This is a genomic window from Ruegeria sp. ANG10 (assembly GCF_040705255.1).
Taxonomy (GTDB): domain Bacteria; phylum Pseudomonadota; class Alphaproteobacteria; order Rhodobacterales; family Rhodobacteraceae; genus Ruegeria.
Genome location: NZ_JBFCVU010000001.1, coordinates 1 through 53532, shown reverse-complemented (window position 1 = coordinate 53532; position 53532 = coordinate 1). Strand labels below are relative to the sequence as shown.

Sequence of the window (53532 nt, the reverse complement as noted above, 5' to 3'; positions counted from 1 at the left end):
GCCGAGGTCACCGCCGCGCGCCCGTATGAGGCTCTGCTGGATGATCTGCGCTATGCCCTGCGCAAAATTCACAGCGCGCGGAAATGACTCTGCTGTCTCATATCCTTGCCCTGCCCGTTCGGGCCTATCGGCTGGTGTTCAGCCCTTGGGTTGGCTTCAACTGCCGCTATCAGCCCACTTGCTCGGCCTATGCGCTGGAAGCGCTGGAAAAACACGGCGCAGTCAAGGGCGCGTGGCTGACCGCCCGGCGGATCGGGCGCTGCCATCCCTGGGGGGGAGATGGGTATGACCCGGTTCCAGAGCAAAAGCCAAAAGATTAGAGCAGGCGTTTAAGAAAGAAAAACTGCCTCAACTCGGCTTTAAAGCAAGATTGCCCTGTGTCGTGTGCGTACGGGTAGGGATTTCCTCGCGGTCCAACTTACCAGAAATGGTGTGGAACACGTCTTCAAGAAACACCGGGTCATCGAAGTAAAACGTGTGTCCGGAATTGATACCGCCATCAAAACCACCTTGTTTGAAGCGCGCCGCGCAATACACATCGGCGGCTTTGCTATGCAGCGGTCTATTCATACCATTCCGCCCAACCCTTGGCGCAACTCCGATCCGTTTGACCGCAGATATCGATAGCACGTCATCCATCGTATTGTAGTAATTCGTTAGTCGTACACAGTGACGATAGAGTGATGAAGACTTGGAGCTGTCTGGATCAAGTGATGCGACGGACAGATCCCCAGCCACCAGCATGACCTGACTGACTGACCAGCTTTTGCTGGCAATCCGGGCTCGGTCATCGGCATCATCAAATGCCTCGCGTACTACATAGCTGCCCATCGAATGTGCCAGGACGTGCAAGTCGATCCGACACTCTGGCCGTTGCATCTCCGAAAACATCGCGACGCCATCCTTCACCAGACGGAAAGCCGACTGCTTGGCGTCCATCCGATCCTCTAGATAGTTCAAGGCCGAATCCGCGCTGGGCCAGTCAAAGCTGACAACAGCGCCTTGGAACCCGTGTTCTTTTAGGCCTGCTTTGATCTTTCGGTGCCGCACAAGAACCTCCGCCTGGGAGTTATTGAACCCATGCACGTAAAAAACGATGTCGCCTTCGGTATAGGGGTTCGACGTCCCGCCCTGAGCGGCCAATATGACCTTGTCGCGCCATTTTCGCTTTGTGATCTTGTGCGACAGCTTCATATCATCGGCGCTTTCCGGAATTTCCAGAAAGTGGCTAGCTGCCGGCTCGTTGGAAAAACCGTTTCCGCTTTTGCCACGGGCAACAAAGGCATAGTCCATAACAATCTCCTTGATAAATGACGCCCTTTTTATCACAGGTCAGCTACGCCCCAAAATCTCCAAACCGGCTTATCGCGCTTGCCCGCTCGCCGTATCGGCTGTAACCACGGCGCATGTTTGACGAAGCTGACGATATCCACCCGCTTTTTGCCGGCGCGCCCTCGACCACCGAGTTCAAAAAGCTGCGCAAACGCATCGTGCGTCAAACCCGTGAGGCCATCGATCAGTATGGGATGGTGGACCCGTCCGCCCACGACAAAGACGGCAAACCGCCCCGCTGGCTGGTCTGCCTGTCGGGCGGCAAGGACAGCTATACCCTGCTTGCGGTTCTGTATGAGCTGAAATGGCGCGGGTTGCTGCCCGTCGATCTGCTGGCCTGCAATCTGGATCAAGGCCAACCGGGTTTTCCCGCGACCGTCCTGCCCGAGTTTCTGGAACGCATGGGCGTGCCTCACCGCATTGAATATCAAGACACCTATTCCATCGTTGTGGATAAGGTTCCGCAGGGCCGTACGTTTTGCGCCCTGTGTTCACGCCTGCGCCGGGGCAACCTGTACCGGATCGCCCGCGAAGAAGGTTGCTCTGCCGTGGTTTTGGGCCATCACCGGGACGACATTCTGGAAACGTTCTTCATGAACCTCTTCCATGGTGGGCGCCTGGCCACGATGCCCCCGAAACTAGTGAACGAAGAAGGCGATCTGTTCGTGTTCCGCCCGCTGGCCCACGTGGCCGAGGCCGATTGCGAGAAGTTCGCGACCTCGATGAACTATCCAATCATTCCCTGCGATTTGTGCGGCAGCCAGGACGGCTTGCAGCGCCAGCAGGTGAAACAGATTCTGGATCAATGGGAAAGAAACAGCCCCGGTCGTCGGCAGGTGATGTTCCGGGCGCTGACCAACGCGCGACCTTCGCATCTGTTGGACCCAAAACTGTTCGATTTCGCCAACCTAACGCTAAACTTCGGTAAAAAAGACGAAAATTCGGTCGAAATTCCACAGCTGCGTTAACGTCTGACTCAGATTGGTTTTCTACGGTTGCCCAATACGTGCTTTGCCAAACGTAGAGGCCCAGAAAACCGATGTGGAAACATATCAAATTCGAACGCGTTCTTGATGTACTCGCTTCTGTTCTGAGCGGCCCTGCCGCGCTGGCTTTTGTGCCCGCCATCAGTCTGGCGGCATTCTGGATCGGCGGGGAACGGACATTGGTGGTTGCGGCCCTTGCTTTGCCCTTGATATTCGCAGGCGCGGCCACCTTTGACGCCCGCGCCAACAGGCAGCTTCAGCGGCGCAACCCGCCTGGTGGCATGATGGCCATCGACAGCTTTTATAATGAGCTGGAAGGCATGTTCAAAAAGGTGGTGACCGATGGTGCAGATTCGGCTTGCCTACTTATAGCCTTGGATGACTATTCCGACTTTCTTGATCTTCACGGCAATTCAGCGGCAAATCACCTGACCGACCAATTCGTCAGCCGGATTCTTTCTGTTATCCGAACACAGGATATCGCGACCCGGCTGGAACCTAACAAGATCGCAATCGGCCTACATTCATCCCATCAATTGGATCTGGAGGCTTGCATTCAGATGGCGGGGCGCATTCAGGCTGTCGTTGAAGAACCTTTTACGCTCAACGGTGCTGGTGTCTATGTTTCCTGTTCCATCGGGTTCAGTCTTTTAAGCAGCGTCCCAAAGGTTCAATACGAGGATTGGGTCGACGCCGCCAAGGCCGCTTTGGGTGAGGCGCAGCGGAACGGGCCGTCGACCATTCGTGCCTTTTCCAGCGAAACACAGCGTCGCTCGCGCATTCGCGCCAATCTTCGCAAAGAGTTTGAGGACGCGCTCGACAATGGTGAGATCCGTCCTTGGTTCCAGCCTCAAATCTCAACCGATACAGGTCGGGTTACGGGTTTCGAGGCGCTGGCCCGCTGGGAACACCCGCAAAAAGGTGTGCTAAGCCCGCAGGTATTCTTGCCGTTTGCCGAGCAGGCGGAGTTGATGGAGAAATTCGGCCAGACGATGCGGCACCATGCTTTCGCCGCGATGCGCGACTGGGATCGCGCCGCGGTCGTGGTACCCCGGATCGGCGTGAATTTCTCATCTGATGAACTGCGCGATCCAGCATTGATCGACCGCCTGAAATGGGAATTGGACCAGAATGATCTGACACCGGACAGGTTGGCGGTGGAAGTTCTGGAAACCGTGTTCTCGCGCCGCCCCGACGATGTGATTACCCGCAACGTGACCAGCATGGCCAAGCTGGGGTGCTGCATCGATCTGGACGATTTCGGCACCGGCCACGCATCCATTGCTTCGATCAAGCGCTTTGATGTTTCGCGGATAAAAATTGACCGCTCTTTCGTCGCCAAGGCAGATCGCGACGCCAGCCAGCAACAACTGGTCAGCGCCATACTGACGATGGCCGAGCGGCTGAATGTCGAAACACTGGCCGAAGGGGTTGAGACCCAGGGCGAGCATGCCTTGATGGCGCAATTGGGGTGCGACCATGTTCAAGGGTTCGGAATTGGCAAGCCAATGCCCTTTGAAAAGACGCTGGATTGGATCGCGGCGCATCAGAACAAGGTCAACGGAATGCCGAAGATCGGGCGCAAGACAGGACCGTAATCGCTGATTTACGCCACAGAAACGCGATCCAAAAGGAAATGACGGGCGAATCCGCTTGACCTTTGGGCTTGCACTCTGTTGAACCCACCGGGTGTGTTTCACTGCTTAAGGTGGCTGTCCCCGATGGACGATCAGAACAAGAATCTCATCCTTGCAACCGTGCTCAGCTTTATCGTGATCCTTATTTGGTTCGTGCTGTTTCCCCCACCGGAACAGACACTCACACCAGACGAGCTTGAGATTGCCACCGCCGAGGGTAATGAGGTTCAGACGCCCAGCGCCGCAGGTACTGTGGGTGAGGCGACAACGGCCGCAGAAGAAACCCTGCCGGAAGAGCAAGCCCCACGGGTTGAAATCGACACTCCCCGGCTGAAAGGCAGCCTGTCGTTGTCGGGCGGACGGATCGATGAGCTGTTCCTGAAGGACTACAAGGTCTCGATCGAGGAAGGGGCGCCGATTGTCGAACTGCTGTCTCCGGTTGGCTCAGACTCGGCCTATTACGCCCTGTATGGCTGGGCGCCAGGAACCGGCGTGGCTGGCGCGGATGTGCCCGGCCCGAACACGCTGTGGACGGTCGAAAGCGGCGAAACACTGAACGTCGACGCACCGGTCACTCTGAAATGGGAAAACGACAAAGGGCTGACCTTCCGCCGCACGATCTCGGTGGACGAAAACTATATGTTCACCGTCACCCAATCGGTCGAAAACAACACCCAGGCTGAAGTTGGCATGGCGCCCTATGGCATCCTGGCCCGCCACGGCATTGGCGAGGATGGCGACCTGCCCGGTCTGAAGAACTTTTTCATCCTGCATGAAGGCGTGATCGGCATGGCCGACGGTACGCTGGCCGAGATTGACTATGGCGATGTCCGCGATTTTGACATCGACCCGAATGAGCGCGCGCAAGCCGAGGTCTATCAGGTCAAAGAAGATGGCTGGATCGGATTCACCGATCACTATTGGATGACCACGCTGATCCCGGAACCGGGAACCCCGTTCAAGGCTGCAGCAAAATACGACGAACGCCGCAAGATTTATCAAACCGAAACAGTGCTGCCAACCCTGACGGTCGCCCCTGGCGCCACCGAAGAGGTCACCACACAGCTGTTCGCGGGTGCCAAGGAATGGGAAGCCATCCGCGAGTATCAGTCGGAAGGCGTGCAGAAATTCATCGACAGCATCGATTGGGGCTGGTTCTTTTTCCTGACCAAGCCGATCTTCTGGCTGCTGCACAATATCAACGTACTGATTGGCAATATGGGGTGGTCGATTATCGGCCTGACCCTGATCATCAAAGCGATCCTGTTCCCGTTGGCGTATAAATCCTACGTCTCGATGGCTAAAATGAAAGAGCTTCAACCGCAGATGGAAGCCTTGAAAGAAGCCGCGGGCGATGACCGTCAAAAGATGCAGCAAGGCATGATGGAGCTGTACAAGAAGGAAAAGGTGAACCCCGCTGCGGGCTGTCTGCCGATCCTGATGCAGATCCCCATCTTCTTCTCGCTGTATAAAGTGATCTTTGTCACCATCGAACTGCGTCAGGCCCCATGGTTTGGCCCATTCCAGGACCTCAGCGCGCCGGACCCGACCTCGATCATGAATCTGTTTGGACTTCTGCCCTTTGCCGGTCCACAGCCCGACTCGATCATGGCGCTGATCTTTATCGGTATCCTGCCGCTGTTGCTGGGGATCTCGATGTGGTTACAGCAAAAGCTGAACCCGGCGCCAACCGATCCGACGCAGGCGATGATCTTTGCCTGGATGCCATGGGTCTTCATGTTCATGCTGGGCAGTTTTGCGAGTGGTCTGGTTGTCTACTGGATCGCGAACAACACGATCACATTTACTCAGCAGTACCTGATCATGCGCAGCCAGGGCTTTAAGCCGGACGTGTTCGGCAACATCAAGTCCAGCTTCAAGCGCACGCCGAAAACGGACGACAAATGACAGCTGAAGTGACCCAGCTTTGGCGGCATCCGATCAAAAGCCATGGTCGCGAAGCCGTCGAAACCGTAAATGTGACCCCCGGGCAGACCATGCCCGGGGATCGCGTTTGGGCGGTCGCGCATGAGGCATCCAAAGCGGATGGTTCGAAATGGGTCCCTTGCGCCAATTTCAGTCGCGGTGCGAAAGCGCCGCAGTTGATGGCGATATCAACGCAATCAAACGGTGACACATTGACGTTGTCCCACCCGGATCGCCCAGACCTGACCTTTGCTCCAGACAGTGAGCAACAGGCGTTTCTGGATTGGGTCCGGCCCCTGATGCCCGTAAACCGGGCGGCCTCGGCACGGATCATTCGGGTTCCAGGGCGCGGGATGACCGACAGTGATTTCCCTTCGATCAGCCTGTGCAACCTGGCATCGCATCGTGCGGTCGGACAAAAGCTGGGCCAAGATTTGTCGGTGCACCGCTGGCGAGGCAACATTTGGCTGGACGGCATGCCCTTGTGGGAAGAATTCGACTGGCTGGGTCGCGAGGTTCAGATCGGAGAGGCCGTGCTGCGCGTACGTGAGCGCATCACCCGCTGTTTGGCAACCACAGCCAACCCTGACACAGGTGTACGCGATTCCGATACATTGGGCGCGCTTGAAACCTGGGGTCACCAGGATTTCGGCGTCTATGCTGAAGTTCTCGAAGGCGGCGCAATCTCGGTTGGCGATAAGGTAGAATTGTTATGAGCCCCCTCCCCTTTCCTTTGGCCGAAAACCCCGATGAATTCGCGTCGGAGCGCGGACGCAAATTGTTTGCGGGCGAGTCTGAATTCGTCAAAGGCGTGGTCGCCATGGATGGCCTGCCCGCGCCGGACCGGCTTGAGGTTTGCTTTGCCGGTCGATCCAACGTGGGCAAATCCAGCCTGATCAACGCGCTGACGGGCACCAAGGGACTGGCGCGCGCGTCGAACACTCCGGGCCGCACGCAAGAAATCAACTTTTTCACTCAAGGTCCTGAACTGTATCTGGTCGACCTGCCCGGTTATGGCTACGCCAATGCGCCGGTGAAAGTGGTGGAAAAGTGGCAGCGGCTGTTGAAAAAGTACCTGAGCGGACGCCAGACCCTGCGCCGAGCCTTTGTCCTGATCGACGCGCGCCATGGGGTAAAGCCGGTGGATGCCGAGATCATGAAGCTGCTGGACACCAGTGCCGTGACCTTTCAATGCGTTCTGACCAAGGCAGACAAGGTCAAGGCCAAAGACCGCGAAAAGGTGCTGGAACAAGTGCGCGGCGCATTGTCGAAGCATCCTGCGGCCTTTCCTGAAATCGTGCTGACCTCGTCTGAAAAAGGCGATGGCATTCCGACCCTGCGGTCAATCATCGCGCATCTGGAATGAGACTGCCGATCCGTCTCTTTGCCGTACTGACCTCACTGGCGCTGTTGCTGACCGGTGTGATCCCGCAGGGCTGGATGCCCACAATGGGCAATGACGGCAAGGTGTTTCTGGTTCTTTGCACCGGCGAAGGCACGGTCGAGCAATGGGTCGATCTGGACCCGGACGATCCCATACACGACGACACCGACGAGCGCGCCATGTGCCCCTTCGCAGGGCTGACCGCTGATGTCGCTCTGACCACCGTCGGGGACACCGTGCCTTTCGCGGCAACGATCCAGCCGCGCTGGATTCATCGCGACTTTACCCATCGCAGCGCCGGTTTCTATGCCCGCTATGATGCGCGGGCACCACCCGTCTTCTCCTGATTCACCTCAACATCTGAGAACCTGCGCAGTCGCTGCGCGGGGCAATTTTCGAATCCGGAGAACACTATGGCATTTGATAGCCAAACCCTGGGGGACACCCCGGCGCAAAACACTGCTGCGCAAAAACTCTACTTCGCCGCCTGGCGGTGGCATTTCTACGCGGGGATTTTCGTCATCCCCTTCCTGATCATTCTGGCCGTCACCGGGTTGATGATGATGTTCATCACCCAATATGACGGTCGCGATGGTGAAAAAATCGCGGTTGAAGTTCAGGGAACCGCCCTGCCAATATCGCAACAGGCCGAGGTCGCGCTGTCCGAACTCCCAGGCACAGTCGTCGAATGGATCGGTCCGAAAGCCGCCGATCTGGCCACCGTGTTCCGTATCAAAACCGAGGCAGGCCAACGCCTTGTGGCCGTCGACCCCTATGCCGGAGAAGTCCTGCAAATCTGGGACCGTCGCGCGGGCTGGTATGATCTAGCGGACAATATTCACTCGACCCTGCTGATCGGGACAACCGGGGATCGCATCATTGAAGTCGCCGCCGGTCTGAGCCTGCTGCTGGTCTTCACCGGTCTTTACATGTGGTGGCCACGCGGCAACGCCATGGCTGCATTTGTCCCCAACCTGCGCGCGCGCGGCCGTGCTTTGTGGAAGTCCCTACATGCCGTGATCGGGTTCTGGATGTCCGGGCTGCTGGTTGTCTTTCTGATCTCAGGCCTCTCTTGGGCCGGTGTCTGGGGTGGAATGATCGTACAACCCTGGAGCAGTTTCCCCGCCGAGAAGTGGGACAACGTGCCCCTCTCGGACGATATCCACGCAAGCATGAACCACGGGCACCAAAACGACGTCCCCTGGGCGCTGGAGCAAACGCCGATGCCCGCCTCGGGGTCTGAGGCCGGGATTGATGGCGTACCGCAAGGCGCGTCGGTGGATATCGACGCACTGGTGGCGTTGGGAATGGCGCTGGACATGTCAGGGCGTTTCCGCGTCGCGTATCCCAACGGCGAGGATGGCGTCTGGACCCTGAACCGCGACAGCATGAGCAGCGACTCAACCGATCCGGCAAACGACCGCACCGTTCATGTGGATCAGTATACCGGCAAGATTCTGGCCGATGTGCGGTATCAGGATTATTCGCTGATGGGGAAATCTATGGCTCTTGGCATTCCGTTTCACATGGGGCTGATGGGGACGTGGAATTTTATCCTGAACGTCGTGTTCTGCCTGTCGGTCATCTTTGTTTGCGTCTCGGGCGTGGTGATGTGGCTGAGAAGGCGACCACAGGGTACGGGGCGTCTGGCCGCGCCGCCAATACCTGCTGAGTTGCCGCTGTGGAAAGGAGCAGTGGCGATCGGTCTGTTCACCGCGATGGCATTCCCGCTGGTTGGTCTGACATTGCTGGCGGTGCTGATCTTCGACCTTCTGCTGGTCAGCAACATCCCAGCGATAAAAAAAGCCCTGAGCTGACAAATCCGGGCCGCATCGCATCGGTGCGGCCCGATCAATCCGGATGTTTCCGCTGTCTGAGTTTAGCAGCATCCGCCAATGTACTAAACGTGCTGTGCCCCATTCACCTCAATTTCCGCCCCCGAGATGTATGAGCTTTCCTGAGAACACAGGAAATAGATCGCTGCTGCGACTTCTTCGGGCTGCCCCAACCGTCCAAGTGGCAGCTTTTCCACTATTTTATTGGTGCCGGGGCTGAGGATTCCGGTTTCAACCTCACCAGGTGCGATTGCGTTCACCCGGACGCCCACAGGACCGAAATCATGTGCCATTTCCCGCGTCAGTGCTGCCAGCGCCGCCTTGGATGTAGCGTAGGCCGCGCCTGCAAACGGATGTACGCGCGCCCCTGCAATGGATGTCACGTTAACGACTGATCCACGGGCTGCGGCCAATTCCTCTTTCAATCCGCGCGCCAAAACAACGGAGGCAAAGAAATTGACGTGGAACACCTGCCCCCAAGTCATGAGGTCGGTGTCCAGCGTATTCAATCGCTCTCCATTAGGGCCCTTCGGCGACACACCCGCGTTGTTGACGAGGGCGTGTAGCTTTCCTCCGACCATTTCTTGCAAGACGCCAACTGAATTGATCGTTTCGGCAGGATCGCTCAGATCCAGCTGCAAATGATTTTCTTTTCCTTCCCACGGACAATCATCCGGCACTGGAGAGCGCGAGCAAGTGATAACCCGCCAGCCTTCGGCATGGAACCGACGAACCGTTGCGAAGCCAATACCCCGACTAGCACCCGTCAGAATAAGAGTTTTTTGCTCCATTGGCTGTATCTCCTTTTTCAGGGCATGCAGGCACACTAACAGTGGCGACTGCACTCACAACAGCGATCTTGGCTTATGCCGCTAAAACGCCTAACACGTGAGGAAGAGGACCAAGATATGAAGACACGAGATATGAACCGGGACTGGATCGCCACCGCCGCCACTTTGAACAGCGCCTTGCCATACCTGCAACGCTATGACGGTGCAATCGTCGTCATCAAACTGGGCGGTCACGCCATGGGCAGTGACGAAGCAATGGAAAGCTTTGCCCGCGACGTCGTTCTGATGCGTCAGGTTGGGGTTAATCCGGTGGTCGTGCATGGCGGCGGGCCGATGATCAACGCGATGCTGGATCAACTGAACATCCAGTCCGAGTTTGTGAACGGCAAACGTGTGACCGACAAGGCTACCGTCGAAGTTGTCGAGATGGTGCTGTCTGGCCTGGTGAATAAACGCATCGTACAAGCGATCAATGGTCAGGGAGGCAAAGCGGTAGGCCTGTCCGGTAAAGATGCCAACCTGATTGTCTGCGATCAGGCCGATCCGTCACTTGGGTTTGTCGGCTCTCCGTCGCAGATGGATCCGGCGATTTTGCATAACCTGTTCGCCCATGACGTGATACCCGTGATCGCGCCCCTGGGCGCAGGTAAGAACGGTGAAACCTTCAACATCAATGGCGACACTGCTGCCGGGGCCATTGCTTCGGCACTCAAGGCAGATCGGCTGTTGCTGCTGACGGACGTCTCAGGCGTCAAGAACGCGGGCGGCGAGGTTGTGACCGAGTTGAAAGCCGGTCAGATCCGCGAAATGACCATGGACGGCACTATTGCGGGTGGGATGATCCCCAAAACCGAAACGGCTCTGGATGCCCTGCACAGCGGCGTACGAGCGGTGGTCATTCTGGACGGGCGTGCGCCCAATGCAGTGCTGTTGGAGCTGTTCACCGAACACGGCGCAGGTTCGCTGATCCGGCCCGACTAATCACCCAACGGAGGAGACATGACCGGACATCCCCCGACCTCCTCGACTAAAACCTATGACCGCGTGGAACAGGCGGCGCAGCAGGCGGGTCTGATCGTGATGGGCGCACTGCACCCGCACCGAGTAGACGCCAAACAGCTGGATAGGGGCACGCTGATCCTGTTGGGCGCGGGACAATCATTCTGGCCCACGCTGAAATCCGCGCCCGAATGGCAAGGTGACCACCCGGTTGATCGGTGGTCAACGCGCGTGGTTGGGCAGTTGGCCCGCGATCTGGGGGCCGAGGCGCATTTTCCCTTCGGCGGCCCTCCCTACGCACCCTTCATCGACTGGGCCCTGAAATCCGGGCGTACCTTCAGCAGTCCGGTGGGCGCGCTGGTGCATGATACGGTCGGCATGATGATCTCATACCGTGGGGCGCTGCATTTTAACGAAGAATTCACGATCCCAGAGGTTCCCGGCACCTCTCCCTGCATCAACTGCCCGGCCCCCTGTACCCAAACCTGTCCCGTTGGCGCGCTCAACAGAGACAGTTTCTATGACGTCGAAGCCTGTCACACTCATCTGTCCACCGTCGCAGGGCAGACCTGCATGACAGGTGGGTGTCTGGCGCGGATGTCCTGCCCCCTCAGCGTGGGTGCCGGGCGCGAAGCTGAGCAATCCGCCCATCACATGAAGGCCTTTCACCCGTCATGAGCCGCACCCTGATCCTGACCCGCCACGCGAAATCCAGTTGGAATGACCTGAATCTTTCAGACCACGACCGCCCATTGAACAAACGCGGGCGCAAATCAGCCCCGGCGATAGCTGAATGGTTACGCGCAAACGCCTGGCTGCCGGACGAGGTGCTAAGCTCGACATCGACCCGAACACGTGAAACCTGGGACCGGATGGGGTTGCAGGCGGACAAGGTCACGTTTCACCGCACCCTTTATCACGCGGATTCCGAGGACATTCTGACCGAGCTGTCGGGGGCGACAGAACCCACCGTGCTTATGCTGGGCCACAACCCCGGCATTGCCACCTGCGCCAGTCGCCTTGTAATGCAGGCACCAAACCACATCCGGTTCCACGATTACCCAACCTGCGCCACGACCGTGATCCGGTTTGATATCGACGACTGGGCGCACGTCCGATGGCACAGCGGCACTTTGCAGGGGTTTGTCATTCCACGCGAGCTGCTGGAATGAAAAAAGGCGGGGCAAAACCCCGCCTTTTCGTCCGATTCGCTGGGATCAGTGGCCCAGAATCTGGCTGAGGAACAGTTTGGTCCGCTCGCTTTGCGGGTTGTTGAAGAACTCTTCCGGTTCGTTCTGTTCCACAATCTGACCGGCATCCATAAAGATCACGCGGTTGGCAACCTGACGGGCAAAGCCCATCTCGTGCGTCACGCACAGCATGGTCATACCTTCCTCGGCCAGCTCGATCATGGTGTCGAGCACCTCTTTGATCATCTCAGGATCCAGCGCCGATGTCGGCTCATCGAACAACATGATCCGCGGCATCATGCAGAGCGAGCGGGCAATCGCCACACGCTGCTGTTGACCGCCCGAAAGCTGACCGGGGTATTTGTCGGCCTGCTCAGGGATTTTCACCTTTTCCAGGAAATGCATCGCACGCTCTTCGGCTTCTTTCTTGGGCGTCTTGCGCACCCAGATCGGGGCCAGCGTGCAGTTTTCCAGAATGGTCAGGTGCGGGAACAGGTTGAAGTGCTGGAACACCATGCCAACCTCAGACCGGATCTTGTCGATGTTTTTCAGGTCATTCGATAGTTCGGTCCCGTCCACAACGATCCTGCCCTGCTGGTGTTCCTCCAGCGCATTCAGGCAGCGGATCAACGTGGACTTACCCGACCCCGACGGCCCCGCGATAACGATCCGCTCGCCTTGATTGACGGTCAGATTGATGTCGCGCAGCACGTGGAAGGACCCGTACCACTTGTTCATGTTGGTGATTTCGATGGCGACCTCGTCGCTCACCTGCATCTTCGAGCGGTCGATTTCGCGTTCTATTGCAAGTTCAGACATGGGTTGAACTCCTTAACGGTGGCCAGTCTGAAGCTTGCGCTCCAGATACATGGAATAGCGGGACATGGAGAAGCAGACGACGAAGAACAGTACGCCGATAAAGGCAAACAGCTCCCAGTAGACGCCATTCCAAGCGGTATCGGCGCGGATGCCATTGGTCAGGCCGATCACGTCGAAAAGACCGATGATCGAGACCAGCGTGGTGTCCTTGAAAATGCCGATAAAGGTACTCACGATGCCCGGGATTGAGATTTTTAGCGCCTGCGGCATGATGATCAACCGTTGGGCCTGCCAGTAGTTAAGGCCCAGACTGTCGGCCCCTTCGTACTGACCACGCGGCAAGGCTGCCAGACCACCCCGGATCACCTCGGCCATATAGGCGGCCGAGAACAGGGTCATCATGATCATCACTCGTAGGATGATGTCAAAATTTGTACCCGGCGGCAGGAACAGGTTCAAAAGCAGCGAGGCCACGAACAGCAGAGTGATCAGCGGCACGCCGCGGATGAACTCGATAAAGCCCACGCACAGGTATTTGACGATCATCAGATCAGACTGCCGACCCAGCGCCAGAACGATACCAATGGGCAGCGAGACACCAATGGCCACAACACCCAACAAGATCGCCAGCATAAAGCCACCGAAGTCGCGGCTTTCGACTGTCGCGATGCCAATCGGAATGACAGAGTTGATTGCGTCAGCAACTGAGCCCGCTGCAAACAACCACCACAGAATGGGCAGCGCAATTGCAAGGATCAATGCCGTCAGGGACCCTGCCATAGGAAGCACGACTTTGTAGGCGATATATCCGATGGCAAACCCGGCAGCGACCATCAGCGGTCCCCAGATGCTGCCGCCCCACATTAGCCAAGGCAGCAGGAACGGATAGGCCGCCGTTACGAACAACAGCTTACGCGGCACTTTGGTGAACAACACCGGCGCAATAGCAACCAGCAACAGGATGAAAGTCAGGTTCGGCCGGAAATAGGCCGGCCAGCCGCCTGATTCAGGTGGGTTGGACCACGTCGCGTCCGGATGCGCCGGATAAGGCGGATAGAACCCGTACAGCAATTGCAGCCACCGGTCCTTGATAACACCCCAGCAGGCATGGCCATGAGTATCACCCCATGTCGCCATCATGATCTCGCGACATTCCGACAGGGAATTGGCGTTCCAAACGGATTCGAACGTCCAGGACAGAATGTTGGAGAGCACATAGTAGATGAAATACAGCGAGATTAAGGTCAGGATGGCGTTGAGCCAGCTTGAGAACAGGTTATGCCTGATCCATCCCAGCACACCGACCTCGGATGCGGGTGGTGCCTGTTCCGGCAACATTTCCGTGCGGACAAATGAAACATCACTCATATTACCGCTCCACCAGTTTGACACGGTTGTTGTACCAGTTCATCACCGCCGAAATGCTCAGCGAGATGGACAGATAGACCAGCATCAGCAGCAGAACGCATTCCAGCTCGCGGCCGGTCTGGTTCATGGTGATGCCACCCAAAGTACCCGTGATGTCCATATATCCGACCGCGATCGCCAACGACGAGTTCTTGGTCAGGTTCAGATAGTTCGAGATCATCGGCGGGATGATCACCCGCAACGCCTGCGGCAGGATCACAAGACGCATGGTTCGACCCGGGCGTAGGCCCAGTGCGGATGCGGCCTCGGTCTGACCCTTCGAGATTGCCAGAATACCGGCGCGAACGATCTCGGCGATGAAAGCCGCAGTGTACAGCGACAGGGCAAGCCACAATGCGATCAACGAGTTCCGCATATGGGTGCCACCGGTGAAGTTAAAACCTTTCAACTCGGGGTAGCCTAGATGAAAGCCTAGCACTGTCAGCAGAATGATCGACGGAACGAACAGCAAACCCAGCTGGATGTGCCAGATGGTCGGACGGTCACCCGTCTTTTCCTGCGTCGCATTGGCCCAGGCCGACACTTTGCGCATTGTGAAGATGCTGCCGCCAAGCACGATCAGGAAAGCGATGAGGTCCAGCGAAACATCGAACCGCAGGCTCGACGTGCCGAACAGGTGGATGTCACCCAAACCACGCGAAAATAGGAATTCGGGGATATAGACCCCGCGATTGGTCACCGCGACCGTGCCGAAAAGATCCATCGTGGCTTCTGGGTTTTCGCCCCGGAAGGCGCGCGGTGCCGGCAGGCTTTCGATCAGGATCGCCATGGCGAACACGATCCAAAGCAGCACTGGCACGTTGCGGAACATTTCGACATAAACCGTCATGATCCGCGCGATCAGCCAGTTATTCGACAGACGCAAAACACCGACCATAACGCCGATGATCGTTGCCGTGATACAGCCCAGAACTGCAACGACCAGCGTGTTTAGCAGGCCTATAAACGCCGCACGTAGATGGGTATCGCGCGAGTCGTATTCCAGCAGGCGTTGGTTGATGTCATAGCTGGCCGGTTCGGCAAAAAAGTCGAACCCGACCGTTCTGCCAAGCGTTTCGAGGTTCTGAATAGTGTTGTTAATAATCCAGGCTGCCAGAAGCATGAAACCGATCATCGCTATGACCTGAATGGTCGCAGATCGGTACCGCGTATCATAAAGGAGCATGGACAGCCGGAAGTGCTCCTTCGGCGGGTCAGTGAGTGTCGTCATGACCTATGTATTTCCCCGTCAATCCCGGTTTAGCCGGCAGAGTTTTTCTCTGCTCCTAACTTTCCGGGCGTGTTTCTTATGGAAGGAAAAAGGGCGCAGGTTGCCCTGCGCCCTTTTCCGTGGCTTTTAGCGGAACGGCGGTGCGTACAGCAGGCCGCCATCGGTCCACTGTGCGTTCAGGCCGCGTGCCAGACCGATCGGGGTTTCCTCACCGATGTTCTTGGCAAACACTTCACCATAGTTGCCGCCAACTTTGATCGCGCGCTGTGCCCAGTTCGCGTCCAGACCCAGCATCTCACCCAGCGTACCTTCGGTACCCAACAGGCGGTTTACCTCTGGGTTGTCGGTGGCACCACTGGACATCTCGTCGATGTTGGCCGAGGTTACACCCAGCTCTTCCGCCGCGATCAGTGCGTTGAGGGTCCAGCGGACCACATCGCCCCATTCGTGATCGCCATGACGAACCAGCGGGCCCAGCGGCTCTTTCGAGATGATTTCGGGCAGGATCACGTGATCACCAGCATTTTCAAAGGTGGCACGAGTTGCCGCCAGGCCGGATGCGTCGGTGGTGTAGACGTCACAGGCACCAGCCAGATACTGCTGCTGCGCTTCGGCGTTGGTTTCGATCGGAACCGGCTCATAGCTCATGTTGTTGATGCGGAAGAAATCCGCCAGGTTGAGCTCTGTCGTGGTGCCGGTCTGGATGCAGACCGTCGCGCCGTCCAGTTCCTTGGCCGAGCTGACGCCCAGAGCCTTGGGAACCATGAAACCCTGACCATCGTAGTAGTTGATACCGACGAATTCGAACTTCAGGTCGACGTCGCGGCTGAAGGTCCAAGTGGTGTTACGGGCCAGCATGTCGATCTCGCCCGAAGCCAGCGCGGTAAAGCGTGTCTTACCGGTGGTCGGAATGAATTCTACAGCGGTCGGATCGTCCAGAACGGCGGCTGCAACGGCGCGGCACACGGCCACGTCAAAGCCCTGCCATTCGCCATTGGCGTCCGGGCTGGCAAAGCCGGGAACACCGGTCGCCACGCCACAGTTCAGTTTGCCGCGCGCCTTGACATCATCAGCAGTCCCCGCCGCAGCCGCACCAGCAGCCAGGCCGGCGATGGTTGCCACGCCCAAGATTACGGATTTTTTCATTTTTACCTCTTCCTGATTTCCCGTCCCTATCCAGAGACGGCTCTGTCCGGCACCTTTGGCACCAGAAAGGTTTCCCCAAAGGTGTCTCCCCTTTAGTGGGAACGAGTTTGGGCGTATTCATAAACAAACGTCAAGGCCCGGATCAGGGAAAACGATGAGTCAATTCAAGGATGACTCGTCCGACGTTGGAAAATCTGGGCGTTAAGGATCAAATCGAGAGGTCAAAAAACCTTTTAGCGTGCAAAAAAGCCGCCCTTTTGGTTTCCGCTACGTCAAAAGCCTCATCGTCATGGCCCCATTGCTCAATCTGCCAAATTTCATCCAGTCTGGAAATTTGCCAGATTTCTTCTACATCGCGCCAATTCAGAGCAGTCGCAAAACCCAGAACAAGCGAGCCCGACAGGCTGACAAGGTCATGAAATGAGGCCAGTTGAAAATCGTTAAGCTGATGAACACGCAGCTTTAGGGTGTTTAAAGCCTTTTCCGATTGCGGCTGATGCAGCACACCAGCCACGGGCAGCAACCGTGCAGATAGTTCCTCGGCCGCCCAGTCCAAGGCCGGGTTCCATTGCTCGGCCTGACGCTCTTGCAACTCTTGCGGGTGGGTCGCGCGATAACACAGCAAGTCCGAATCCCCATAGTCGGCCAGCATGTCCGCAACCTCGGCGTGTTGGTGGCGGACCTTGTCGATGGCCGCATTGGCCGATCGTGTGAACGGCATCTTGGCCGGGTCGACCTCTTTTTCCTGCGCATCCCATTCCGCAGCCACTTGTTCGGCCATGGCCCGTGTGGGCAGGACCAAGGCCGCTTTGGCCGGAGTTTTTACGCGGCGACCGTCCAGTTCGACGGTGAATCCCCCCTCGGCATCGACCACCGCACTTTCGGTCCAAAATCGCTTGGGTTTCCAATCGCTCATGTTGTCAGGTCCAGATATCGTCCAGCGCCCGCGGCAGCTGGTCAAAGGTTTCAATTACGCAATTTGCACCGTCCAGAGCGGATCGGTCGTGATAGCCCCAGCTGACACCGATGCCCGCCACCCCGGCGGCGCGGGCCATGTCCATGTCGAATCTGGTGTCGCCGATCATGACCGTGTTGGCCGCATCCACCCCGGTTTCACTGCGCGCGGTGTCGATCATCGAAGGGTGCGGCTTCGACGGGTGATGATCCGCAACCTGCCGGGTCAAGAAATAACGCTCCAGCCCATGCGCCTCGATCAACGCGTCCAGCCCACGCTGGGACTTACCGGTGGCCACACCCAGCAAAACTTCGGGCACCGCGTGCAGCGCCTCAATGGCGTCCCGCGCGCCAGGATAAAGCGGAGAGCTTGCAGCGCCCTGTTCAAGACGGTGCGCGTGATAGGCTTGTTTATACCCCTCGACCAGACGCTGCTGATCGCTATCCGAATGTTCTGGCGCCAGTTGTGCCATCGCGTTGGGCAGGGACAGACCAACAATGGACAGAATTGCGTTGCGGTCAGGCACCGGCAGGGACAGCGCCTGAAAACTGGCGGTCATCGCCGCAACGATGCTGCCCTGACTGTCGACAAGGGTGCCGTCCACATCGAACAGCACCAGACGCAGCGGTGCGCTCATTGCAGTTCCTCGAACGGATCATCAGCGGCCAGATCTTCGGTCCAGCCGAAGGTCTCCCAGCTGTGCTTCATGTGATCCGGCAATGGCGCCCTAATGGTGATGGTCTTGCGCGTGGTGGGATGCTGGAACGAGGCCTGCCGTGCGTGTAGATGCAATTTCTTGCTGATGATACCGCCCAGTTGCGCGCCCCACCCGTCACCAAGATTTTCCTGACCCGAGCCGCCGTATTTGCCATCGCCGATGATGGGATGCCCAATTGCGGCCATATGCGCGCGCAGCTGATGCGTGCGGCCCGTGATCGGCTCCATCGCCACCCATGCAGCGCGTCCAGCCACCCGGTAAAGCGTGGCATAGAGAGTGTGCGCCCGTTTCGCACCCGCCGTGTCGTTGATTTCGTTCAGATGCACGGGGATCATCTTTTCACCCTCACCGTGCTTGCCGTGGCCTGCGGCTTTGACCAGCCCGGTCTTGATCTCACCCAGATACGGCGTCGGCACCCCAGCGACCAGCGCCCAGTAAATCTTGCGAGTGTCGCGGTGACGGAAGGCGGCGGTCAGCCCTTTGGCCGCCTCGCGAGTGCGCGCCATCAGCAACACGCCCGAGGTGTCCTTATCCAACCGATGCACAAGGCGGGGGTTTTCATCATATCCAAACCGCAGCGCTTCGGACAGGCTGTCCACATGGCGCGTCTGGCCGCTGCCGCCCTGCACCGGCAGACCTTGGGGCTTGTTCAGTGCCAGAACGTGATCATCGCGATAGATGACACAGGACTGGATCATCTTGGCGTCGGCATCTGAGATACGATGTTTGACCTCGGCGGGTTTGTGATCGGCATCAGGCAAGGGTGGCACGCGCACGACCTGACCGGCCTCAAGCCGGGTCGAGGCTTTCACCCGCCCACCTTCAACCCGCAGCTCGCCCTTGCGGCACATCTTTTCGATGCGCCCCTGACTGACATGGGGAAACAGGCGGCGAAGCCACCGGTCCAACCGCTGGTCGCCGTCACCTTCTGCCACGGTGATCATCTGTACGCCGCTCATGCCGATATCCCCTGCGTCGCGCGACGTGTCCGCGCGCTAAGCCTGTCTGTACGTGTCCTAGAAAACATGCGCGTCTGTGGCCTGCCGCACCGCAAGAGTCAAGCCGACCTTACCCGTTGCGCTGGGCCCGCAGCTTGGCGAAATAATCCAGCCGCTTTTTCAACTCGCGTTCGAACCCACGTTCGACCGGCTGATACAGTTCAGGCCGGTCCATACCGTCGGGAAAGTAGTTCTGACCTGAAAAGCTATCCTCGGCGTCGTGGTCATAGGCATAGCCCGCGCCATAGCCCTGATCCTTCATCAGCGAGGTCGGCGCATTCAGGATATGTTTGGGCGGCGGTTCACTGCCCGATTGCTTGGCCAACCGCATGGCGGCTTTGTATCCGACATACGCACCGTTCGATTTGGGGGCCAAGGCCAAATAAACCAGCGCTTGCGCCAAGGCCAACTCGCCCTCAGGGCTGCCCAGCCGTTCATAGGTTTGCCAGGATTGCAGACAGATCGCCTGTGCCTGCGGGTCGGCCAGGCCGATATCTTCAACCGCCATCCGGGTGATCCGCCGCGCCAAATAGCGTGGATCCTCGCCCCCCGTCAGCATCCGCGCGAACCAATACAGCGCCGCGTCCGGGTCCGACCCACGCACCGATTTATGCAGGGCCGAGATCAGGTTGTAATGCTCATCCCCTGATTTGTCGTATTTCGCCGCACGGCGCATCAATCGGGTCGACAAAGCATCCGGATCCAACGGTGCATCGACCTTCCACGCGGCGATCTGTTCGATCAGGTTCAACAGCGCGCGCCCGTCGCCATCGGCCATTTCCTGCAGCGCCTCACGAGCAGGGCCTGTCAGTGGCAACGCGCGGTCCAGCTCTTTTTCCGCCCGTTGGGTCAGCCGCTCCAAATCAGCTAGGCTGAGCCGTTCCAGGACCAGCACCTGTGCCCGGCTAAGTACAGCGGCGTTCAGTTCAAAGGACGGGTTTTCGGTCGTGGCCCCGACCAGCAGGATCGTTCCGTCCTCCATATGCGGCAGGAACCCGTCCTGCTGGGCTTTGTTGAAACGGTGGATCTCGTCCACGAACAGCAGCGTGCCCTGCCCGTTCTGACGGCGTATCTTGGCGGCCTCGAACACTTTCTTAAGGTCCGGCACGCCAGTGAATATCGCGCTGATCTGAACGAAATGCAGATCGGTTTCCTGCGCCAGCAACCGCGCGATGGTTGTTTTACCCACGCCCGGAGGCCCCCAGAACACCAAACTGGACAAGCTGCCCGAGGCCAACATGACCCCCAGTGGCGCGACGGGGCCCAGAACCTGTTCCTGCCCGATCACCTCAGCCAGTGTCTGCGGTCGCAACCGATCCGCTAGCGGGCGATGCGCAGGCGGTGCGGGCGCGGCGGCCCCGGTGTCGAACAGATCGCTCACGCGCTACAACCGGAACCGCAGGGAAACCGAACGACCACCGCGCAGGATGTCAAAATTCAACCTGCGCCCCGGATCGGTCAGCGCATCGACTATGTCCTGCGGGTGGTCGATTTGCGCACCGTTGATGCCATTAACCACATCACCCACACGCAGCCCAGACCGCCCTCCGTATCGGCCTGCGTCCACCACAACAACGCCGGTTTGCGACAGCACCAGCCCCAGCCGCGTGATGACCGCCGGATTAACGCGTGAGACCGTCAGCCCAGGCATGACCGTCTGATCATCCAGCGTGGTCTCATCGGCTGACGGGGTCTCGGGTGCCCGGACAAGGGCTACTTCCAGATCCAAGCTTTCCTCGCCGCGCAACCGGGTCACGATCGATGTGCCGCCGACGCCCGCCACCGACATGCGGAACTTCATCTCGGCCGGAGAGTTTACTTCATCCCCGTCTACGTGGGTCACCACGTCACCGACGCGCAGCCCTGCATCGGCAAGCGGGCTAAGGGGGTGCAGGTCAGAGATTACCACGCCCAACGGGATCACCAGACCCAGCGACTCGGCGATATCAGCGCTCATATGCTGACCTGCCATTCCCGCCCAAGGGCTGATGAAATGGTCATTGCCCTCCTGCGCTTGCCGCAGGAACTCGGCCACTAAATTGGCCGGGATCGCAAATCCAATGCCGTTTGATCCGCCCGAGCGGGTCAGAATGGCCGTGTTGATCCCGATCAGGTCCCCGTTCACGTCAATCAGCGCACCGCCCGAATTTCCCGGATTGATCGCCGCATCCGTCTGGATGAAATAACCGCGCGCGTTGCCGGTCGCAGCCCCGGTCCGGGCCAGCCCCGAGATGATGCCCGACGACACGGTCTGACCCACGCCGAACGGGTTACCGATGGCCAGCGCCAGCTCTCCCACCGCGACTTGATCGGAATCGCGCAGTTCCAGGAACGGCAGCTCGTCGGCCTCTTGCAGGCGCAAAATGGCGATATCGCTTTCCTTGTCGCCCAGCACCACCTGCGCCGAATATTCCCGCCGATCCGTTGTTACCACGCGAATTTCTGTGGCCGTACCAACCACGTGATAGTTCGAAACGACGTAACCATCCTGCGAAAGGATCACCCCCGACCCCAATGAGTTCTGAACGCGCGGGCGCGGTTCGGCCGAGCCGCCGCCAAAGAAATCCCTAAAAAACGGGTCCGAGAAAAACGGGTTAGCCCGCCCCTGCCGCACGATCTTAGCATAGATGTTGACGACCGCCGGTGAGGCCTCTTTGACCACCGGGGCAAAACCCAACGATATCTCGGATTGTGATTGCGGCACACGGGTGTCCGCAGTGGCAACCGAGGCGCATGCGAAGGAAAGAGCGATAAGTGTCGCGCGGAACATAAAGACCTCAACTTGCAAAGTTGCGTTGGATATGCGCCCGCGCGAAACGTAATGCAAGCATCTGGTAGCGGTCAGTCCAGAGGAGCGTGCAGCCGCGTACCCTTGGTAATGATCCCGCCACGATTGCCGACATCTATATTTCCGTAACGCTGCATGAAAACCTCGGGCAATTCGCGGTCTCCCTCGGGGGATAACCAAAGCCGGAACAGATGACGCCGCTCGTCCGGAATCGGCCAGTCGGTGAACCCTGTCCGGTCGTGCAGTTGAGAGTGATTATAAACGAACTGCATGTCTCCGGGCTGCAGCCGCATGGTCAGATAGAATTCCGGATCATTTGCTAACGCATCGAACTTGTCCAGAGCCGCGACGTGGTCAGGTGTCAGGCGCATGGCATCAGGAAACCTTTGCGCGCTATCGATATACTGGCGCTGGTAGAACACGGTGAGCTTGCCGTCGTGCCAGCAAAATGGGGGGATCGTCATGAATGGCTGCATACCTTCCGGCACTTCGCCACGGCGGTCGGTCGCGATGGGGTCGAACAAACGCCGTAGCAGGTCAGGGCACTCGGCACGCATCCGGTTATAGATGGTTTCGGCACTGACCAACAGTGAATCCCCGCCCTCTTTGGCGTCACGCAAACATAGCAGCCCGACAATATCGGCGCTGTCCGTGTGAAAGGTCTGCCGTTCGTGGGTCTGGTAAATCCGCGTGTTGGGATCATTCGCATCCGCGCCAATGTCACGGACATGCCCCAAAATGTGACCTTGAGCGTTCTGTGAACGCGCAGACCCCAGATGTGCCCCCGCCCCGCAAAAAATTGCCGCAGCCATCTCTTGCGTGTACGATTGCACCGGGAGACCACGGATCAACTCGAACCCTATCCCATTGATCAATTTGTCGCGCAGATGTTGCAGATGGCGGTCAAACCGCTGCAATGGGAAATCCGCTTTTGAAATTTCCCCGATGTCGCGCCCCAAGCTCAGATAGTGGCGGGCGGCTTGCTCAAGATCGGCGATATCCTCGGGCGACAGGTCGACAATCCATTCATGCTCGCGCGCGCTCATCTCCTGTCCGGTCCAAGCGGAAGGTCCTGTGAATTCACTGGGGATCTCGGATATTTCCGTCATCATTTGTACTCCACACATATTTCACAGGATAACGCGGGAAAGATGGTTTTACATTGCCGTAAATCGCCGGAAATGACGTTAGTTAGACGATAGACCTGTACTGTCCGCCTGCAAACAGGTGGCGCACGCATCATTCAACCGGCGACCAATCCTGACCGGGATCGTAGGTCGTAATCTCCGCGGTTGTTTCCAGTGTCTCAGGGCCAAAATCCGCCTCGAAAACAATTCCGTTCTCGCCCACAAGGAAGGAATGGATACCGGTTTCGCCATATTCGGCAGGCACAGCCAGCAGGGCGTGCCCAGCAACAAATTTATCACCGACATAATAGGAATAAGCACCACCCGGTGCATTTGGGCCCTGCCCCTGCAAGACCGTGTAGTAATAGCCAAGAAAGGGTTCAGCGTCATAATCTGTCTCGCCATCACTCCAGCCTGAAGCGGCCGCGCGGGCCAGTGCCGCACCGACAAAGCTGTCTTCTTCGGGCCAGAACAAGCCGTTTCGCTTTCCGGGATCGGCAATGATCGTCTGCGCAAATTCCATAACGCCATCGCCATTATGGTCGACCAGCCTGAACGCAGCTTGAAGATCGACATAAGCCTCAAGCAGTTCGATCACGTCCAGTTCGTTCAAGCCAATCTCGCGGGCAGAAAGCTCCTCGATCCCGGCTTCGAGATCGAATTGCCAACCGTCTTCGCCTCGTGAAATGGGGATTGGGAAAGGCCAGCTGTCTTCGCCCAACACAAGAACGACACCGTCCTCATTGGGCTGAAAGCGGTAACCCTCGTCGTACATGGCAAGCACTTCCTGCCGCCTTTCCTGATCCTCGACGGGATCACCTGTCCCAATCAGGTCTTCCGCCTCGGGGCCGAAAATTTCCAGCAACTTGCCTTGGTCATCCGCCCTCAGGGCGCCAACAAAGGCATCCAGGGCAGTTTGCGGTGTGTCAAACCGAGCCCCATCCGAAAGTGCCGCGCCGGCAGTTGCCGCAAGTAATACAATAGAAAGAACCGATTTACGCATCTTACCGTCTCCGCTTTCCTTTGGCGGCGTGGCCGCGATTGGACGCGCTGTGGGTTCTCTTCCCTGACGCCTTTTTCTTCATCGCCTGCCCCTTGGAGGCCTGTGGTTTGCGCTGAGCCGTTTTCTGGGCCTGAGGCTTCTTGGCGGCTTGAGGCTTTTGTTTGACAGGCTTTTTCGCAGCCTCCGGTCTTTGCTTGGTGCGCTCGACGGCTTGCTGCTTGGCTGCGGCCTTATCCCGGTCGACATTGCCCCGGTTCACCTGTGGCAGGTCCTTTTTTCCGCCGTCCCGGTTGGCAAGCGCACCGCCAGCGACGGCTCCTGCGCCCGCTCCGGCGGCAACCGCTGCTGCCCGCTCGCGCGAGGCGCCATCCCGGCTGATATCGGCAGCACCAGATTCGCGGCTCAGTTTCGCGCGCAGCTCGTCCGTGCGTCCGTCGGGACGGTTCACTGGCAGATCGCCACGGCCACTTTCGGGTTTTTTGTGGTTCGAAATTTTATCCTGCGCCTGCTTTTTGCGGTCAGGATCGGGTTGCCATCCGATATCCGTGCGGTCCCCCAGATCAATATCTCTGTCGATATTGACGTTGCGATCGACATCAATGTCGATATCGGGGTTCCTGATGATGGGTTGACCATTCCATCCGCCGCAATTCCGACAGCCCCAATAGTCGTACCAATCGTCATCGTCGTCAAAAATTTCGTCAATTAGTGCGACCGTGCCAAAGGTCAGCAACGCCGCACCGACCACATCCCCCGTCGATGGGCCGGTATAAACTGTTTCGGGGTTGTATTGCGGCACGTACACCGTCTCGGTGTTTGTTGGCGTGATGACTACTGTTTCGTCTTCGACCACTTCAACTGTTTGTTCAGGCCCCGAGACCAATGCGCCACTGTCGATCGCCTGGTCCCGCATCACCTGAACAGCGTCCATCACATCGTCGGACTGGGCCAGCATCGCGGTGCCCATGGTTTCGGTCCAGTCAATATGGGTGGCCATCTGCCCGACAACTTCGGGAAACGCCGTAGCAAGAACACTGACCGAAGGATCCCAACCCATGGCATCGATTTCCGGCTCCAACTCGGCCGGGTCACGGTCGGCGTTGTCCAGCAGGTAACGCTCGGCCTTCACAATCTCCAATGGCTGGGTAGCGGCGACAAATATCTGGATAAGCAACGTGTCTGGATAAAGAGCGACCGGCGCAACCAGCGTTTGCAGCTCTGCATCTGTCAACAGATCGGATTGGTCGGTTGACGTTTCTTCGGCCGCGGGATCATCGGATGTTTCCTGGGCATAAAGCGCGGTTGAAGCGCCAATACCGAGCGCAAAAATCAGATACCTAAACATATTGCGATCCTTTAATTTCTTAAAGGATCACCCAAGATTGCGATTCTGGCAACAATTCGCATTGACGGGCAGCGGTGGCGCGGGAAACATACCCCCGCAATTACTACTTAGAACGGAAATTTTATGTTTAAAACTTTCAGCCAGAACAGGCTCACTCGTCCTCGCCTTTCATTTGCAATCATCGCTATACTTTCGGGATTGATCGCGCCTGCCTCTCAGGCTGCGGATAGCAGGATAACTGTCGGTACAGGGGGAAAGGGCGGGTATTATTTCCAAATCGGCGATCTGATCTGCAAATCCTTTACCCGAGAAACAATCGGCTACAAATGTCAGGCCAAGGCGACGAATGGCCCGACAGAAAACCTGCCTAAGCTTCAAAACGGAAAATTTGATATCGTCGTGGCGCGATCAGACTGGGCTAAACAGGCATTAAACGGCGGTGGCTACTTTCAGTCCAATGGTTCGAACCCAGCTCTACGATCCCTGTTTTCAGTTCATAGCGAACCCTTGACCATTGTTGCCCGTAAAGACGCTGGGATTCACACGGCTGGCGACCTGAGCGGCAAGCGTGTCCGATTGGGCAGGTCCGCGACGCGTTTAGTCAAGCAAATCCCGGACTCGGCGAATTGGGATGTATCTGCTTTCCAAACAGTCAAACCAAAGGACATGAAAGCGCAGTATTCCGCACTGTGCGCAGGAAAGGTTGATGCCGTGGCCGCAGTTGTTGGTTACCCGTCCGGTGTGATCCAGAAGACAGCTGAGACTTGCCCAATCCACTTCGTAAATCTGTCTGGGCAACAGATTGACAAGCTGGTCGCGGGTTCTGACGCGCTCAGCAAAACTACAATTCCAGCAAACGTGTATACAAGTATAACCGCACCGACAAACTCCCTTGGCTACAAGGCAATTTTGCTGAGCAGCGCAGAAGTTTCCGATGCGGATGTCTATGCCTTCGTCAAATCCACCTTTGAAAACCTAAGCGATTTGGGGCGCAGGCACCCTAGCCTGTCCAGTCTGCAACCGTCTGAGATGATCCGCGACGGCTTGTCCGCGCCAATGCATCCGGGCGCGATCCAATACTACCAGGAACAAGGTTGGATCAAATAGGGCGAGGCAAAATTATCCGCCGACAAAAAAACCCCCGCGTCCGCAGACACGGGGGTCAGAATTCAGAAAGCTAGGCTTTCTTATTCTTCGTCTGCTGCCTCTTCGGCGGCAACGCGGGCTTTGTCGGCTGCGCCTTTGGCGTCAACGTCACGATCAACGAATTCGATGATTGCCATCGGGGCCATGTCGCCATAGCGGAAGCCAGCTTTCAGGATGCGGACATAACCGCCCTGGCGCTCGGCATAGCGGGGGCCCAGAACTTCGAACAGCTTTGCGACGTATTGGTCTTCTTTCAGCTGCGATGCGGCCTGACGACGGGCGTGCAGGTCGCCGCGCTTGCCCAGAGTGACCAGCTTTTCGATGATCGGGCGCAGTTCTTTTGCCTTGGGCAGGGTTGTTTTGATTTGCTCATGCTCGATGAGCGAGCCAGCCATGTTTGCAAACAGAGCCTTGCGGTGCTCATGAGTACGGTTCAGGCGGCGGTAACCACGTGCGTGACGCATTTTTCAATTCCTATCTTGCGTTTTGCTTTGTCTGGCCGGCGATGCGTGTCACCGGCTCTCCTTGGGGCGGAAGTGCCCGTATTGTCCCCGGAAAGCCCGGGCATTGGGGAAGACGCGCTTAGAACGCGTCTTCGAATTTCTTCGCCAGATCTTCGATGTTGTCGGGCGGCCAGTCCTCGACATCCATGCCGAGGTGCAGACCCATGCCGGACAGCACTTCTTTGATCTCGTTCAGCGACTTGCGGCCGAAGTTCGGGGTGCGCAGCATCTCGGCTTCGGTCTTCTGGATCAGGTCGCCGATGTAAACGATGTTGTCGTTCTTCAGGCAGTTTGCCGAACGGACCGACAGTTCCAGCTCGTCCACTTTCTTCAGCAGCAGCGGGTTGAACTCCAGACCATCATCTTCGTCCTGACGACCAGCCGCTTCGGGCTCGTCGAAGTTGACGAAGATCGACAGCTGATCCTGCAGAATACGGGCGGCAAAGGCCAGCGCGTCTTCCGGCGTGATCGAACCATCAGTTTCGATCTTCAGGGTCAGTTTATCATAGTCCAGAACCTGACCTTCACGAGTCGGCTGAACGTCATAGGCAACCTTTTTGACCGGCGAATAGATCGCGTCGATCGGGATAAGGCCGATAGGCGCGTCTTCTGGCTTGTTCTTTTCAGCCGAGACGTAACCCTTGCCGGTGTTGACGGTCAGTTCCATGAACAGGTCGGCGCCATCGTCCAGGTGGCAGATGACGTGATCGCGGTTCAGAACCTCGATACCCGCGCTTTCGCTGATGTCACCGGCGGTGACAACTGCGGGGCCTTTCGCATTGATCGACAGGCGCTTGGGCCCTTCGACTTCCATGCGCAGGGCAACTTGCTTGAGGTTCAGGATGATGTCGGTGACGTCTTCACGAACGCCTGCGACGCTCGAGAATTCGTGCAATACGTTGTCGATCTGGACGCTGGTGATGGCCGCGCCTTGCAGCGAGCTCATCAGAACGCGACGCAGCGCGTTGCCCAGAGTCAGACCAAAGCCACGCTCCAGCGGCTCGGCAACCAGAGTTGCCTGACGTGCGGGATCGTTGCCCGGCTTGCCGTCAAGCTGGGTCGGCTTGATCAATTCAGCCCAATTCTTATGGATCATGTAATCCCTCCATTCCTGTCCGCGCCCCATGACCAACAAGGTGCAGACGCCCGAGGTTCAAAATGACGTGCTGGGGCCGTGCAAAAACACAGCCCCAGCTCAATTCAAAATCGCTTAGACGCGGCGACGCTTCGGTGGGCGGCAGCCATTGTGAGCAATCGGAGTCACGTCACGGATCGACGTGATGTTGAAGCCCACTGCAGCCAGCGCACGCAGAGCCGATTCGCGACCCGAACCGGGGCCCTGAACTTCGACTTCCAGCGTCTTGACGCCATGTTCCTGCGCCTTTTTGCCTGCATCTTCTGCAGCCATCTGAGCAGCGTAGGGTGTCGATTTCCGCGATCCCTTGAAGCCCATAGTACCGGCAGACGACCACGAGATGGCGTTGCCCTGTACGTCCGAGATCAGGATCTTGGTGTTGTTGAAGGTCGAGTTCACATGGGCAACGCCCGATGCGATGTTCTTACGCTCTTTGCGCTTAACGCGAGTCTTATCACGTGCCATCAGTCAGACCCTCCCTTATTTCTTCTTACCAGCGATGGCCTTTGCGGGGCCTTTGCGGGTACGAGCATTGGTGTGGGTGCGCTGACCGCGAACCGGCAGGTTGCGGCGGTGACGCAGACCGCGATAGCAGCCCAGATCCATCAAGCGTTTGACGTTCATCTGAACTTCACGGCGCAGGTCACCTTCGACGGTGAAGTTGGCGTCGATGTGCTCGCGGATGGCCAGAACTTCGGCGTCGGACAGTTCGTTAACGCGACGGGTCGCGTCGATACCTACGGCTTCGCAGATCGCTTTTGCCGAGGTGTTTCCGATACCGGTGATATATGTGAGGGCGATAGGTACCCGCTTTGCAGTCGGGATGTTTACGCCGGCAATACGTGCCACGTGTCACTTTCCTTTTCGTTGCGGTTCCGTAACTCCAGAACCTTTTTTCACAACGCTTTACCGTGGCAGTGAGGCCAGAGGGTTCAGCATTATTCGAGGTGGTCGGGGCAATTGGGACGAATCCCGCATGCGGTCTTGATTCCCTTTAGGGATGGGGGTCGATATGGGCTTTTGGCAACGCCGTCAAGCCCATATTGATATCAGCCAAGGATCGCCTCAATCGACGCGGTGACTTCCTTGATATCCGCCAGTCCGTTCACAGGGCGCAGATCGCCCTTGGCGTAGTAATAGCCGATCAGCGGCGAGGTCTTCTTGTAATATTCCATCAGGCGCGTACGCAGGCTGTCTTCGTTGTCATCTGCACGACGCTGGAAGTCATTTTCCTTACCGCAATTGGTGCATTTACCATCCGCAGGGATTGGTTTGGTGATGTCGTTATAAACCTCACCACAACCGCCGCAGGTCGAACGCGCCGTAATACGGCCCACCAACGCATCATCATCGACGCGCATCTCGATCACGGTGTGCAGCGACTGGCCCAGCTTGGTCAGCAATGCCGCCAGGGCATCGGCCTGCGCCAGCGTACGGGGGAAGCCGTCAAAGATGAAACCGGCGCCTGTTTCGGTGGTCAGCTTCTCTTCGATCAGGCCGATCACGATCTCGTCCGTGACCAGCTTGCCCGCATCCATGATCGCCGCAACCTTCTGCCCCATCTCGGTGCCCGAGGTCTTGGCCTCGCGCAGCATGTCACCTGTACTCAGCTGAACCATGCCGCGTGTTTCGACCAGGTGGCGCGCTTGCGTCCCTTTACCGGCCCCCGGGGGGCCCAGAAGAATAATGTTCATCGACGAGAGGGTCCCTTCCTGCCGCGTTTCTTACCCTTGCCGCGCAGCTGGGACTTTTCGATCAGCCCTTCGTATTGATGCGCCAGCAGGTGGCTCTGAACCTGTTGGATCGTGTCCATGGTCACAGAGACGATAATCAGAACCGAGGTGCCTCCGAAATAGAACGGGATGGCAAACTGGCCCCGAAGGATTTCAGGCAACAGACAGACCGCCGCCAGATAGGCCGAACCCAGAACCAGCACGCGGTTGACCACATATTCCAGATACTCGGCGGTTTTCTTGCCCGGACGGATACCCGGCACAAAACCGTTCTGCTTTTTCAGGTTGTCCGCCACATCGTCCGGTTTGAACGACACGTTGAACGTATAGAAATAGGCAAAGAACACGATCATCGAGGCGAAGAACAGCAGGTACAGCGGTTGTCCGGGGCCAAAGTTGGCCAGCAGCCACGACATCACCGGCCCGTTGGTCGCACCGGACGAGAAGGTCGAGATCGTCACCGGCAACAGCAGCAGCGAGCTGGCGAAGATCGCCGGGATAACGCCCGCCGGGTTCACCTTGACCGGCAGGTGGCTGGAACCACCTTCATAGATCTTCATACCGGCTTGACGGCGCGGATATTGGATGTGGATCTTGCGCAAGGCCCGCTCCATGAACACCACGAAGGTAATCACAGCGATAACCATCACGATCACACCCACGATCACTGCAGGGCTAATTGCACCGCTGCGTCCGCTGGCAAAGAACTGCGCCAATGCGGCCGGAACCTCGGCAATGATGCCGACGAAGATGATCAGAGAGATACCGTTGCCGATGCCGCGTGCGGTGATCTGCTCACCCAGCCACATCAGGAACATGGTGCCGCCAACCAGCGTAATCATGGTCGACATACGGAAGAACATGCCCGGGTCGGTCGCCAGATCACCCGATTCCAGCGATACGGCCAGACCATAGGCCTGAACGGTGGCCAGTGCCACGGTGCCGAAACGGGTATATTGGTTAATTTTCTTGCGTCCCTGCTCGCCCTCTTTCTTGAGCTGTTCGAGCGCGGGAACCATAGATGTCAGCAGCTGCACAATGATCGAGGCTGAAATGTAAGGCATGATGCCGAGGGCAAAGATACCCATCCGCCCCAGCGCCCCGCCGGTGAACATCGAAACCATGCCGCCGATGCCCTGCCCCGCCTGCTCCATGAACTCGCGCAGGGCCTGCCCGTCGATCCCCGGCACCGGAATAAAGGTGCCCAGGCGATAAACGATCAACAAACCCAGCGTGAACAGGATGCGGTTGCGCAGATCGGTGGCTTTGCCAAGGGCAGACCAGCTTGTGTTGGCTGCCATTTGTTCTGCTGCTGATACCATAAATCGGTCTCTCTTATGAAAACACCGCCCGGAACCGTTTTCCGGCTCGGGCGGCGTCTGGGAAAACTCTGAGGACTATGTAAGCGGGTCTTGGCCCGCTCACAAGCGCTTACTCTGCCGCAGCAGCTTTTGTGACCGTCAGTGAACCGCCCGCTTTTTCGACTGCGTCAACGGCAGCTTTCGAAGCACCGGTGACTTCCAGGTTCAGCTTGGTGCTGATTTCGCCTTTGGCCAGAACGCGGATGCCGTCCAGCTTACGACGAACCAGACCGGACGCAACCAGTGCGTCCTCGGTGATCGCAGCTTTGGCGTCCAGCTTGCCGGCGTCGACGAATTTCTGGATCAAACCCAGGTTGATAACGGCGAATTCCTTGCGGTTCGGCTTGTTGAAGCCACGCTTGGGTAGGCGTTGGTACAGCGGCATCTGGCCGCCTTCATAGCCATTGATGGCCACACCCGAACGGGATTTCTGGCCTTTGATACCACGGCCACCCATTTTACCTTTGCCGGAACCGGGACCACGGCCAACGCGGGTGCGTTTCGGTGTGGCGCCAGGATTGTCGCGCAATTCATGCAGTTTCATATCGCTTCTCCTAAGCCGGATGTGACCCCCGAAGCGTGATGGGCCAACCGCGGCGTTTCTTGGTTTTGATTCGTATGGCACAAGGCCACCGCAGGCGTATAGGCCGCTTGACCCCACTTGGCAAGCCCACGTCCGGGTCTTGGATCATGCGTCGTCCTGGGACATATTTTCTTCGGAAACGACCCTGGGGACGAGCGGTGCCGCATGTGGATCGATACCGTGCTTCTCCGCCAGTATACCAACCAGGCTATTGGGATGCGGAATACCACCAAATCTGGTGCGGATGAACGCACGCATACGCCGCCCATAGAAATGGATCGACATGGTGTTATCCGTGATGAAGCGTTCTGCGCCTCCTGAGGCTCGCATCATGGTGCGCCGATCCTTATACCCAACGGGATACAAAACCTCTTGCGGCTTGGAAAACCGGGCTTCCTTGTTCTGTTGTAACAGCCACGTCAAAGCACGCGGCCCCCAGATTCCCCAAGGCATCTCGCTGGCGTGCTTTCGATCACCGGCCAGCGCGCTTTGGACCAGCACGGCACGATGTTTCGGCGGCAACCAATGTGGAAGGCGGTACGGGTCGTTGGTATACTCGATCAGGTCATAGAGAGTTGGGCTGTCTTTTGGTAATGCCAACACCCCACCGTTGATTTCATGCGGCGCCAGCCAGCCGTGAAGATGTCCCTGATCTGTTGTGAACGGCTTAACACAATACGCATCGGTATCCGCCCAGATAATGTCATCCTCCTGCGCCAGCATCCGCACACGAAATTTATCCGAATGTAAGGCCGGGCTGCCCGTTCGCTGATGCAGGATAATTTCATTGTCCGGCAGAATTTCACGCGCATCACGTATTTCTACGCCGTCGGGGATATTTGCAACCGGGCCATATGTATACAAACGTACGTGCTGCCCCACATCCAGAAAGGATTTGATACACAGTTGTTCGAGAAAGCTCAGCGCGCCGTCGATCCAAAGCATCCCGATTTGGTATTCCCGCACCTAACACGCCCTTTCTTGAAACATCAGTGGCAAGCCATTCATCCCTTGACCGATAACGCCAACTCTTTCAACCAGGACACGGGGAATTCCCACGAAATGTGCCGTCGTTGCACATCCCAAACCAAAAGAGGCGCCAAAAGGCGCCTCTGGGTGAGTTGTTCAAACTGTGAGTTTACGAGCAGTAAACGTGATCATAAGCGATGTCTTTGATATCGCAGCGACGCACGCCGATATCATTCAGTTCGCGATCGGTCAGACCCTGCAATTCCGAATAGGTCCGGTTGTATTCGGCGCGCAGGATGTAAGCCTCTTTTACCTTTGCTGCAAAGTCAGCGATGCGAGCAAACAGTGTAATGCCGTGAGTGGTTGTTGCTGTATAAGCCATATCTGAATTCCTTTCCTGATCGAGGCGTATTCCCCGATGTTTCCTTGTGTGTTCCTTGTTTGGACAGGGTTCAGATAGGAGTGTTCGATATCGCTAACAACGAAGATTTCGGTCTAGCCGCTATGCGTGCATTGAATAGCTATGCGGGGCGCTGTGCTTAATTGGGACCTTAACGGCTTTTCTGCTTTCGCGCACTTCTTCTGCGGGCGGTCATCGCACGGCCATCCCGAATACTAAGCCCCATCAACGTCAGATTGGTGGCGCCAGCGATCAGTTCAACGACTTGCACAATATAAAAGCTGGTGTCGAATGATCCCGCGTTTGCTTTTGCGCTAAGGTAGATGGCGGCGGGAACAAGGATGAGAAGTCCGTTCATCGCTATGATCGGCATCCGTTTCTTCTTGGCGAGCGCCTGGACATCTTTGCGGCGACGCCCAAGAGACATGCCGGATGCACCGACAATCACCATTGCTGGCACCAGAATAAACAAACCGCTGACGATCATGGATTTTACCGCGGCGACGGTCGCATGGGTTGCAAACAACTCGCTGCACAAGGTGGATGTCCAGAAAACGAGGATTGTAAGAAAACCTAATACTCCGGCGATGGGGTGGATGATTCTTAACATGTTGCTACTCCGGTTATCGCATCAGGCGACGCAATGGTTTTCAACTGCGAGCTTTCGAACAAGATGTGGCCGCGCCACAGCACTATCTGGATAGTCCGCGATCCGGCGCTGAAACTCGGGATGGGTAAATGCGTCGCGAAAACTTTGGACGTCCTGCCAGATCGCGTAGTTCACAAAGGTCGAACTGCCAGCGACGCCCTGATGGAGCTGGGTAGAAATATATCCTGGCTGAGATTTCATGAAATCTGCATCATGCGCCCAGGCCTTCAGCAGCGCCTCTTTGTCTTTGGCGTCCACTGTAAACAGGTTGATCAGCACTATCGGACCTTCTTCGGTCTGCATCTGATCTGCCAGCGTGACGATATTGTCCAATTCTTCGATACGAGCCATGTCGATTCCTCTCAATTTTTTTTCATAGCAAGCTATGTAATATTGCATAGCTTGCTATTCAAGTGTAAATCTTGAACATGAACTTTGAAAAAGAAAACTCGGCCGGATACCTGGTCAATCACATGGCGCGGTTGTTTGCGAAGGAATTGCAGCAGCGCATTGCGCCCTTGGGCATCGTTGTCGGGCAATTTCCGATTTTACTGCAGCTTTGGCTCAAAGACGGCGTGACGCAAAAAGAATTGCTGGGCAAAATTGATGTCGAACAAGCGACCCTGGCGAACACGCTCAACCGAATGGAACGCGACGGCTTGATCAAAAGAACAAAGAACCCCGCTGACGCCAGAGCCCAAATGATTTGGTTGACTGAGAAGGCCACCGCAATTCGAAACAGCGCCTATGAGTCTGCTCAAAGCGTAAATGCCGAAGCCCTACAGGTATTGAGTGAAACTGAACAAGCACACTTCATGGACTATATGCGCCGCATAATAGGAAAAATGCGTTCAGATTGAGCTGACGCCACATCGATTAAACTAAGAGACCGTCATAACCCTTAAATGACAAAACGCCCCCGAAATACCGGAGGCGTTTCTAACTTTTCGAAGATGTCGCGCTTAACCGCGTTCTTCGATGATCTCAACCAGATGCGGGATCTTGTTGACCATGCCACGGACCGAAGGAGTATCCTCCAGTTCACGGGTCTTGTGCATTTTGTTCAGGCCCAGACCGATCAGGGTCGCGCGCTGTTCAGCGGGGCGGCGGATCGGGGAACCGATCTGCTTGACGACGATGGTTTTTGCCATGGGTCGCTCTCCTTATGCTTCTGCTTCAGCAGCGGCCGGTGCTTCGTCCCGCTTGGGCAGGATGTCAGCAACCTTTTTGCCACGACGCTGTGCAACCGAACGCGGGCTCTGCTCTTTCTGCAGGCCGTTGATGGTGGCGCGGATCATGTTGTACGGGTTCTGCGAGCCCAGCGACTTGGACACAACGTCCTTGACGCCCAGCATTTCGAACACGGCACGCATCGGACCACCGGCGATGATACCAGTACCTTCAGGTGCGGTGCGCATAACCACTTTACCGGCGCCGTGACGGCCTTCGATGTCGTGGTGCAGGGTCCGACCTTCGCGCAGTTGCACGCGGATCATCTGACGCTTGGCTTGCTCGGTCGCTTTACGGATGGCTTCAGGTACTTCTTTCGCTTTACCTTTGCCAAAGCCGACGCGGCCTTTCTGATCGCCGACAACCACCAGAGCGGCGAAGCCAAAGCGCTTACCACCTTTTACAGTTTTCGACACACGGTTGATCGCAACCAGACGATCTGCGAATTCCGGTGCTTCGTCGCGGTCACGACCACGGCCCCGGCGGTTTTCACGTTCTGCCATTTTGGCATCCCTTCTCTTACATGGCGCAATCGGCGCCGTTTGTTCAATCCAAGTGAGCCCCGACTGTTGCCGAGGCCCCCGGATCATCGGGGCAGCCGCTAAGCTGCCCGCAAGTCTTAGATCTTCAGACCGCCTTCACGCGCAGCGTCGGCCAGGGCCTTCACTTTGCCGTGGAACAGGAAGCCGCCACGATCGAAATAGGCCTCTTCGACGCCTGCCTTCTTGGCACGCTCGGCGATGGCCGCGCCCACTTTGGTGGCCGCTTCGACGTTGTTCTTGCCAACAACTCCCAGATCTTTTTCCAGGGTCGAGGCCGAGGCCAGGGTCACGCCACGCACGTCGTCGATCAGCTGAACAGAGATGTTCTTGTTCGAACGGTGTACGGACAGACGCGGACGACCCGCGTTGACCTTGCGAAGTTTGTTCCGAACGCGCAGGCGGCGCTTCAGAAACAGGGTTCTTTTGCTGTTTGCCATGGTTTGCGTCCTTACTTCTTCTTGCCTTCTTTGCGGAAGATGAACTCGCCCTTATAGCGGATGCCCTTGCCTTTGTACGGCTCGGGGCGGCGCCATTCGCGGATTTTGGCCGCGACTTCGCCCACCTGCTGCTGGTCGATACCTTCCACAACGATCTCGGTCTGCTTCGGCGCGGTGATGGTGACACCTTCCGGAGCGGTGAAATCAACGTCGTGGCTATAGCCGAGGTTCAGCTTCAGGGTGTTGCCCTGCATCTGAGCCCGGTAACCAACACCCTGGATCTCCAGCTCCTTTTTGAAGCCGTTGGTGACGCCTTCAACCAGATTGGCAACCATAGTGCGGCTCATGCCCCACTGCTGGCGCGCGCGCTTGGACATCCCACGAGGGTTGATCTGCACAACGTTGTCTTCGACCGACAGCGTTACGTCATCGGTTGCGGTGAAGCTGCGGGTGCCTTTCGGACCTTTCACTTCGATGGTCTGACCCGACACAGAGGCGGAAACGCCGCTGGGCAGCTCGACCGGTTTTTTACCAATACGAGACATTGACAGACCTCCTTAGAAGACGGTGCAGAGTACTTCGCCGCCAACATTGTTGGAGCGAGCATTCTGGTCCGACATCACACCTTTCGGAGTGCTGACAATCGACACGCCCAGACCCTGACGGACCTGCGGGATGTCATTGACGCCCATGTACACGCGACGACCGGGCTTCGAGACCCGCTTCAGTTCGCGAATAACAGGGGTGCCTTCGTAGTATTTCAGGCTGATTTCGATGGCCGGATGACCGTTTTCACCGGTCGTCGCTTCGTAGCCACGGATGTAACCTTCGTCCGCCAGCACGTCCAGAACCCAACCGCGCAGCTTAGAAGCTGGGGTGGAAACAGTGGACTTGCCGCGCATTTGCGCGTTGCGGATACGGGTGAGCATATCGCCGATAGGATCATTCATATCTATGTCTCCCTTACCAGCTCGATTTCACCATGCCGGGGATCTGACCAGCAGAACCCAGCTCGCGCAGCGCGATACGGCTGACCTTCAGCTTACGGTAGTAAGCGTGGGGACGACCGGTCAGCTGACAGCGGTTGTGCAAACGAGTAGCCGAGCTGTTGCGCGGCAGTTTCGCCAGTTTCAGACGCGCTTTGAAACGCTCTTCCATCGGCTTGCTCTCGTCATTCGCGATTTCTTTCAGCTCGGCACGCTTTGCGGCATATTTGGCCACCAGGCGTTCGCGCTTCTTCTCGCGTTCGATCATTGCTTTTTTAGCCATGTCTTAATCCTCCCGGCGCTTATGCGTTGAAGGGCATGTTGAATGCTTTCAACAGTGCCTTTGCTTCAGCGTCGGTTTTCGCTGTGGTGGCAATTACGATGTCCATGCCCCAGACTTCGTCGACCTTGTCGAAATCGATTTCGGGGAACACGATGTGCTCTTTCATGCCCATGGCAAAGTTGCCCTGACCATCGAAAGACGGCTTAACACCGCGGAAGTCACGAACGCGCGGCATCGCGATGGTGATCAGACGATCCAGGAATTCGTACATCCGGTCACCGCGCAGGGTCACTTTCGCACCCAGCGGCATGTCTTCACGGACGCGGAAACCCGCGATCGACTTTTTCGCCTTGGTTGCAACGGCCTGTTGACCGGCAATCGCAGTCAAATCCTCGACAGCCGCCTTGGCTTTCTTGGAATCTTTAACCGCCTCAGCACCACAGCCGATGTTCAGAACGATTTTTTCCAGCTTGGGCAGCTGCATGTCGTTCTTGTAGCCGAACTCTTCTTTCAGAGCGGCACGGATAGTTTCAGCGTACTGAGCTTTCAGACGCGGGGTGTAGGTTGCGTTATCAAGCATCGATCACGTCCCCTGTGGTCTTGGCGAAGCGGACCTTCTTGTCACCTTCCATGCGGAAGCCAACGCGGGTTGCTTTGCCGTTTGCGTCCAGCAGAGCCAGATTCGACAGCTCGATCGGGTTTGCCTGGGGCAAACGGCCGCCTTGGCTGTTCTGGGTCTGGCGGGTGTGGCGGATGGCGATGTTGATGCCGTCGACAACAGCTTTACCGGCTTTCGGGTCAACCGAGGTAATAGTACCCTCTTTGCCCTTGTCCTTGCCGGCCAGTACGACGACCTTGTCGCCTTTGCGGAGTTTAGCAGCCATGATTACAGCACCTCCGGAGCCAGCGAGATGATTTTCATGAAGTTCTTGCCACGCAGTTCGCGAACAACGGGGCCAAAGATACGGGTACCTACGGGCTCGTTGTTGTTGTTCAGGATGACGGCGGCGTTGCGATCAAAACGGATCGCGGTGCCGTCTTCGCGACGGACTTCTTTGGCGGTGCGTACGACGACGGCCTTACGGACGTCACCTTTCTTTACGCGGCCGCGTGGGATGGCTTCCTTCACCGAGACGACAATGATGTCGCCGACGGAGGCGTATTTACGCTTGGAACCACCCAGGACCTTGATGCACTGAACTCGGCGTGCGCCGGAGTTGTCAGCGACATCCAGATTGGTCTGCATCTGGATCATGTGGTTTCTCCCGACCTGTGGGGGCTGGTCTAATTAGATCCCCCAGGGTTTCGACAAATGGGAAAATCCCGGAAACTTACGCTTCCAGAACTTCCCAACGTTTCGTCTTCGATTTCGGCGCGCATTCGATGATGCGTACAGAGTCGCCGACCTTGAAGGCGTTCTTTTCATCGTGAGCCCGGTATTTCTTGGACTTACGGATGGTTTTCTTCAGAACCGGATGCGTAAAGCGGCGCTCGACAGATACGGTTACAGTCTGTGCGTTGGCATCGCTGGTTACGGTGCCGGACAGGATACGCTTGGGCATAGGATTACTCCTCCGATGCCGCAGCAGCGGCCTTTTCGTTCAGGATGGTTTTGACGCGGGCAGCGTTGCGGCGGGCCGCTTTGATGCCGGCGGTGCTTTCCAGCTGACCGGTTGCCTGTTGAAAGCGCAGGTTAAAGCTTTCTTTCTTCAGGTTGGCCAGTTCCTCGCGGAGCTGGTCCGGGGTCTTGTCACGCAGTTCTTGGGCGTTCATCGCCTTTTTCCTTTGCTCAAAACACCAGAAGGCCCCGTACACGGGTCACCTTTGACCTGGTGGATGAATGATAGACATACGAATCCCCCGACTCAGCCGGGGGAACGCAAGATGCCGCTCTATAGGGGGTTAGCGGGTAGGTGGCAAGGAAAAGTTTAGGAATCCTCTGCCTACACTAACAGGCTAGTCGCTGCTTACTTCACCAAACCTAGATGTCGTACGATAGTGGCGCTGTCATAATAGTCTCGTCCTTCAACAACCATGCCACCTATTACCCGCATTACTGAGCAATAGCGCACTTCGTATCGCTTTCCGGTTGGTTCGAAATCACCGAGGCTTGAATGCAGAACACCAGTGTGGGTTCCGGTATTGTGGAACTCTACGATCGCCCATTCACCGCACTCGCTGACGATCACATTATCCACGATGCATTCTCCATCCGGGAATGCCTTTCGCCAACGCTCGTAATCCTCTTTATAGGCCAGCTTGCCAAGTTGCTTTTCCTCACGAGCAACATCTTCGAACTGACAATCTTCGGCAATCACCTCGGCCCCGCGATCAGGATCCCGCATCCCCCAACTTTCATGGAATTGGCGAACCACCCGTTCAGTTTCTTTCATACTGGATACCTCTGTGATCCATGGAGCATACAGGATTGTATATGAGTAGGCTTCAGGTTTCTCACATTGAGTTTGACGAATTCATCCGGAGAAGTTTCGTAACACTATCCAGAATTTTTTGTATTTTGGTTGGAAACGCAAAACGCGGCCTCGTTTTCACAAGACCGCGTCTTCAACTGTCAAAGTCTGAGTGACTTACGCCAGAGCGATGTTCACAGCCGACTCGCGACCGTCACGGCCGGGTTCGATGTCGAATGTCACTTTCTGGTCGTCGGCCAGGCCGGTCAGACCCGAGCGCTCGACAGCAGAGATGTGTACAAACACGTCTTTGCCACCGGTCTCCGGTGCGATGAAGCCAAAACCTTTAGTTGTGTTGAACCATTTTACGGTGCCATTGGCCATATCCGTAATATCCTATAAAATTGCTGTCCGCGGGATTGCGACAGCGCGGCGTGGTCGGTCTGGATCGAGAGACTGAACGCCAAAATTCAGGAGACAGTGGTCGAAAAAGAAAAACGTAAGCGTGCCCCACATGGTTCATGGCCGCTCATATTGCAAGGTTTTTCGACAACGCGAGGTGAAATGTGATTGGCAGGAAAACTGCCTGTTCGCCGCGCAATTGCTCTGCTGGTCCAATTACCGTACGGGGAACCGGGGCTCATTCCCACTTGTAGTTAAAGCTAACACTAATCCGCTCTTCCTCGGCCATGTTCATCGGCACCTCGTGGCGCAGCCAGCTTTCCCACAGCAGAACGTCGCCCACCTGCGGTTTCATATAGATGAACGGCTGCAAGTCCCGCCGTCCAAATTTCAAACGCGTAGGTGCCGCCATCATGCGGCCCGAGCGGGGGTCTTCCAGCTTCAACGCGCTGGCCCCTTCGGGCATCGCCACATAAGTGGTGCCCGAAATCACACTGTGCGGGTGCAGGTGGCTGGAGTGCATCCCGCCCTCGGGCAGGATGTTAATCCACAGGTCCTCCAGCTTCAGCTCGCCCTCGCCCAGATCAAACTCCAGATCCTTGGCAAAGGCCGCCACGTGTTTATCCAGAGCTGCAACCAGATCGGCGAAAATCGGGAACCGCCAGGGCAGATCGGTCAGCGAGGCATAGCTGGTGTAACCAGGATAGCCGTTCTCCTCACACCATTCCTGCCCGGCCTCATCATCCTCGGCAATGACAAGGCAGGAACTTTCCAACTCTTCCGCGTCGATCTTGGGATCAAACTCGGACAAAGCTGCGCGATAAAGACGGGTTACGAAGAGTGATTCAATCTGTGCCATGATTGGGGGCATAGCCCAAGCCCTTATCCAAGGCCAGCCCCCGCCAGCCCTTAGTTTTTGATCGGCCCCGAGCCGCAGCGCGGGATCGGGCGCCCGCCATCCGCGTAGGCCAGACACATGACAATCTCATCCGGTTTCGGCGCGTCGGGAATGCTCAGCGTCATGGTATCGAAATGGTCAAAGGACCACGGATTGTCCTTGTGCCCGAGGGGCAGATCAATCGCACATCCCGGCGCCCCAAGTTTGGCATTCGATGGGATGACGGCTTCACCTCCACCTGCTGATGCGCGCATCGGGGCACCAAGTTTCGGATGGATCAATGCGCCACCTTGTTCGAGATCGCCATTCGCGCCCACAATCGCTGCTTTACCGTAGGAAATCGGGGCACGGTCGAGTTGAGAAACAGCCTCGGCAGCAAGATCTGCCCCAAGCATTCCCCCAATTTCGAACAACTCGGACAAGTCTTCCGAGAATTTACCGGCCAGCGGGTTCTGTATGACAGCCAAAGCTGCAACTCGGCAGACTGGAGCGCATGGTTGCCCAAACTGGTCGGAGGTTATGACCTCTTTAACGAACACTTTCTTACGTAGCTGAAACATAAGACCCTCCCAACCAATCCGAGTAGCCTATGGAGGCAATGGATAAACGTCGACATTTTTTTCCGGATCGGTGGGAGGGACCACAGAAGGCTGACGCAAAAGAAAACCCCCGCCGGTGTCCCGACGGGGGTCGATCTTGTCACGAACAGGGTTGCCCCCGGGTCGCTTACCAGTCTTCGCGGACCACAACGCGGGTCTTGATCGGCAGCTTCATCGCGGCCAGACGCAGGGCCTCGCGGGCGATGTCGTCATTGACGCCGTCGATCTCGAACATCACGCGGCCAGGCTTGACCTTGCATGCCCAGCGGTCGACCGAACCTTTACCTTTACCCATACGAACTTCGATCGGCTTTGCAGTGACCGGAGTGTCGGGGAAGATGCGGATCCAGACACGGCCCTGACGCTTCATGTGACGCGTCATGGCACGACGTGCAGCTTCGATCTGGCGTGCAGTTACACGCTCAGGCTCAAGAGCTTTCAGGCCGTAGGTGCCAAAGTTCAGATCAGAGCCGCCCTTGGCGAGACCCTTGATCCGGCCTTTGTGCATCTTGCGGAATTTAGTACGCTTTGGTTGAAGCATATCTTTCCCTCCTTAGCGACGACCGCCACCAGCACCACGAGGTGCAGGGCCGTCCTGGAGTTCCTGTGCTTTACGGTCACGTGCCTGCGGATCGTGCTCCATGATCTCACCTTTGAAGATCCAGACCTTGATCCCGATGATCCCGTAGGGGGTCATCGCTTCGGCATGTGCGTAATCGATGTCGGCACGCAGGGTGTGCAGAGGCACGCGGCCTTCGCGATACCACTCGGTCCGTGCGATCTCGGCGCCGCCCAGACGACCAGCGACGTTCACCCGGATACCCAGGGCGCCCATACGCATGGCGTTCTGAACCGAGCGCTTCATTGCGCGACGGAACGAAACACGACGTTCCAGCTGCTGAGCGATGGACTCGGCAACCAGCTGCGCGTCAAGCTCGGGCTTGCGCACTTCGACGATGTTCAGGTGCAGTTCGCTGTCGGTCATACGAGCAAGCTTTTTACGCAGAACTTCGATGTCTGCACCTTTCTTGCCGATGATGACACCGGGACGTGCTGTGTGGATCGTAACGCGGCACTTCTTGTGCGGACGTTCGATGATCACACGGGCAACACCGGCCTGCTTGCATTCTTTGTTGATGAACTCACGGATCTTGAGGTCTTCCAACAGAAGATCACCGTAGTCCTTGGTGTCGGCGTACCAGCGGCTGTCCCAGGTGCGGTTGACCTGCAGGCGCATGCCGATCGGATTTACTTTATGACCCATTAGGCTTGCTCCTCAACTTGACGCACCTTGATGGTGATCTCCGAGAACGGCTTCATGATCTTGCCGAAACGGCCACGGGCACGCGGACGACCGCGTTTCATGACCAGGTTTTTGCCAACCCATGCTTCGGCGACGATCAGCTCGTCAACGTCCAGGTTGTGGTTGTTTTCGGCATTCGCGATTGCGGACTGCAGGCACTTCTTAACGTCCTGCGCGACACGCTTGTTCGAGAAAGTCAGGTCGGTCAGAGCCTTCTCAACTTTCTTGCCGCGGATCATTTGCGCAACCAGGTTCAGTTTCTGCGGGCTGGTGCGAAGCATGCGCGTTTTCGCCATTGCTTCGTTTTCAGCCACGCGGCGGGGGTTCTTTTCCTTGCCCATGACTTACTTCCGCTTCGCTTTTTTGTCAGCGGCGTGACCGTAATAGGTACGAGTTGGCGAGTATTCACCGAACTTCTGACCGATCATGTCTTCCGAGACGTTTACGGGGATATGCTTCTGGCCGTTGTACACACCAAAGGTCAAACCCACGAACTGGGGCAGAATGGTGGAACGACGCGACCAGATTTTGATGACTTCGTTGCGGCCCGACTCGCGCGCGGCTTCGGCTTTTTTCAGCACGTAAGCATCGACGAAAGGACCCTTCCAAACAGAGCGAGACATAGATTAACGTCCCTTCTTCTTGGCGTGCCGCGAGCGGATGATCAGCTTCTGGGACGCTTTGTTCTTGTTGCGGGTACGCTTACCCTTGGTGTCCTTACCCCACGGTGTAACCGGTGTACGGCCACCCGAGGTACGACCTTCACCACCACCGTGCGGGTGATCGATCGGGTTCATTGCAACACCACGAACCGACGGACGCACGCCTTTGTGGCGCATACGACCGGCTTTACCGAGGTTTTGGTTGCTGTTGTCGGGGTTGGACACGGCACCGACGGTGGCCATGCATTCCTGACGGACCATGCGCAGCTCGCCCGAGCTCAGACGGATCTGAGCGTAGCCGCCATCGCGGCCAACGAACTGAGCGTAAGTACCGGCCGCACGTGCGATCTGACCACCTTTACCAGGCTTCATCTCGATGTTGTGGACGATGGTACCGATGGGCATGCCCGAGAACGGCATTGCGTTGCCCGGCTTGATGTCAGCTTTCGCCGACGCGATGACTTTGTCACCAACAGCCAGACGCTGCGGAGCCAGGATATATGCCTGCTCGCCGTCTTCGTATTTTACCAGTGCGATGAATGCGGTCCGGTTCGGGTCATATTCGATCCGTTCGACGGTTGCCGCGACATCAAATTTGTTCCGTTTGAAGTCAACGATCCGGTAGAGACGCTTTGCGCCACCGCCGCGGCGGCGTGAAGTGATCCGTCCGGTGTTGTTCCGGCCGCCCGATTTGGTCAAACCCTCAGTGAGAGACTTGACCGGACGTCCTTTCCAAAGCTCCGAACGGTCGATCAGCACCAGCCCGCGCTGGCCCGGCGTCGTCGGCTTGTACGACTTAAGTGCCATGCTTTCTGTCTTCCGTTTAGCAAGTGCAGGGGGTTTCCCTGCTATGTGATAGGCCCCCGTAGGTGCCAAGGGTATAGGGCCCCGAAGGTCCCCGGTTACAAATATCAGAGGCCCCGGAACGAATCCGAGGCCGCAAGATTGAGAGCGTGTAACAGGGTTGGGGGTGGGTGTCTATAGGGAACACACTGCTTATGCACCAATGGCAAAATTCGCGGTTGACTAACAACCGCCTTAGTTTTTTCGCCCGCTGGCAGTGATCGTGTAGGTACCCCCTCTTGGACCTACGTAGCAGCGAGAGGACGTTCTACGTTTTGGGGTATATTTATACTTCCGGTTTATGCGCTTTAGCTGAGTTCCCCACTCACAGGCCAATCCGTCACCGTCACCATCCAAGTTGTGCGGGTCGTGCACGGGGGCCACCCGAAGCAAGAAAGAACTTCTGAGCCCCTGCCGACGAAGCGAAATCACTACAGCTTGCACAGTCTATGCTCGTTTTCTGCGTATTGTTCTTTTGATACCGTGTTTGCCCCACTGCACTGCTCGTCCACCTCCCAAGATGATTGTAAAGACCGGAGTGTGTTTCGCCACGGGTTCCAAGCTCTGCCTCAATCACCGCCAATTTTAGCGGGTCTCGTTCGAGACTTTGCTCCAACCACAAAATACCAGTGCTTTTCTGAGCATAAATCAAACTAGTAGTCGAAGCAGCGCAACCGGACAAAAGCGCTACAAATATTCCAACTGGGAGAAAACTCCTCACAATAAACTCTCAAATCTATATCTGCGTGAAACTAATGTCGTGACTCTAATAACTTAGCAATCTGAAACGACCTATACATAGCCACCTATAAGACCACAATTAAGGCCTCTTCAAATAGCTTTTTAGCGCGGGACAAGGCCGAAGGCCGCCGCGCCAGCGGCTGCCCGTCCCGGCCAGCTGCCGCTTTGGAGAGGTTTGCGCCTCGCTAAAAGTTCGGATGTATTTGGCACCATAAAGCGCGCTGTTCAGCCGTTGCGGCGCCATCCCGCGGGCAGTCACTGGCACGGCTCATCGCGTTGCTCGGGCGGGTCTCGGGTTAGAGCGGCTTGCCCCTTTACCCATACAGCGCCTTTGCCTCGGCGAAGGACAAGAGGCGGCGGTTCTTTTCGTCCCACAGGTGCAGCCGCGCGTTGGCGAGACTTTCGCGGATGGTCATCCGGTTGCTGTTTGCCAGCTCATCATGATCGCGCAGCACCTCGGTCAGGCGATAGAACGGAATGCGGCTGTACAGGTGGTGCACGTGGTGAATACCGATATTGGCGCTGAACCACTGCAGCACGGACGGCAGGATATAGTGCGAGCTTCCGTGCAAGGCGGCCTCGTGCAGTTGCCAATCCCTATCGGGGTCCCATTGCGTCTCTTCAAATTGGTGCTGCACGTAGAACAGCCAGACGCCGGCCGCCGCGGCAATCAGGGTCGAGGGCAGGAATATCAGCACCATCGGCATCATGCCGCCAAAATAGTAGATGGCCCCTAACACGGTCAGAATGGCCAGATTTGTGACCATCGCACTGACCCAGAATTTCGGAATACCCGTCAGGCCAAGCGGTAGTCGGTTCTGAAGCAGGAACAGATACCCGGGACCAAAGCCAAACAGGGTAATCGGGTGCCGATACACCCGGTACCAAAAACGGTTCATCGACGTCATCGCGCGGTATTCGGCCACCGTCAGCGTGTGGATGTCACCCATCCCCCGCTTGTCCAGATTGCCCGAAGAATTGTGGTGCGTGGAATGCGTACGGCGCCAGACATCATAGGGCGTCAGAGTCAGCACTCCGATCACCCGCCCGACCCAGTCACTGACCGTTCGGTTCGTGAAGAAAGCCCCGTGCCCGCAATCGTGCTGAATGGCGAACAGGCGCAACAGGAAAGCCGCGTTGAGGACCGAAACTGCAAAAGCAAGCCAATAGCTGACGGACAGGAACATCCACGACACTGCCCACAATGCGATGAATGGGATGATGCTGACGCCAAGCTCGAACCAACTGCGCAACTGGTTCGGTTCGCGATATTTGGCAAGCGTCGTCACCCAGTCACGCGCGGCGGTCACATCCGGCTTTGCCGAGGTCGAGAGATTGGTTTCCGTCATGTGCCTGCCATATCTTTTTCTTTCTGCACACCGGATAGACGACCACACCAACATAGCAACCTGATTCTGAACCAATCGCGATGTTTGGCGTTCAATTTATGGTGCTGCCGCTCAAAAAAGGCCCCCGAAGTCACGGGGGCCTTGTTCAATTGTCCGATGTCGGGTCAGATCTAGGCAGGTGAAATCGTCGATGGCGTCATCCGTTCCACGTACATATGTGTTTTTGACGCCAGTCCGACGGCTCGGTCGACCGTAAAATTAGCCGTCCGCCTTCATCTCTGTCGCGATCATGATGCTGATCGGCCCGGTCGAGAATGGCCCCACACCGAACTCCATGTGGTCAATCTCGCCCTCTGCCGTGAAGGCCACCCAATCGCCCGCGTAGTATTCGATGGCGCTGCCTAGCGGGTGCTCGCCCTGATGGGTTAACGTCGCTTTCAGGGTCACGGGTTTGGTCACGCCGTGGATGGTCAGGTCACCGGTCACATCCGCCGTTGTGTCTCCGGTCCGCGCAATCCCTGTGCTGACAAAGGTGATCTCGGGGTAGGTTTCGACCTCAAAGAAATCCGCTGACTTCAGGTGGTCATCCAGCGGACCAAAGCCCGAAGACAGGCTGTTTGTGTCAATCGTCACGTTCAGGGTCGATGCCTCGACATCATCCGCGTTCAGGTCCAGCACACCATCGGCTTTGGTGAACTCAGCATGCTGGTTGGACACGCCCGCATGGCTCCAGCCAAAGCGCACCTCGGTATGCCCCTGGTCGGTTTTGTAGGTCTGCGCAAAGGCCGGGGTGACGGCAACAGTTACGGCAACGGCGGCGATCATAGATTTGAAAGTCATCATGATGTTCCTTTCATCTGTAATGGGGCTGGTTTTTAGATGAATTTTCATCTAGTTGAATTTGCAGCCAACAGCAATCAGATTTGGAGCGCACACAAAGTTGTGAAGAACGATCTGCCAACCCCATTGGAAACAGACATCTGGGTGGCCATGAACCGGACAACCCGGCTTATCCAATCAGAAATCAGTTCAGCCTTGAAAGATGCGGGCCTGCCGCCGCTGAAATGGTATGACTTGCTATGGTCGCTTGAGCGGCACGGAGGAAGGCTGCGCCCTTTTGAACTTGCACAAGACACCATTTTTGAGCAGTCGAACTTGTCTCATCTCAGCAGACGAATGGTTTCTGAGGGGTTGATCGAGTTCGTTTCTTATGCCGGGGACCGGCGCGGTAAAATGCTGCAGATTACAGATAAGGGCATAGAGCTGCGTAAACGTATGTGGAAAATCTACGGACCGCTGCTGCATGAAAAGATGCGCATACTTGGCGGTGCCGAGGGTTGGCAGACGTTCCTTGCGTCCACCGGACGTCAGGCGGATTGAACGAAACAGCAAAGACCCAGATCGACGATCACCCCAATGATCGCCTGCGACACAGTGGTTCAGATTCAACCGCAATGCGCTGCTTTAGTTTGATATGGCCCAACACCTCGCGAAAGGCGCGGTGCTTGGGTTTCCCCTCAAGATAATCCGCCAGCTTGAGCAGGTTGATCGGATGCTTCACAATCAGCGCTTCGACCCTCTGCACTGCGTCATCTAACTCGTAATGGTCGATAAACTGACAAGCCACTTGGGTCGGCGTCAGCAGGCAAAAATCCTGCGACCGTTTGTCGGTATAGCGGGTGATATCGAAGGGTGACGCCCCAAGGGCGTGGAACTTGGGGATGTACACGCGCATATCAGCCTGCGGATGTTCTAGTACCGTGCCCGAGATCTGACGAAACCCCAGCGGCCCGAGCTTGCCGATAACATGTCTCCGCATCGCCGGAGAAACCATGTCGACATCCGCCCTGTCATATTTCAGATCATCGAATACGGACAAAAGCCCGAGATTTTCATCAGCGATCTGAAAGTATGGCTCGGCGCCGAAAACCCGCATCTGCCCCAGTAACTGATTGCGTTTGGCTTCAGCTTGGGAACTCGAAACAGCGTCAACGGCAGGGTCCACTGACCCCGTTAAAAGCCGCAGCAAGCGCTGGGTAATGGACCCCTGCTTGCGCGCATAACGGTCCGAATTCACAGAGATTGATTTGTTTCCTCCACGTTTGTTCATTTGACCGTACCTATTATTTCCGAAGCATTCGGCGCATCAGTCAAAACGCTTGGGCGCTCCACCCCATAGTCACCGCCCAATCAACAGAATGATCTTCATCCTATTGCCCCGTTCCCTGCTGAAGATAACGCAGTCCGCTCCCCTGTCACGGGTCTGCGGCGAAAGAACGCCAGTAACGCTGCGCTAACGGCTTGCCGTCAGGCACCCGTTCCTGCTCTGGACACGGCAGCTTCCTAACCCGAACGTAAAAAGGCTCCGCCCACCTTTCGGGGGCGAAGCCTGATCATGTTCTCACCGCTTGGTGTAACCGGATCAGAGACCGGTCGACACGTCGATGGTGTTACCCTCTTCCAGGGTCACATATGCTTTTTTGACGTCTTTCCGCTTGCCCAACTGGCCGCGGAACCGCTTGACCTTGCCTTTGGTGATGGTGGTGTTCACCGCCTTCACCTTGACACCGAACAGCGATTCAACCGCTTCTTTGATCTGCGGTTTGTTGCTGTCGATCGCCACTTCAAAGACAATCGCGCCATTTTCGGACGCCATGGTCGACTTTTCGGTGATGATCGGCTTGCGGATCACGTCGTAGTGTTCTGCCTTCGCGCTCATTTCAGACGAGCCTCCAGTGCTTCGACAGCCGCTTTGGTGAGCACCAGAGTGTCACGCTTGAGGATGTCATAAACATTTGCACCCATCGACGGCAGGATATCCAGACCTTCGATGTTGCGCGACGCCTTCAGGAAACCTTCGTTCACGGTCGCACCGTCGATGACCAGAGCGCGTTTCCAGCCCAGGTTTGCAACCTGTTTGGCCAGAGCGGCAGTCTTGCCTTCGGCTTCGGCGTTCTCGATCACAACCAGCTCACCTGCTTTGGCTTTGGCCGACAGAGCGTGGCGCAGGCCAAGCTTGCGGAACTTTTTCGGCAGGTCGTGGCCGTGCGAACGAGGGGTCGGGCCCTTGTAGATACCACCCTTGCGGAAGATCGGCGCGTTGCGGTCACCATGGCGTGCGCCACCGGTGCCCTTCTGGCGATAGATCTTCTTGGTCGAGTAGCTGGTTTCCGAGCGGGTCTTGACCTTGTGGGTGCCGGCCTGCGCATTGTTGCGCTGCCAACGGACCACACGGTGCAGGATGTCCGCGCGCGGCTCCAGGCCGAACAGGTCTGCATCCAGCTCGATGTTGCCGGCTTTACCGCCGTCCAGTTTGATTACATCAAGTTTCATGCTTCACCACCTTCCGCGGGTGCTTCTTCCGCAGGTGCTTCGGTTGCAGCCGATTTCACAGCAGCCGGGAAAGGCAGGCCTTCCGGTGCTTTCTTCTTGACGGCGTCCTTGACGGTGACCCAGCCCGATTTCGGTCCGGGAACGGCGCCTTTGATGAAGACCAGACCACGGTCGGCGTCGGTTTTGACGACTTCCAGGTTCTGGGTGGTTACACGGGCAGCACCCATGTGACCGGCCATCTTCTTGCCTTTGAACACCTTGCCCGGGTCCTGACACTGACCGGTCGAACCGTGCGAACGGTGGCTGATCGAAACACCGTGCGAGGCGCGCAGACCACCGAAGTTGTGGCGCTTCATCGCACCGGCAAAGCCTTTACCGATCGAGGTACCCGAAACGTCAACCTTCTGACCTTCCAGGAAGTGTTCGGCCGAAATCTCGGCGCCCACATCGATCAGGCCATCTTCGGAGACGCGGAACTCGGCCAGCTTACGCTTGGGCTCAACCTTTGCAGCGGCGTAGTGACCGCGCATGGCCTTTGAGGTGCGTTTTGCCTTGGCAGCACCGGCGCCCAGCTGAACGGCGGTGTAGCCGTCTTTGTCTGCGGTGCGCTGTGCAACAACCTGCAGGTTGTCCAGGTGAAGAACTGTCACAGGGATCTGCTTGCCGTCTTCCATGAACAGGCGGGTCATGCCAACTTTTTTTGCGATAATACCAGAGCGCATAATCTATACCCTCCGATCTTACGACTGCAGCTTGATCTCGACGTCCACACCAGCAGCGAGGTCGAGCTTCATCAGCGCGTCAACGGTCTGGGGGGTCGGATCAACGATGTCGAGCAGACGCTTGTGCGTACGGATCTCGAACTGGTCGCGGGATTTCTTGTCAACGTGAGGGCCACGGAGAACCGTGAACTTCTCAATCTTGTTCGGCAGCGGGATCGGGCCGCGCACGTTCGCGCCGGTCCGCTTGGCAGTGTTGACGATCTCTTGCGTGCTGGCGTCCAGAACGCGATAGTCAAATGCCTTCAGCCGAATACGGATGTTTTGGCTTTGCATATTAACAGCCTTTTATCAGGCGTTGAGGTTGAGAGGAGGACAGACGCGCATCGCCAACCCTCTTCGAACCCAAAAGGCGGGAATCACCCCGCCTTGACGTTCTTGTTGAGAACTCGCGCGTATTAGTGGGGTTGGCGGGGTTTGGCAAGGGGGTATTACCTGCCTTTCTCAAAACGACGACATGACCACTATGCAAAAAAGGTGGCTATTCAATGCGGGGAGAGATAGTGGCAAAGTCATTCTGGCAGTTTTGGCTATTCTTGATACCCGGCATCGCGGTATCTTATCTTATTTCTATATTTTCCCACGATCTTATGGGCATACCTCGAGGCGTACCATTCGGGCGTTTTGGTGTCGCGGGAACGGTTGCACAGATATCTTTGATGTTGTTACCGTTTGCGATCGGTGCATTCGTGTCGGCAATATTGTATTTCAGGCGCTTCGGAAACCACACTAGCGGCCGGCAGATTGTGATTTGCGCCACCATGATCGGTCTAATCGTTCTTGTGGTGACCTTGCTTTTCTTTGCATTTAGCGGCGCATGGTTCGGCTTGCTACAAGCACCCAATTTGAAGACGATGTTAATTTTCCTGTTTGCTCCCTGCCTTTCGGCTGCGACTTTATTTTTAGTAGTATTCCCGACAACAATTTGGCTGATAACCTTATGGCGTAGTCTCGGTTGAACGGCACCTAAACAAGAAAAAGGCGTCCCAAGGGACGCCCTTTCCGTCTGATCATTCGCTTGCGCGAATTATTCAATAATCTTCGACACGGTGCCGAAGGTGCGGCCGCCTTCGCGGATGGCGAAACGCAAGCCGTCTTCCATCGCGATTGGTGCGATCAGCTCGACGGTGAAGCCGACGTTGTCGCCGTGCATGACCATCTCGGAGCCTACGGCCAAGGCCGAGATGTCGCTAACTCTCTGACGGTTGTACCGGCACGTACCTGGGCGCAATCACCTTATCGTAAAACAAGAAAAACAACGGCGTCAGCACCATCGACAAGGCAACGACAATGATCAAGGTGTTCGCCAGATCGGCGCTCAGCACATGGGTTGCGACCGAGAAGGACAGCAGCACAAAGCCGAACTCTCCGGCCTGCGCCATTCCCAGTGCAAACAGCCAATTGTTCGCTCCGGACACACCGAACAATCGGCCCAGAGCAAAAAGGATCACCGCCTTTATGGCCATCACCCCAAGGGTCAGCGAGACAACCAGGCCTATATTTTCGACCATCAATCTGAAGTTCACCGAGGCTCCGACGCTGACGAAGAACAGCCCCAAGAACAGCCCTTTGAACGGGGTGATCTCTTTTTCAAGCGCGGTGCGATATTCGCTGTTGGCCAACACCACCCCGGCAATGAACGCTCCCAATGCAGGCGTCAGACCAACGGCCATCATCAGCACGGCAACACCGACCACCAGGGTCAAGGCCATGGCTGTGAACAGTTCGGGCAGTTTGGCGGATTCGACATATCGGAACACCGGCCCGGTCAGGTAGGCCCCGCCGACAATCACCAATATGATCGAGCCAAGCGTGACAAGCGCCCTCAGCCATCCGGGCATGCCTTGCACAAGATTCAGTGAAAGTCCGGTGCTTGTCGTGGGCCCGTGACTGACGGCCCCTCCCCCCATTGCGGCAAGCTCCGGCACTGCCAGCAACGGCAGAAGCGCCAGAATTGGGATCACCACAATATCCTGCATCAACAGAACCGAAAAGCTGGATTGCCCTCCGGCTCCCATAAGAAGCCCTTTTTCATGCAGTGTTTGCAACACGATAGCCGTGGACGACAATGAAAATATCAACCCGATGGTCAAGGCCGCCTGCCACGGCTGCCCCAGCGCCATCGCCAACCCCATTACAGCAAGAGAGGTACAAACCAGTTGCAAACCGCCCAACCCCAAAAGCCTTTTGCGCAAATCCCAAAGCTTTTTGGGCGCCAGTTCCAGACCAATCAGAAACAGCATCATAACAACGCCAAATTCGGCAAACCGCTCAAGGCTGCCAACATCGACACTTAGCGCCGACAAGACGGGGCCAAGCAGCATTCCGGCAATCAGGAAACCCAGAACCGACCCAAGACCAAGCCAAACGGCGACCGGGACAATGGCAATGCCCGTCCCAAGAAGAATGAAAGACAGAAAAAGATAGTTTTCCATATAGGTTCAAATATTGCTTGTGGAGTTATCTTACACAAGCGGCACTTTTTTCGTGCCTAGGAACCGATATCCAAGCAAAAAGGGCGCCCCTTGGGACGCCCTTTCTTTGAGTATTGGCGTAAGCGCCTTACTCGATGATTTTCGACACAACGCCGGCGCCGACGGTGCGGCCGCCTTCGCGGATGGCGAAACGCAGGCCGTTT

71 protein-coding genes and 1 pseudogene (1 of these 72 only partly in view) are annotated in these 53532 nt (G+C 56.9%); 16 read left to right on the top strand and 56 right to left on the bottom strand.

What is annotated here, in order from left to right:
- Both rnpA and yidD read left to right on the top strand, forming a co-directional pair.
- Window positions 1-87, top strand: partial view of a ribonuclease P protein component gene (gene rnpA / locus AB1A64_RS00360; protein ID WP_366549570.1) — the 3' end only. It extends 339 nt beyond the left edge of the window; 87 of the gene's 426 nt are visible here — the last part of the coding sequence; the start codon falls outside the window, past its left edge; its stop codon occupies window positions 85-87.
- A complete protein-coding gene (yidD, locus tag AB1A64_RS00355; protein WP_366549569.1) occupies window positions 84-320 on the top strand; it encodes a membrane protein insertion efficiency factor YidD in 237 nt (78 codons plus the stop codon). The genes rnpA and yidD overlap by 4 nt, the downstream gene beginning before the upstream one ends.
- Before the next feature lie 28 nt (window positions 321-348).
- On the opposite strand, the gene AB1A64_RS00350 is transcribed toward yidD, so the two are convergent.
- Window positions 349-1293, bottom strand: coding sequence for an alpha/beta hydrolase (locus tag AB1A64_RS00350; protein WP_366549568.1), 945 nt, complete (start codon window positions 1291-1293; stop codon window positions 349-351).
- 113 nt (window positions 1294-1406) lie between these two features.
- Between AB1A64_RS00350 and ttcA the strand changes: the two genes are divergently transcribed.
- From ttcA to AB1A64_RS00315, 7 genes are all read left to right on the top strand, one after another.
- Window positions 1407-2300, top strand: coding sequence for a tRNA 2-thiocytidine(32) synthetase TtcA (gene ttcA, locus AB1A64_RS00345; RefSeq protein ID WP_366549567.1), 894 nt, complete (start codon window positions 1407-1409; stop codon window positions 2298-2300).
- Between the two features lie 71 nt (window positions 2301-2371).
- Window positions 2372-3916, top strand: coding sequence for a bifunctional diguanylate cyclase/phosphodiesterase (locus AB1A64_RS00340; RefSeq protein WP_366549566.1), 1545 nt, complete (start codon window positions 2372-2374; stop codon window positions 3914-3916).
- 123 nt (window positions 3917-4039) lie between these two features.
- Window positions 4040-5863: a membrane protein insertase YidC gene (gene yidC, locus AB1A64_RS00335; RefSeq protein ID WP_366549565.1), complete on the top strand. Its 1824-nt coding sequence runs from the start codon at window positions 4040-4042 to the stop codon at window positions 5861-5863.
- Entirely contained in the window at window positions 5860-6597 is a 738-nt protein-coding gene (locus AB1A64_RS00330) for an MOSC N-terminal beta barrel domain-containing protein (RefSeq protein ID WP_366549564.1), read from the top strand. Before yidC ends, AB1A64_RS00330 begins: the two co-directional genes overlap by 4 nt.
- Window positions 6594-7247, top strand: a complete 654-nt coding sequence (yihA, locus tag AB1A64_RS00325; protein ID WP_366549563.1) for a ribosome biogenesis GTP-binding protein YihA/YsxC — start codon at window positions 6594-6596, stop codon at window positions 7245-7247. Before AB1A64_RS00330 ends, yihA begins: the two co-directional genes overlap by 4 nt.
- On the top strand, window positions 7244-7612 hold the full coding sequence (locus AB1A64_RS00320) for a DUF2946 domain-containing protein (protein ID WP_366549562.1): 369 nt from the start codon (window positions 7244-7246) through the stop codon (window positions 7610-7612). The genes yihA and AB1A64_RS00320 overlap by 4 nt, the downstream gene beginning before the upstream one ends.
- A gap of 66 nt (window positions 7613-7678) precedes the next feature.
- A complete protein-coding gene (locus AB1A64_RS00315; RefSeq protein WP_366549561.1) occupies window positions 7679-9082 on the top strand; it encodes a PepSY domain-containing protein in 1404 nt (467 codons plus the stop codon).
- Window positions 9083-9165: 83 nt separating this feature from the next.
- On the opposite strand, the gene AB1A64_RS00310 is transcribed toward AB1A64_RS00315, so the two are convergent.
- Window positions 9166-9891: an SDR family oxidoreductase gene (locus AB1A64_RS00310; protein WP_366549560.1), complete on the bottom strand. Its 726-nt coding sequence runs from the start codon at window positions 9889-9891 to the stop codon at window positions 9166-9168.
- A 117-nt stretch (window positions 9892-10008) separates the two neighbouring features.
- Between AB1A64_RS00310 and argB the strand changes: the two genes are divergently transcribed.
- Genes argB through AB1A64_RS00295 form a run of 3 tightly spaced genes read left to right on the top strand, consistent with a single transcriptional unit; the run spans window position 10009 to window position 12062 of the window.
- Window positions 10009-10872 carry an acetylglutamate kinase gene (gene argB / locus AB1A64_RS00305; RefSeq protein WP_366549559.1) on the top strand — a complete coding sequence of 288 codons (864 nt, stop codon included), beginning with the start codon at window positions 10009-10011 and terminating at the stop codon, window positions 10870-10872.
- Window positions 10873-10890: 18 nt separating this feature from the next.
- Window positions 10891-11568: a ferredoxin gene (locus AB1A64_RS00300; RefSeq protein WP_366549558.1), complete on the top strand. Its 678-nt coding sequence runs from the start codon at window positions 10891-10893 to the stop codon at window positions 11566-11568.
- On the top strand, window positions 11565-12062 hold the full coding sequence (locus AB1A64_RS00295) for a histidine phosphatase family protein (protein WP_366549557.1): 498 nt from the start codon (window positions 11565-11567) through the stop codon (window positions 12060-12062). The genes AB1A64_RS00300 and AB1A64_RS00295 overlap by 4 nt, the downstream gene beginning before the upstream one ends.
- Before the next feature lie 45 nt (window positions 12063-12107).
- Here AB1A64_RS00295 and AB1A64_RS00290 read toward each other — a convergent pair whose 3' ends face one another.
- The 12 genes from AB1A64_RS00290 to AB1A64_RS00235 form a co-directional block, all read right to left on the bottom strand.
- The gene (locus tag AB1A64_RS00290; protein ID WP_366549556.1) at window positions 12108-12899 is read right to left on the bottom strand and encodes an amino acid ABC transporter ATP-binding protein; all 792 of its coding nucleotides are present in this window, start codon (window positions 12897-12899) and stop codon (window positions 12108-12110) included.
- Between the two features lie 12 nt (window positions 12900-12911).
- Entirely contained in the window at window positions 12912-14267 is a 1356-nt protein-coding gene (locus tag AB1A64_RS00285; RefSeq protein WP_366549555.1) for an amino acid ABC transporter permease, read from the bottom strand.
- 1 nt (window position 14268) lies between these two features.
- Window positions 14269-15537, bottom strand: a complete 1269-nt coding sequence (locus AB1A64_RS00280; protein WP_366549554.1) for an ABC transporter permease subunit — start codon at window positions 15535-15537, stop codon at window positions 14269-14271.
- A gap of 126 nt (window positions 15538-15663) precedes the next feature.
- On the bottom strand, window positions 15664-16683 hold the full coding sequence (locus AB1A64_RS00275) for an amino acid ABC transporter substrate-binding protein (protein ID WP_170351661.1): 1020 nt from the start codon (window positions 16681-16683) through the stop codon (window positions 15664-15666).
- Between the two features lie 208 nt (window positions 16684-16891).
- Window positions 16892-17599, bottom strand: coding sequence for an ATP12 family protein (locus AB1A64_RS00270; RefSeq protein WP_366549553.1), 708 nt, complete (start codon window positions 17597-17599; stop codon window positions 16892-16894).
- A gap of 4 nt (window positions 17600-17603) precedes the next feature.
- Window positions 17604-18275 (bottom strand): HAD-IA family hydrolase, encoded by a 672-nt coding sequence (locus AB1A64_RS00265; RefSeq protein ID WP_366549552.1) that lies wholly within the window; start codon window positions 18273-18275, stop codon window positions 17604-17606.
- Window positions 18272-19315, bottom strand: a complete 1044-nt coding sequence (locus tag AB1A64_RS00260; RefSeq protein ID WP_366549551.1) for an RluA family pseudouridine synthase — start codon at window positions 19313-19315, stop codon at window positions 18272-18274. Before AB1A64_RS00260 ends, AB1A64_RS00265 begins: the two co-directional genes overlap by 4 nt.
- A gap of 109 nt (window positions 19316-19424) precedes the next feature.
- The gene (locus AB1A64_RS00255; RefSeq protein WP_366549550.1) at window positions 19425-20735 is read right to left on the bottom strand and encodes a replication-associated recombination protein A; all 1311 of its coding nucleotides are present in this window, start codon (window positions 20733-20735) and stop codon (window positions 19425-19427) included.
- A 3-nt stretch (window positions 20736-20738) separates the two neighbouring features.
- A complete protein-coding gene (locus AB1A64_RS00250; RefSeq protein ID WP_366549549.1) occupies window positions 20739-22124 on the bottom strand; it encodes a trypsin-like peptidase domain-containing protein in 1386 nt (461 codons plus the stop codon).
- A gap of 71 nt (window positions 22125-22195) precedes the next feature.
- Window positions 22196-23251: a TauD/TfdA family dioxygenase gene (locus AB1A64_RS00245; protein WP_366549548.1), complete on the bottom strand. Its 1056-nt coding sequence runs from the start codon at window positions 23249-23251 to the stop codon at window positions 22196-22198.
- Window positions 23252-23381: 130 nt separating this feature from the next.
- Window positions 23382-24272, bottom strand: a complete 891-nt coding sequence (locus AB1A64_RS00240) for a DUF2950 family protein (protein WP_366549547.1) — start codon at window positions 24270-24272, stop codon at window positions 23382-23384.
- A 1-nt stretch (window position 24273) separates the two neighbouring features.
- Window positions 24274-25617, bottom strand: a complete 1344-nt coding sequence (locus tag AB1A64_RS00235; protein WP_366549546.1) for a DUF3300 domain-containing protein — start codon at window positions 25615-25617, stop codon at window positions 24274-24276.
- A gap of 123 nt (window positions 25618-25740) precedes the next feature.
- Here AB1A64_RS00235 and AB1A64_RS00230 point away from each other — a divergent pair, with 123 nt between their 5' ends.
- Window positions 25741-26724 carry a TAXI family TRAP transporter solute-binding subunit gene (locus AB1A64_RS00230; RefSeq protein WP_366549545.1) on the top strand — a complete coding sequence of 328 codons (984 nt, stop codon included), beginning with the start codon at window positions 25741-25743 and terminating at the stop codon, window positions 26722-26724.
- A gap of 80 nt (window positions 26725-26804) precedes the next feature.
- On the opposite strand, the gene rplQ is transcribed toward AB1A64_RS00230, so the two are convergent.
- The 11 genes from rplQ to AB1A64_RS00175 all read right to left on the bottom strand — a co-directional run bounded on the left by rplQ (window position 26805) and on the right by AB1A64_RS00175 (window position 34447).
- Window positions 26805-27227, bottom strand: coding sequence for a 50S ribosomal protein L17 (rplQ, locus tag AB1A64_RS00225; RefSeq protein ID WP_366549544.1), 423 nt, complete (start codon window positions 27225-27227; stop codon window positions 26805-26807).
- Between the two features lie 118 nt (window positions 27228-27345).
- Window positions 27346-28362, bottom strand: coding sequence for a DNA-directed RNA polymerase subunit alpha (locus tag AB1A64_RS00220; RefSeq protein WP_058272456.1), 1017 nt, complete (start codon window positions 28360-28362; stop codon window positions 27346-27348).
- A gap of 114 nt (window positions 28363-28476) precedes the next feature.
- Window positions 28477-28866 (bottom strand): 30S ribosomal protein S11, encoded by a 390-nt coding sequence (gene rpsK, locus AB1A64_RS00215; RefSeq protein ID WP_008757289.1) that lies wholly within the window; start codon window positions 28864-28866, stop codon window positions 28477-28479.
- 15 nt (window positions 28867-28881) lie between these two features.
- Window positions 28882-29250 carry a 30S ribosomal protein S13 gene (rpsM, locus tag AB1A64_RS00210; RefSeq protein WP_058272383.1) on the bottom strand — a complete coding sequence of 123 codons (369 nt, stop codon included), beginning with the start codon at window positions 29248-29250 and terminating at the stop codon, window positions 28882-28884.
- Between the two features lie 200 nt (window positions 29251-29450).
- The gene (locus tag AB1A64_RS00205; RefSeq protein ID WP_170351670.1) at window positions 29451-30095 is read right to left on the bottom strand and encodes an adenylate kinase; all 645 of its coding nucleotides are present in this window, start codon (window positions 30093-30095) and stop codon (window positions 29451-29453) included.
- Entirely contained in the window at window positions 30092-31456 is a 1365-nt protein-coding gene (gene secY, locus AB1A64_RS00200; RefSeq protein ID WP_058283501.1) for a preprotein translocase subunit SecY, read from the bottom strand. Before secY ends, AB1A64_RS00205 begins: the two co-directional genes overlap by 4 nt.
- A gap of 109 nt (window positions 31457-31565) precedes the next feature.
- Complete coding sequence (rplO, locus tag AB1A64_RS00195; protein ID WP_366549543.1) at window positions 31566-32039, bottom strand: 50S ribosomal protein L15; 474 nt, start codon at window positions 32037-32039, stop codon at window positions 31566-31568.
- 144 nt (window positions 32040-32183) lie between these two features.
- Window positions 32184-33023: a hypothetical protein gene (locus tag AB1A64_RS00190; protein ID WP_366549542.1), complete on the bottom strand. Its 840-nt coding sequence runs from the start codon at window positions 33021-33023 to the stop codon at window positions 32184-32186.
- A gap of 193 nt (window positions 33024-33216) precedes the next feature.
- Window positions 33217-33429 (bottom strand): DUF1127 domain-containing protein, encoded by a 213-nt coding sequence (locus AB1A64_RS00185; protein WP_366549541.1) that lies wholly within the window; start codon window positions 33427-33429, stop codon window positions 33217-33219.
- A 169-nt stretch (window positions 33430-33598) separates the two neighbouring features.
- On the bottom strand, window positions 33599-34057 hold the full coding sequence (locus tag AB1A64_RS00180; protein ID WP_366549540.1) for a hypothetical protein: 459 nt from the start codon (window positions 34055-34057) through the stop codon (window positions 33599-33601).
- Between the two features lie 21 nt (window positions 34058-34078).
- Window positions 34079-34447: an antibiotic biosynthesis monooxygenase family protein gene (locus AB1A64_RS00175; RefSeq protein WP_366549539.1), complete on the bottom strand. Its 369-nt coding sequence runs from the start codon at window positions 34445-34447 to the stop codon at window positions 34079-34081.
- Window positions 34448-34524: 77 nt separating this feature from the next.
- Here AB1A64_RS00175 and AB1A64_RS00170 point away from each other — a divergent pair, with 77 nt between their 5' ends.
- Window positions 34525-34956: a MarR family winged helix-turn-helix transcriptional regulator gene (locus AB1A64_RS00170; RefSeq protein WP_366550234.1), complete on the top strand. Its 432-nt coding sequence runs from the start codon at window positions 34525-34527 to the stop codon at window positions 34954-34956.
- Between the two features lie 102 nt (window positions 34957-35058).
- Here the strand turns inward: AB1A64_RS00170 and rpmD are convergent, their stop codons facing one another.
- The 23 genes from rpmD to AB1A64_RS00055 form a co-directional block, all read right to left on the bottom strand.
- On the bottom strand, window positions 35059-35247 hold the full coding sequence (rpmD, locus tag AB1A64_RS00165; protein ID WP_008757946.1) for a 50S ribosomal protein L30: 189 nt from the start codon (window positions 35245-35247) through the stop codon (window positions 35059-35061).
- Window positions 35248-35259: 12 nt separating this feature from the next.
- The gene (rpsE, locus tag AB1A64_RS00160) at window positions 35260-35829 is read right to left on the bottom strand and encodes a 30S ribosomal protein S5 (RefSeq protein ID WP_058283505.1); all 570 of its coding nucleotides are present in this window, start codon (window positions 35827-35829) and stop codon (window positions 35260-35262) included.
- Window positions 35830-35945: 116 nt separating this feature from the next.
- Window positions 35946-36305 (bottom strand): 50S ribosomal protein L18, encoded by a 360-nt coding sequence (rplR, locus tag AB1A64_RS00155; RefSeq protein WP_058283506.1) that lies wholly within the window; start codon window positions 36303-36305, stop codon window positions 35946-35948.
- Between the two features lie 11 nt (window positions 36306-36316).
- A complete protein-coding gene (gene rplF / locus AB1A64_RS00150; protein ID WP_010437101.1) occupies window positions 36317-36850 on the bottom strand; it encodes a 50S ribosomal protein L6 in 534 nt (177 codons plus the stop codon).
- A 12-nt stretch (window positions 36851-36862) separates the two neighbouring features.
- On the bottom strand, window positions 36863-37255 hold the full coding sequence (gene rpsH / locus AB1A64_RS00145; RefSeq protein WP_008757119.1) for a 30S ribosomal protein S8: 393 nt from the start codon (window positions 37253-37255) through the stop codon (window positions 36863-36865).
- Window positions 37256-37268: 13 nt separating this feature from the next.
- Window positions 37269-37574: a 30S ribosomal protein S14 gene (rpsN, locus tag AB1A64_RS00140; RefSeq protein WP_010437098.1), complete on the bottom strand. Its 306-nt coding sequence runs from the start codon at window positions 37572-37574 to the stop codon at window positions 37269-37271.
- A 19-nt stretch (window positions 37575-37593) separates the two neighbouring features.
- A complete protein-coding gene (gene rplE, locus AB1A64_RS00135; RefSeq protein WP_170334098.1) occupies window positions 37594-38154 on the bottom strand; it encodes a 50S ribosomal protein L5 in 561 nt (186 codons plus the stop codon).
- Window positions 38147-38458: a 50S ribosomal protein L24 gene (gene rplX / locus AB1A64_RS00130; RefSeq protein ID WP_008755589.1), complete on the bottom strand. Its 312-nt coding sequence runs from the start codon at window positions 38456-38458 to the stop codon at window positions 38147-38149. Before rplX ends, rplE begins: the two co-directional genes overlap by 8 nt.
- A 2-nt stretch (window positions 38459-38460) precedes the next feature.
- Window positions 38461-38829, bottom strand: a complete 369-nt coding sequence (gene rplN, locus AB1A64_RS00125) for a 50S ribosomal protein L14 (protein ID WP_008757934.1) — start codon at window positions 38827-38829, stop codon at window positions 38461-38463.
- Window positions 38830-38905: 76 nt separating this feature from the next.
- Window positions 38906-39136, bottom strand: coding sequence for a 30S ribosomal protein S17 (gene rpsQ / locus AB1A64_RS00120; protein WP_058272371.1), 231 nt, complete (start codon window positions 39134-39136; stop codon window positions 38906-38908).
- Window positions 39137-39140: 4 nt separating this feature from the next.
- Window positions 39141-39347: a 50S ribosomal protein L29 gene (gene rpmC / locus AB1A64_RS00115; RefSeq protein WP_037311745.1), complete on the bottom strand. Its 207-nt coding sequence runs from the start codon at window positions 39345-39347 to the stop codon at window positions 39141-39143.
- A gap of 194 nt (window positions 39348-39541) precedes the next feature.
- Window positions 39542-39967 carry an ester cyclase gene (locus tag AB1A64_RS00110; protein WP_058283509.1) on the bottom strand — a complete coding sequence of 142 codons (426 nt, stop codon included), beginning with the start codon at window positions 39965-39967 and terminating at the stop codon, window positions 39542-39544.
- 195 nt (window positions 39968-40162) lie between these two features.
- A complete protein-coding gene (locus AB1A64_RS00105; RefSeq protein ID WP_010437077.1) occupies window positions 40163-40369 on the bottom strand; it encodes a cold-shock protein in 207 nt (68 codons plus the stop codon).
- Between the two features lie 256 nt (window positions 40370-40625).
- A complete protein-coding gene (locus AB1A64_RS00100; RefSeq protein WP_366549538.1) occupies window positions 40626-41246 on the bottom strand; it encodes a 2OG-Fe(II) oxygenase family protein in 621 nt (206 codons plus the stop codon).
- Between the two features lie 50 nt (window positions 41247-41296).
- Window positions 41297-41845 (bottom strand): amino acid synthesis family protein, encoded by a 549-nt coding sequence (locus AB1A64_RS00095; RefSeq protein ID WP_366549537.1) that lies wholly within the window; start codon window positions 41843-41845, stop codon window positions 41297-41299.
- Window positions 41846-42011: 166 nt separating this feature from the next.
- Window positions 42012-42425 (bottom strand): 50S ribosomal protein L16, encoded by a 414-nt coding sequence (gene rplP / locus AB1A64_RS00090; RefSeq protein WP_058283513.1) that lies wholly within the window; start codon window positions 42423-42425, stop codon window positions 42012-42014.
- Between the two features lie 12 nt (window positions 42426-42437).
- On the bottom strand, window positions 42438-43148 hold the full coding sequence (gene rpsC / locus AB1A64_RS00085) for a 30S ribosomal protein S3 (RefSeq protein WP_008758042.1): 711 nt from the start codon (window positions 43146-43148) through the stop codon (window positions 42438-42440).
- Window positions 43148-43528, bottom strand: a complete 381-nt coding sequence (rplV, locus tag AB1A64_RS00080) for a 50S ribosomal protein L22 (RefSeq protein WP_039538267.1) — start codon at window positions 43526-43528, stop codon at window positions 43148-43150. The genes rpsC and rplV overlap by 1 nt, the downstream gene beginning before the upstream one ends.
- 3 nt (window positions 43529-43531) lie before the next feature.
- Window positions 43532-43810: a 30S ribosomal protein S19 gene (rpsS, locus tag AB1A64_RS00075; RefSeq protein ID WP_005980699.1), complete on the bottom strand. Its 279-nt coding sequence runs from the start codon at window positions 43808-43810 to the stop codon at window positions 43532-43534.
- A gap of 3 nt (window positions 43811-43813) precedes the next feature.
- A complete protein-coding gene (rplB, locus tag AB1A64_RS00070; RefSeq protein ID WP_170356688.1) occupies window positions 43814-44656 on the bottom strand; it encodes a 50S ribosomal protein L2 in 843 nt (280 codons plus the stop codon).
- Window positions 44657-44887: 231 nt separating this feature from the next.
- Window positions 44888-45076, bottom strand: a complete 189-nt coding sequence (locus AB1A64_RS00065; protein ID WP_366550233.1) for an excalibur calcium-binding domain-containing protein — start codon at window positions 45074-45076, stop codon at window positions 44888-44890.
- Window positions 45077-45747: 671 nt separating this feature from the next.
- Window positions 45748-46782 carry a fatty acid desaturase gene (locus tag AB1A64_RS00060; protein ID WP_366549536.1) on the bottom strand — a complete coding sequence of 345 codons (1035 nt, stop codon included), beginning with the start codon at window positions 46780-46782 and terminating at the stop codon, window positions 45748-45750.
- A 258-nt stretch (window positions 46783-47040) separates the two neighbouring features.
- Window positions 47041-47622, bottom strand: coding sequence for a YceI family protein (locus tag AB1A64_RS00055; RefSeq protein ID WP_366549535.1), 582 nt, complete (start codon window positions 47620-47622; stop codon window positions 47041-47043).
- 39 nt (window positions 47623-47661) lie between these two features.
- On the opposite strand from AB1A64_RS00055, the gene AB1A64_RS00050 reads away from it, so the two are divergent.
- Window positions 47662-48162, top strand: coding sequence for a MarR family transcriptional regulator (locus AB1A64_RS00050; RefSeq protein WP_366549534.1), 501 nt, complete (start codon window positions 47662-47664; stop codon window positions 48160-48162).
- 28 nt (window positions 48163-48190) lie between these two features.
- Here AB1A64_RS00050 and AB1A64_RS00045 read toward each other — a convergent pair whose 3' ends face one another.
- The 5 genes from AB1A64_RS00045 to rpsJ form a co-directional block, all read right to left on the bottom strand.
- Entirely contained in the window at window positions 48191-48892 is a 702-nt protein-coding gene (locus tag AB1A64_RS00045; RefSeq protein WP_366549533.1) for a hypothetical protein, read from the bottom strand.
- 312 nt (window positions 48893-49204) lie between these two features.
- A complete protein-coding gene (locus tag AB1A64_RS00040; protein ID WP_058272362.1) occupies window positions 49205-49501 on the bottom strand; it encodes a 50S ribosomal protein L23 in 297 nt (98 codons plus the stop codon).
- On the bottom strand, window positions 49498-50115 hold the full coding sequence (gene rplD / locus AB1A64_RS00035) for a 50S ribosomal protein L4 (RefSeq protein WP_170334382.1): 618 nt from the start codon (window positions 50113-50115) through the stop codon (window positions 49498-49500). The genes AB1A64_RS00040 and rplD overlap by 4 nt, the downstream gene beginning before the upstream one ends.
- Window positions 50112-50837, bottom strand: a complete 726-nt coding sequence (gene rplC, locus AB1A64_RS00030; protein WP_170334115.1) for a 50S ribosomal protein L3 — start codon at window positions 50835-50837, stop codon at window positions 50112-50114. The genes rplD and rplC overlap by 4 nt, the downstream gene beginning before the upstream one ends.
- 18 nt (window positions 50838-50855) lie before the next feature.
- Window positions 50856-51170 carry a 30S ribosomal protein S10 gene (gene rpsJ, locus AB1A64_RS00025; RefSeq protein WP_008756422.1) on the bottom strand — a complete coding sequence of 105 codons (315 nt, stop codon included), beginning with the start codon at window positions 51168-51170 and terminating at the stop codon, window positions 50856-50858.
- A 227-nt stretch (window positions 51171-51397) separates the two neighbouring features.
- Here rpsJ and AB1A64_RS00020 point away from each other — a divergent pair, with 227 nt between their 5' ends.
- Window positions 51398-51853: a hypothetical protein gene (locus tag AB1A64_RS00020; protein WP_366549532.1), complete on the top strand. Its 456-nt coding sequence runs from the start codon at window positions 51398-51400 to the stop codon at window positions 51851-51853.
- Between the two features lie 68 nt (window positions 51854-51921).
- On the opposite strand, the pseudogene tuf reads toward AB1A64_RS00020, so the two are convergent.
- From tuf to AB1A64_RS00005, 3 genes and pseudogenes are all read right to left on the bottom strand, one after another.
- Window positions 51922-52062 (bottom strand): annotated as a pseudogene (gene tuf, locus AB1A64_RS00015) (elongation factor Tu); the annotation flags it as partial.
- A gap of 22 nt (window positions 52063-52084) precedes the next feature.
- Window positions 52085-53329 (bottom strand): cation:proton antiporter, encoded by a 1245-nt coding sequence (locus AB1A64_RS00010; protein ID WP_366549531.1) that lies wholly within the window; start codon window positions 53327-53329, stop codon window positions 52085-52087.
- A gap of 127 nt (window positions 53330-53456) precedes the next feature.
- A partial coding sequence (locus AB1A64_RS00005) for a hypothetical protein (protein ID WP_205964993.1) occupies window positions 53457-53532 on the bottom strand: 76 nt, incomplete at its 5' end.

Coding starts and splice junctions, on each gene's coding strand:
- yidD (WP_366549569.1), top strand. CDS start 84: ATGACTCTGCTGTCTCATATCCTTGCCCTGCCCGTTCGGGCCTATCGG.
- AB1A64_RS00350 (WP_366549568.1), bottom strand. CDS start 1,293: ATGGACTATGCCTTTGTTGCCCGTGGCAAAAGCGGAAACGGTTTTTCC.
- ttcA (WP_366549567.1), top strand. CDS start 1,407: ATGTTTGACGAAGCTGACGATATCCACCCGCTTTTTGCCGGCGCGCCC.
- AB1A64_RS00340 (WP_366549566.1), top strand. CDS start 2,372: ATGTGGAAACATATCAAATTCGAACGCGTTCTTGATGTACTCGCTTCT.
- yidC (WP_366549565.1), top strand. CDS start 4,040: ATGGACGATCAGAACAAGAATCTCATCCTTGCAACCGTGCTCAGCTTT.
- AB1A64_RS00330 (WP_366549564.1), top strand. CDS start 5,860: ATGACAGCTGAAGTGACCCAGCTTTGGCGGCATCCGATCAAAAGCCAT.
- yihA (WP_366549563.1), top strand. CDS start 6,594: ATGAGCCCCCTCCCCTTTCCTTTGGCCGAAAACCCCGATGAATTCGCG.
- AB1A64_RS00320 (WP_366549562.1), top strand. CDS start 7,244: ATGAGACTGCCGATCCGTCTCTTTGCCGTACTGACCTCACTGGCGCTG.
- AB1A64_RS00315 (WP_366549561.1), top strand. CDS start 7,679: ATGGCATTTGATAGCCAAACCCTGGGGGACACCCCGGCGCAAAACACT.
- AB1A64_RS00310 (WP_366549560.1), bottom strand. CDS start 9,891: ATGGAGCAAAAAACTCTTATTCTGACGGGTGCTAGTCGGGGTATTGGC.
- argB (WP_366549559.1), top strand. CDS start 10,009: ATGAAGACACGAGATATGAACCGGGACTGGATCGCCACCGCCGCCACT.
- AB1A64_RS00300 (WP_366549558.1), top strand. CDS start 10,891: ATGACCGGACATCCCCCGACCTCCTCGACTAAAACCTATGACCGCGTG.
- AB1A64_RS00295 (WP_366549557.1), top strand. CDS start 11,565: ATGAGCCGCACCCTGATCCTGACCCGCCACGCGAAATCCAGTTGGAAT.
- AB1A64_RS00290 (WP_366549556.1), bottom strand. CDS start 12,899: ATGTCTGAACTTGCAATAGAACGCGAAATCGACCGCTCGAAGATGCAG.
- AB1A64_RS00285 (WP_366549555.1), bottom strand. CDS start 14,267: ATGAGTGATGTTTCATTTGTCCGCACGGAAATGTTGCCGGAACAGGCA.
- AB1A64_RS00280 (WP_366549554.1), bottom strand. CDS start 15,537: ATGACGACACTCACTGACCCGCCGAAGGAGCACTTCCGGCTGTCCATG.
- AB1A64_RS00275 (WP_170351661.1), bottom strand. CDS start 16,683: ATGAAAAAATCCGTAATCTTGGGCGTGGCAACCATCGCCGGCCTGGCT.
- AB1A64_RS00270 (WP_366549553.1), bottom strand. CDS start 17,599: ATGAGCGATTGGAAACCCAAGCGATTTTGGACCGAAAGTGCGGTGGTC.
- AB1A64_RS00265 (WP_366549552.1), bottom strand. CDS start 18,275: ATGAGCGCACCGCTGCGTCTGGTGCTGTTCGATGTGGACGGCACCCTT.
- AB1A64_RS00260 (WP_366549551.1), bottom strand. CDS start 19,315: ATGAGCGGCGTACAGATGATCACCGTGGCAGAAGGTGACGGCGACCAG.
- AB1A64_RS00250 (WP_366549549.1), bottom strand. CDS start 22,124: ATGTTCCGCGCGACACTTATCGCTCTTTCCTTCGCATGCGCCTCGGTT.
- AB1A64_RS00245 (WP_366549548.1), bottom strand. CDS start 23,251: ATGACGGAAATATCCGAGATCCCCAGTGAATTCACAGGACCTTCCGCT.
- AB1A64_RS00240 (WP_366549547.1), bottom strand. CDS start 24,272: ATGCGTAAATCGGTTCTTTCTATTGTATTACTTGCGGCAACTGCCGGC.
- AB1A64_RS00235 (WP_366549546.1), bottom strand. CDS start 25,617: ATGTTTAGGTATCTGATTTTTGCGCTCGGTATTGGCGCTTCAACCGCG.
- AB1A64_RS00230 (WP_366549545.1), top strand. CDS start 25,741: ATGTTTAAAACTTTCAGCCAGAACAGGCTCACTCGTCCTCGCCTTTCA.
- rplQ (WP_366549544.1), bottom strand. CDS start 27,227: ATGCGTCACGCACGTGGTTACCGCCGCCTGAACCGTACTCATGAGCAC.
- AB1A64_RS00220 (WP_058272456.1), bottom strand. CDS start 28,362: ATGATCCATAAGAATTGGGCTGAATTGATCAAGCCGACCCAGCTTGAC.
- rpsK (WP_008757289.1), bottom strand. CDS start 28,866: ATGGCACGTGATAAGACTCGCGTTAAGCGCAAAGAGCGTAAGAACATC.
- AB1A64_RS00205 (WP_170351670.1), bottom strand. CDS start 30,095: ATGAACATTATTCTTCTGGGCCCCCCGGGGGCCGGTAAAGGGACGCAA.
- secY (WP_058283501.1), bottom strand. CDS start 31,456: ATGGTATCAGCAGCAGAACAAATGGCAGCCAACACAAGCTGGTCTGCC.
- rplO (WP_366549543.1), bottom strand. CDS start 32,039: ATGAAACTGCATGAATTGCGCGACAATCCTGGCGCCACACCGAAACGC.
- AB1A64_RS00190 (WP_366549542.1), bottom strand. CDS start 33,023: ATGCTTTGGATCGACGGCGCGCTGAGCTTTCTCGAACAACTGTGTATC.
- AB1A64_RS00185 (WP_366549541.1), bottom strand. CDS start 33,429: ATGGCTTATACAGCAACAACCACTCACGGCATTACACTGTTTGCTCGC.
- AB1A64_RS00180 (WP_366549540.1), bottom strand. CDS start 34,057: ATGTTAAGAATCATCCACCCCATCGCCGGAGTATTAGGTTTTCTTACA.
- AB1A64_RS00175 (WP_366549539.1), bottom strand. CDS start 34,447: ATGGCTCGTATCGAAGAATTGGACAATATCGTCACGCTGGCAGATCAG.
- AB1A64_RS00170 (WP_366550234.1), top strand. CDS start 34,525: ATGAACTTTGAAAAAGAAAACTCGGCCGGATACCTGGTCAATCACATG.
- rpmD (WP_008757946.1), bottom strand. CDS start 35,247: ATGGCAAAAACCATCGTCGTCAAGCAGATCGGTTCCCCGATCCGCCGC.
- rpsE (WP_058283505.1), bottom strand. CDS start 35,829: ATGGCAGAACGTGAAAACCGCCGGGGCCGTGGTCGTGACCGCGACGAA.
- rplR (WP_058283506.1), bottom strand. CDS start 36,305: ATGGCAAACAGCAAAAGAACCCTGTTTCTGAAGCGCCGCCTGCGCGTT.
- rplF (WP_010437101.1), bottom strand. CDS start 36,850: ATGTCTCGTATTGGTAAAAAACCGGTCGAGCTGCCCAGCGGCGTTTCC.
- rpsH (WP_008757119.1), bottom strand. CDS start 37,255: ATGAATGATCCTATCGGCGATATGCTCACCCGTATCCGCAACGCGCAA.
- rpsN (WP_010437098.1), bottom strand. CDS start 37,574: ATGGCTAAAAAAGCAATGATCGAACGCGAGAAGAAGCGCGAACGCCTG.
- rplE (WP_170334098.1), bottom strand. CDS start 38,154: ATGCTTGATAACGCAACCTACACCCCGCGTCTGAAAGCTCAGTACGCT.
- rplX (WP_008755589.1), bottom strand. CDS start 38,458: ATGGCTGCTAAACTCCGCAAAGGCGACAAGGTCGTCGTACTGGCCGGC.
- rplN (WP_008757934.1), bottom strand. CDS start 38,829: ATGATCCAGATGCAGACCAATCTGGATGTCGCTGACAACTCCGGCGCA.
- rpsQ (WP_058272371.1), bottom strand. CDS start 39,136: ATGCCCAAGCGTATCCTGTCCGGCACCGTAACCAGCGATGCCAACGCA.
- rpmC (WP_037311745.1), bottom strand. CDS start 39,347: ATGAACGCCCAAGAACTGCGTGACAAGACCCCGGACCAGCTCCGCGAG.
- AB1A64_RS00110 (WP_058283509.1), bottom strand. CDS start 39,967: ATGAAAGAAACTGAACGGGTGGTTCGCCAATTCCATGAAAGTTGGGGG.
- AB1A64_RS00105 (WP_010437077.1), bottom strand. CDS start 40,369: ATGGCCAATGGCACCGTAAAATGGTTCAACACAACTAAAGGTTTTGGC.
- AB1A64_RS00100 (WP_366549538.1), bottom strand. CDS start 41,246: ATGGCACAGATTGAATCACTCTTCGTAACCCGTCTTTATCGCGCAGCT.
- AB1A64_RS00095 (WP_366549537.1), bottom strand. CDS start 41,845: ATGTTTCAGCTACGTAAGAAAGTGTTCGTTAAAGAGGTCATAACCTCC.
- rplP (WP_058283513.1), bottom strand. CDS start 42,425: ATGCTTCAACCAAAGCGTACTAAATTCCGCAAGATGCACAAAGGCCGG.
- rpsC (WP_008758042.1), bottom strand. CDS start 43,148: ATGGGTCATAAAGTAAATCCGATCGGCATGCGCCTGCAGGTCAACCGC.
- rplV (WP_039538267.1), bottom strand. CDS start 43,528: ATGGGCAAGGAAAAGAACCCCCGCCGCGTGGCTGAAAACGAAGCAATG.
- rpsS (WP_005980699.1), bottom strand. CDS start 43,810: ATGTCTCGCTCTGTTTGGAAGGGTCCTTTCGTCGATGCTTACGTGCTG.
- rplB (WP_170356688.1), bottom strand. CDS start 44,656: ATGGCACTTAAGTCGTACAAGCCGACGACGCCGGGCCAGCGCGGGCTG.
- AB1A64_RS00060 (WP_366549536.1), bottom strand. CDS start 46,782: ATGACGGAAACCAATCTCTCGACCTCGGCAAAGCCGGATGTGACCGCC.
- AB1A64_RS00055 (WP_366549535.1), bottom strand. CDS start 47,622: ATGACTTTCAAATCTATGATCGCCGCCGTTGCCGTAACTGTTGCCGTC.
- AB1A64_RS00050 (WP_366549534.1), top strand. CDS start 47,662: ATGAATTTTCATCTAGTTGAATTTGCAGCCAACAGCAATCAGATTTGG.
- AB1A64_RS00045 (WP_366549533.1), bottom strand. CDS start 48,892: ATGAACAAACGTGGAGGAAACAAATCAATCTCTGTGAATTCGGACCGT.
- AB1A64_RS00040 (WP_058272362.1), bottom strand. CDS start 49,501: ATGAGCGCGAAGGCAGAACACTACGACGTGATCCGCAAGCCGATCATC.
- rplD (WP_170334382.1), bottom strand. CDS start 50,115: ATGAAACTTGATGTAATCAAACTGGACGGCGGTAAAGCCGGCAACATC.
- rplC (WP_170334115.1), bottom strand. CDS start 50,837: ATGCGCTCTGGTATTATCGCAAAAAAAGTTGGCATGACCCGCCTGTTC.
- rpsJ (WP_008756422.1), bottom strand. CDS start 51,170: ATGCAAAGCCAAAACATCCGTATTCGGCTGAAGGCATTTGACTATCGC.
- AB1A64_RS00010 (WP_366549531.1), bottom strand. CDS start 53,329: ATGGAAAACTATCTTTTTCTGTCTTTCATTCTTCTTGGGACGGGCATT.